At 66.0% G+C, this 55,407-nt stretch carries 51 protein-coding genes (2 of these 51 cut by a window edge); 27 read left to right on the top strand and 24 right to left on the bottom strand.

Translation table 11 applies throughout. The annotated features are described in order from the left end of the window. Positions 1-162: the end of a peptide-methionine (S)-S-oxide reductase MsrA gene (gene msrA / locus P5W98_RS02555; RefSeq protein WP_421073518.1), read on the top strand. 396 nt of this gene lie to the left of the window's left edge; the window shows 162 of its 558 coding nt (coding positions 397-558); the start codon falls outside the window, past its left edge; it ends in the stop codon at positions 160-162. Between the two features lie 9 nt (positions 163-171). Here the strand turns inward: msrA and P5W98_RS02560 are convergent, their stop codons facing one another. From P5W98_RS02560 to pdxH, 3 genes are all read right to left on the bottom strand, one after another. After that, the gene (locus tag P5W98_RS02560) at positions 172-1,548 is read right to left on the bottom strand and encodes a DUF72 domain-containing protein (RefSeq protein WP_434718208.1); all 1,377 of its coding nucleotides are present in this window, start codon (positions 1,546-1,548) and stop codon (positions 172-174) included. Positions 1,549-1,727: 179 nt separating this feature from the next. Next, positions 1,728-2,942: a class I SAM-dependent methyltransferase gene (locus P5W98_RS02565; RefSeq protein WP_434718209.1), complete on the bottom strand. Its 1,215-nt coding sequence runs from the start codon at positions 2,940-2,942 to the stop codon at positions 1,728-1,730. Between the two features lie 204 nt (positions 2,943-3,146). Further along, positions 3,147-3,794 carry a pyridoxamine 5'-phosphate oxidase gene (pdxH, locus tag P5W98_RS02570; RefSeq protein ID WP_421042487.1) on the bottom strand — a complete coding sequence of 216 codons (648 nt, stop codon included), beginning with the start codon at positions 3,792-3,794 and terminating at the stop codon, positions 3,147-3,149. Between the two features lie 215 nt (positions 3,795-4,009). Here pdxH and P5W98_RS02575 point away from each other — a divergent pair, with 215 nt between their 5' ends. Beyond that, positions 4,010-4,891, top strand: a complete 882-nt coding sequence (locus P5W98_RS02575) for a tRNA threonylcarbamoyladenosine dehydratase (RefSeq protein ID WP_434718210.1) — start codon at positions 4,010-4,012, stop codon at positions 4,889-4,891. Between the two features lie 100 nt (positions 4,892-4,991). On the opposite strand, the gene P5W98_RS02580 is transcribed toward P5W98_RS02575, so the two are convergent. The 4 genes from P5W98_RS02580 to P5W98_RS02595 all read right to left on the bottom strand — a co-directional run bounded on the left by P5W98_RS02580 (position 4,992) and on the right by P5W98_RS02595 (position 8,134). Further along, complete coding sequence (locus P5W98_RS02580) at positions 4,992-5,294, bottom strand: type II toxin-antitoxin system RelE/ParE family toxin (RefSeq protein ID WP_421023105.1); 303 nt, start codon at positions 5,292-5,294, stop codon at positions 4,992-4,994. After that, a complete protein-coding gene (locus P5W98_RS02585; protein ID WP_035526739.1) occupies positions 5,291-5,533 on the bottom strand; it encodes a type II toxin-antitoxin system ParD family antitoxin in 243 nt (80 codons plus the stop codon). The genes P5W98_RS02580 and P5W98_RS02585 overlap by 4 nt, the downstream gene beginning before the upstream one ends. An 802-nt stretch (positions 5,534-6,335) precedes the next feature. Beyond that, positions 6,336-7,184 (bottom strand): thioredoxin, encoded by an 849-nt coding sequence (gene trxA, locus P5W98_RS02590; protein ID WP_421023106.1) that lies wholly within the window; start codon positions 7,182-7,184, stop codon positions 6,336-6,338. A gap of 65 nt (positions 7,185-7,249) precedes the next feature. Continuing rightward, positions 7,250-8,134, bottom strand: a complete 885-nt coding sequence (locus tag P5W98_RS02595; protein ID WP_434718211.1) for a pirin family protein — start codon at positions 8,132-8,134, stop codon at positions 7,250-7,252. A gap of 186 nt (positions 8,135-8,320) precedes the next feature. Between P5W98_RS02595 and P5W98_RS02600 the strand changes: the two genes are divergently transcribed. After that, positions 8,321-9,238 (top strand): EamA family transporter, encoded by a 918-nt coding sequence (locus P5W98_RS02600; RefSeq protein ID WP_421042483.1) that lies wholly within the window; start codon positions 8,321-8,323, stop codon positions 9,236-9,238. Positions 9,239-9,310: 72 nt separating this feature from the next. Here P5W98_RS02600 and P5W98_RS02605 read toward each other — a convergent pair whose 3' ends face one another. Then, complete coding sequence (locus tag P5W98_RS02605; RefSeq protein ID WP_421042482.1) at positions 9,311-10,897, bottom strand: N-acetylmuramoyl-L-alanine amidase; 1,587 nt, start codon at positions 10,895-10,897, stop codon at positions 9,311-9,313. Further along, entirely contained in the window at positions 10,879-11,448 is a 570-nt protein-coding gene (tsaE, locus tag P5W98_RS02610; RefSeq protein WP_421042481.1) for a tRNA (adenosine(37)-N6)-threonylcarbamoyltransferase complex ATPase subunit type 1 TsaE, read from the bottom strand. The genes P5W98_RS02605 and tsaE overlap by 19 nt, the downstream gene beginning before the upstream one ends. 182 nt (positions 11,449-11,630) lie before the next feature. Here tsaE and queG point away from each other — a divergent pair, with 182 nt between their 5' ends. From queG to P5W98_RS02650, 8 genes are all read left to right on the top strand, one after another. Beyond that, positions 11,631-12,968: a tRNA epoxyqueuosine(34) reductase QueG gene (gene queG, locus P5W98_RS02615; protein ID WP_434718496.1), complete on the top strand. Its 1,338-nt coding sequence runs from the start codon at positions 11,631-11,633 to the stop codon at positions 12,966-12,968. Between the two features lie 47 nt (positions 12,969-13,015). Further along, positions 13,016-13,489 carry a methylated-DNA--[protein]-cysteine S-methyltransferase gene (locus tag P5W98_RS02620; RefSeq protein ID WP_421042480.1) on the top strand — a complete coding sequence of 158 codons (474 nt, stop codon included), beginning with the start codon at positions 13,016-13,018 and terminating at the stop codon, positions 13,487-13,489. A gap of 29 nt (positions 13,490-13,518) precedes the next feature. Continuing rightward, the gene (gene xerD, locus P5W98_RS02625) at positions 13,519-14,457 is read left to right on the top strand and encodes a site-specific tyrosine recombinase XerD (protein ID WP_421042667.1); all 939 of its coding nucleotides are present in this window, start codon (positions 13,519-13,521) and stop codon (positions 14,455-14,457) included. 98 nt (positions 14,458-14,555) lie between these two features. Next, entirely contained in the window at positions 14,556-15,077 is a 522-nt protein-coding gene (ybaK, locus tag P5W98_RS02630) for a Cys-tRNA(Pro) deacylase (protein WP_421042479.1), read from the top strand. Between the two features lie 167 nt (positions 15,078-15,244). Continuing rightward, positions 15,245-15,865 (top strand): glycerol-3-phosphate 1-O-acyltransferase PlsY, encoded by a 621-nt coding sequence (gene plsY / locus P5W98_RS02635; RefSeq protein ID WP_035526722.1) that lies wholly within the window; start codon positions 15,245-15,247, stop codon positions 15,863-15,865. 171 nt (positions 15,866-16,036) lie between these two features. Next, on the top strand, positions 16,037-17,836 hold the full coding sequence (locus P5W98_RS02640) for a methyl-accepting chemotaxis protein (RefSeq protein ID WP_421042478.1): 1,800 nt from the start codon (positions 16,037-16,039) through the stop codon (positions 17,834-17,836). 197 nt (positions 17,837-18,033) lie between these two features. Next, a complete protein-coding gene (locus P5W98_RS02645) occupies positions 18,034-18,216 on the top strand; it encodes a hypothetical protein (protein ID WP_421042477.1) in 183 nt (60 codons plus the stop codon). A 55-nt stretch (positions 18,217-18,271) separates the two neighbouring features. After that, complete coding sequence (locus P5W98_RS02650; protein ID WP_421042666.1) at positions 18,272-18,727, top strand: SRPBCC family protein; 456 nt, start codon at positions 18,272-18,274, stop codon at positions 18,725-18,727. Positions 18,728-18,843: 116 nt separating this feature from the next. On the opposite strand, the gene P5W98_RS02655 is transcribed toward P5W98_RS02650, so the two are convergent. Next, entirely contained in the window at positions 18,844-19,329 is a 486-nt protein-coding gene (locus tag P5W98_RS02655; RefSeq protein ID WP_421023147.1) for a YajQ family cyclic di-GMP-binding protein, read from the bottom strand. Between the two features lie 283 nt (positions 19,330-19,612). Between P5W98_RS02655 and murB the strand changes: the two genes are divergently transcribed. Further along, on the top strand, positions 19,613-20,686 hold the full coding sequence (gene murB / locus P5W98_RS02660) for a UDP-N-acetylmuramate dehydrogenase (RefSeq protein ID WP_421042476.1): 1,074 nt from the start codon (positions 19,613-19,615) through the stop codon (positions 20,684-20,686). Between the two features lie 27 nt (positions 20,687-20,713). Here the strand turns inward: murB and P5W98_RS02665 are convergent, their stop codons facing one another. Continuing rightward, positions 20,714-21,541, bottom strand: coding sequence for an EAL domain-containing protein (locus tag P5W98_RS02665; RefSeq protein WP_421042475.1), 828 nt, complete (start codon positions 21,539-21,541; stop codon positions 20,714-20,716). A gap of 340 nt (positions 21,542-21,881) precedes the next feature. Between P5W98_RS02665 and hmgA the strand changes: the two genes are divergently transcribed. Both hmgA and fahA read left to right on the top strand, forming a co-directional pair. Further along, positions 21,882-23,207: a homogentisate 1,2-dioxygenase gene (gene hmgA, locus P5W98_RS02670; RefSeq protein ID WP_421042665.1), complete on the top strand. Its 1,326-nt coding sequence runs from the start codon at positions 21,882-21,884 to the stop codon at positions 23,205-23,207. Beyond that, the gene (fahA, locus tag P5W98_RS02675; RefSeq protein WP_421042474.1) at positions 23,204-24,532 is read left to right on the top strand and encodes a fumarylacetoacetase; all 1,329 of its coding nucleotides are present in this window, start codon (positions 23,204-23,206) and stop codon (positions 24,530-24,532) included. The genes hmgA and fahA overlap by 4 nt, the downstream gene beginning before the upstream one ends. Before the next feature lie 44 nt (positions 24,533-24,576). On the opposite strand, the gene P5W98_RS02680 is transcribed toward fahA, so the two are convergent. Continuing rightward, complete coding sequence (locus P5W98_RS02680) at positions 24,577-25,734, bottom strand: MFS transporter (protein WP_434718212.1); 1,158 nt, start codon at positions 25,732-25,734, stop codon at positions 24,577-24,579. A 278-nt stretch (positions 25,735-26,012) separates the two neighbouring features. Between P5W98_RS02680 and P5W98_RS02685 the strand changes: the two genes are divergently transcribed. Then, positions 26,013-26,273, top strand: a complete 261-nt coding sequence (locus P5W98_RS02685) for a hypothetical protein (RefSeq protein WP_421042472.1) — start codon at positions 26,013-26,015, stop codon at positions 26,271-26,273. A gap of 123 nt (positions 26,274-26,396) precedes the next feature. On the opposite strand, the gene P5W98_RS02690 is transcribed toward P5W98_RS02685, so the two are convergent. After that, on the bottom strand, positions 26,397-28,178 hold the full coding sequence (locus tag P5W98_RS02690) for a winged helix-turn-helix domain-containing protein (protein ID WP_421042471.1): 1,782 nt from the start codon (positions 28,176-28,178) through the stop codon (positions 26,397-26,399). A gap of 353 nt (positions 28,179-28,531) precedes the next feature. Between P5W98_RS02690 and P5W98_RS02695 the strand changes: the two genes are divergently transcribed. Further along, positions 28,532-29,083, top strand: coding sequence for a plasmid fertility inhibition factor family protein (locus P5W98_RS02695; protein WP_421042470.1), 552 nt, complete (start codon positions 28,532-28,534; stop codon positions 29,081-29,083). Positions 29,084-29,115: 32 nt separating this feature from the next. On the opposite strand, the gene P5W98_RS02700 is transcribed toward P5W98_RS02695, so the two are convergent. Beyond that, complete coding sequence (locus P5W98_RS02700; protein WP_421042469.1) at positions 29,116-30,162, bottom strand: LysR family transcriptional regulator; 1,047 nt, start codon at positions 30,160-30,162, stop codon at positions 29,116-29,118. Between the two features lie 591 nt (positions 30,163-30,753). On the opposite strand from P5W98_RS02700, the gene aspT (P5W98_RS02705) reads away from it, so the two are divergent. From aspT (P5W98_RS02705) to P5W98_RS02715, 3 genes are all read left to right on the top strand, one after another. Then, a complete protein-coding gene (gene aspT, locus P5W98_RS02705; protein ID WP_421042468.1) occupies positions 30,754-32,436 on the top strand; it encodes an aspartate-alanine antiporter in 1,683 nt (560 codons plus the stop codon). Between the two features lie 194 nt (positions 32,437-32,630). Continuing rightward, positions 32,631-34,316, top strand: coding sequence for an aspartate-alanine antiporter (gene aspT / locus P5W98_RS02710; RefSeq protein WP_421042467.1), 1,686 nt, complete (start codon positions 32,631-32,633; stop codon positions 34,314-34,316). A 155-nt stretch (positions 34,317-34,471) separates the two neighbouring features. Beyond that, entirely contained in the window at positions 34,472-36,127 is a 1,656-nt protein-coding gene (locus P5W98_RS02715) for a bifunctional aspartate transaminase/aspartate 4-decarboxylase (RefSeq protein WP_421042466.1), read from the top strand. A 100-nt stretch (positions 36,128-36,227) separates the two neighbouring features. Here the strand turns inward: P5W98_RS02715 and P5W98_RS02720 are convergent, their stop codons facing one another. Next, positions 36,228-37,436 (bottom strand): MFS transporter, encoded by a 1,209-nt coding sequence (locus P5W98_RS02720; protein ID WP_421042465.1) that lies wholly within the window; start codon positions 37,434-37,436, stop codon positions 36,228-36,230. Positions 37,437-37,792: 356 nt separating this feature from the next. Here P5W98_RS02720 and xdhA point away from each other — a divergent pair, with 356 nt between their 5' ends. From xdhA to P5W98_RS02740, 4 genes are all read left to right on the top strand, one after another. Then, positions 37,793-39,379 (top strand): xanthine dehydrogenase small subunit, encoded by a 1,587-nt coding sequence (xdhA, locus tag P5W98_RS02725; RefSeq protein ID WP_421042464.1) that lies wholly within the window; start codon positions 37,793-37,795, stop codon positions 39,377-39,379. A 37-nt stretch (positions 39,380-39,416) separates the two neighbouring features. After that, a complete protein-coding gene (gene xdhB, locus P5W98_RS02730) occupies positions 39,417-41,771 on the top strand; it encodes a xanthine dehydrogenase molybdopterin binding subunit (RefSeq protein ID WP_421042463.1) in 2,355 nt (784 codons plus the stop codon). Positions 41,772-41,809: 38 nt separating this feature from the next. Beyond that, complete coding sequence (xdhC, locus tag P5W98_RS02735) at positions 41,810-42,418, top strand: xanthine dehydrogenase accessory protein XdhC (RefSeq protein WP_421042462.1); 609 nt, start codon at positions 41,810-41,812, stop codon at positions 42,416-42,418. A gap of 220 nt (positions 42,419-42,638) precedes the next feature. Then, a complete protein-coding gene (locus tag P5W98_RS02740; protein WP_421042461.1) occupies positions 42,639-44,213 on the top strand; it encodes a Fic family protein in 1,575 nt (524 codons plus the stop codon). Positions 44,214-44,216: 3 nt separating this feature from the next. Here P5W98_RS02740 and P5W98_RS02745 read toward each other — a convergent pair whose 3' ends face one another. The 3 genes from P5W98_RS02745 to P5W98_RS02755 form a co-directional block, all read right to left on the bottom strand. Further along, a complete protein-coding gene (locus P5W98_RS02745; RefSeq protein ID WP_421042460.1) occupies positions 44,217-45,200 on the bottom strand; it encodes a LysR family transcriptional regulator in 984 nt (327 codons plus the stop codon). A 198-nt stretch (positions 45,201-45,398) separates the two neighbouring features. Then, positions 45,399-46,052 (bottom strand): 2-hydroxychromene-2-carboxylate isomerase, encoded by a 654-nt coding sequence (locus P5W98_RS02750; protein WP_421042459.1) that lies wholly within the window; start codon positions 46,050-46,052, stop codon positions 45,399-45,401. A gap of 144 nt (positions 46,053-46,196) precedes the next feature. Then, complete coding sequence (locus P5W98_RS02755; protein WP_434661711.1) at positions 46,197-47,618, bottom strand: TAXI family TRAP transporter solute-binding subunit; 1,422 nt, start codon at positions 47,616-47,618, stop codon at positions 46,197-46,199. A 597-nt stretch (positions 47,619-48,215) separates the two neighbouring features. Here P5W98_RS02755 and P5W98_RS02760 point away from each other — a divergent pair. Together P5W98_RS02760 and P5W98_RS02765 are read left to right on the top strand one after the other, a co-directional pair. After that, on the top strand, positions 48,216-48,581 hold the full coding sequence (locus tag P5W98_RS02760) for a BON domain-containing protein (RefSeq protein ID WP_421023166.1): 366 nt from the start codon (positions 48,216-48,218) through the stop codon (positions 48,579-48,581). A gap of 245 nt (positions 48,582-48,826) precedes the next feature. Further along, the gene (locus P5W98_RS02765; protein WP_421042457.1) at positions 48,827-49,087 is read left to right on the top strand and encodes a hypothetical protein; all 261 of its coding nucleotides are present in this window, start codon (positions 48,827-48,829) and stop codon (positions 49,085-49,087) included. Positions 49,088-49,117: 30 nt separating this feature from the next. Here the strand turns inward: P5W98_RS02765 and P5W98_RS02770 are convergent, their stop codons facing one another. Beyond that, entirely contained in the window at positions 49,118-49,906 is a 789-nt protein-coding gene (locus P5W98_RS02770; protein ID WP_035526674.1) for a sulfite exporter TauE/SafE family protein, read from the bottom strand. A 291-nt stretch (positions 49,907-50,197) separates the two neighbouring features. Here P5W98_RS02770 and rarD point away from each other — a divergent pair, with 291 nt between their 5' ends. Together rarD and P5W98_RS02780 are read left to right on the top strand one after the other, a co-directional pair. After that, complete coding sequence (rarD, locus tag P5W98_RS02775; protein WP_421042456.1) at positions 50,198-51,091, top strand: EamA family transporter RarD; 894 nt, start codon at positions 50,198-50,200, stop codon at positions 51,089-51,091. Positions 51,092-51,140: 49 nt separating this feature from the next. After that, positions 51,141-51,521 (top strand): DUF5594 family protein, encoded by a 381-nt coding sequence (locus P5W98_RS02780; RefSeq protein ID WP_421042455.1) that lies wholly within the window; start codon positions 51,141-51,143, stop codon positions 51,519-51,521. Positions 51,522-51,560: 39 nt separating this feature from the next. Here P5W98_RS02780 and P5W98_RS02785 read toward each other — a convergent pair whose 3' ends face one another. The 5 genes in view from P5W98_RS02785 to P5W98_RS02805 are tightly spaced (at most 44 nt apart) and all read right to left on the bottom strand, a layout consistent with a single transcriptional unit that may run on beyond the window. Further along, on the bottom strand, positions 51,561-52,412 hold the full coding sequence (locus P5W98_RS02785) for a sulfite exporter TauE/SafE family protein (protein ID WP_421042454.1): 852 nt from the start codon (positions 52,410-52,412) through the stop codon (positions 51,561-51,563). 44 nt (positions 52,413-52,456) lie between these two features. Beyond that, complete coding sequence (locus P5W98_RS02790) at positions 52,457-54,148, bottom strand: TIGR01244 family sulfur transferase (RefSeq protein WP_421042453.1); 1,692 nt, start codon at positions 54,146-54,148, stop codon at positions 52,457-52,459. An 18-nt stretch (positions 54,149-54,166) separates the two neighbouring features. Further along, positions 54,167-54,622: a DUF6691 family protein gene (locus tag P5W98_RS02795; RefSeq protein ID WP_421042452.1), complete on the bottom strand. Its 456-nt coding sequence runs from the start codon at positions 54,620-54,622 to the stop codon at positions 54,167-54,169. A 1-nt stretch (position 54,623) separates the two neighbouring features. Beyond that, complete coding sequence (locus P5W98_RS02800; protein ID WP_421042451.1) at positions 54,624-55,103, bottom strand: YeeE/YedE family protein; 480 nt, start codon at positions 55,101-55,103, stop codon at positions 54,624-54,626. Next, positions 55,100-55,407, bottom strand: partial view of a metalloregulator ArsR/SmtB family transcription factor gene (locus P5W98_RS02805; RefSeq protein WP_421042450.1) — the 3' portion only. It continues 55 nt past the right edge of the window; 308 of the gene's 363 nt are visible here — the last part of the coding sequence; the start codon falls outside the window, past its right edge; the stop codon is at positions 55,100-55,102. Before P5W98_RS02805 ends, P5W98_RS02800 begins: the two co-directional genes overlap by 4 nt.

Consider the following 55,407-nt stretch of genomic DNA (forward strand, 5'->3'; position numbering starts at 1 on the left):
GTCACGCAGGTGCTGCCGCTCGACGGCAACTATTTCCCGGCCGAGGCGTATCACCAGAACTACTTCGCGCAGCACCCGAATCAGGGTTATTGCGCGTTCGTGGTGGCGCCCAAGGTGGCCAAGTTCCGCCAGAAGTTCGCGCCCCGGCTCAAGGCCGAGTGACGTAGCGCTTCAGGCGCCGTCGCCGCGCATGCGCAGCATCTCGTCGACGATGGCGCGCGCGAGCTTCGCGCAAGTCAGCGGCGCCGAGCCCTCGGCCTTGTTGTTGGTCGTGATCAGCACCGGCTGGCCGGCGATCGCATAGCGCGCGGCCAGTTCGGCGAGGGCGTCGCGCGTGTGGGGGTCTTCGTCGACGAGCTTGTCGAAGGGCTCGTAGCGCGCCTTCGCCTGCTCATACTTGAAGCCGCTGTGCAGGCTCCAGCGCACGATCAGCGGGCCTGCGGGCGCTTCGCCGTCCATCAGCGCGAGCGCTGCCGCCTGGCGCAGCGGGTCGGGCATGCGGGCGTGCAATCCCACGCAGTAGCGCACGCCCGCGGCGCGCAGCGCGCGCACGAAACGCGGTGTGAGCAGAATGCCGTCGCGGATCTCGACCGCGTAACAGGGGCCGTCGCTGGGGAGTGCGCCGCTTGACGCCGCTTCGCCGGCTTCGGCGTCTGCCGGCGGTGCCGAAGCAGCTGCGGGCAGCGGCGGCAGCGCGGCGAGAAAGGCAGCGAGGCGCTCGACGAACACAGCCGGATCCGCAAGCAGTTGATCGGGCAGCGGCGGGAACTGGAACACGAGCGCACCGGCTTTCGCGCCGAGCCCCGCAAGGCACGGCTCGACGAATTCGCGCGCGGCGAGATCGGCGTTCAGGAAGCAGGGGTTGGCCGAGACGGGCTCGCCGCGATCGCCGCGCACGCTCGCATCGGTGATGAGCGCGGGCGCCTTCACGATGAAGCGGAAGTGGTCCGGCACCTGCTGCGCGTAGCGCAGGTAATCGGTGACGGTGAGCGGCGCGTAGAACGAGCGGTCGATGCTCACCGAGCGCAGCAGCGGATGCGCGCCATAGGCCGCGAGCCCATCGCGCGCGAGCTTCGAATTGCTGTAGTCGTCGCCGTAGACGATGCCGCGCCAGCCCGGAAACGACCACGACGACGTGCCCAGGCGCACACCCGGCGGCAGCTCCGCGGCGAGGTCGAGCACGTCCTGGCCGGGAACCGCCGGCAGCACGCCTTTCGCGCGGCGGCGCGGGGCGGGCGAGTCGGCGGCCGGCGTCGACTTCGGCGCTTTGGCGGGCTTTGCCGTAATCGTCTGCTGTGCGCTGTCGTCGGCTTCTGTCGCGGATGCGTCGGCATCGGTGTTTCTGCGCGCCGCACGCCCCGCCGATGGCTCGGGCGGCACGAAGCCGAACAGGTCCGTCTGGGTATCGGGTGGCGAGTTCTCGCGCGTGCTCCGCGGCGTGCGGCGGCCGGTGGCGCCCGTTCGCGGCGAGGCCTGCGCCGGGTTGCGCCCCGCGCCGGAGCTATCGTTTTCCAATGCCCCGAAAAGGCCGTCGTCGCTTTCGTTCATGCGTGTGAGTCGTGATGGCGATCGCGTAGCCGAAGCCGCTCGCAGCGACGCGCGTGGGTGGGCCGAGCCGATGCGCACCGTCCGGCAAAACGTCCGGCTACGTCCGGCTACGTTCGGCTACGTCCGGCGCGAACGCAGCAGCGCGGCTGCCACCCCACCTGCCTGACGCCAAAGCCGCGTCAAAGCGGCTTCTCGTACATATACCGGCGCGACCACGGCAGCGTATTCGCATTGCGGCCGGCCTTGCGGCAGACGATCTGGTAGATCGACACGTCGTCGTGCTCGAACGCGTAGGCGCAGCCGGCCAGATAGACGCGCCAGATGCGGAACTTCTCGTCGTCGACAAGCTTTTTCGCTTCCTCGGCGTGTGCCTCGAAGTTCTCCGCCCAGATTCCGAGCGTGTGCGCATAGTGACGGCGCAGGCTCTCCACGTCAACCGCCTCGAGACCGCCGCGCTGCGCCGCTTCGAGCGCGAGGCCGATGTGCGGCAGCTCGCCGTCGGGGAACACATAGCGGTCGATGAACTCGCCGGCGCCCAGCGCCGCCTCGCCGCTCTCGGCATCGGTCGACGTGATGCCGTGGTTCATGGCGATGCCTTCGTCGGCGAGCAGCTCGCGCACCTTGGTGAAATAGCCGGGCAGGTTTTTGCGCCCGACGTGCTCGAACATCCCTACGCTCGTGATGCGGTCGAACTGGCCCTGAATGTCGCGATAATCCTGCAGACGGATCTCGATGCGATCGGCGAGGCCCGCGGCCTTCACGCGCTCGGTGGCGAGGTCGAACTGGTTTTGCGAGAGCGTCACGCCCACGCAGCGCGCGCCGAACTTCTGCGCGGCGCGCAGCACGAGCGCGCCCCAGCCGCAGCCGATGTCGAGCAGCGTCTGGCCCGGCTGCAGCTGGATCTTGGTGAGAATGTGGTCGATTTTTTTGAGCTGCGCGGCGGCGAGGTCTTCGTCGCCGTTCTCGAAGTAGGCGCACGAATAGACCATGTTCTCGTCGAGCCACAGCTTGTAGAACGCGTTCGAGACGTCATAGTGGTACTGGATGGCCCTCTGGTCGGAGTGCTTCGAGTGCGTGAAGTAGCGGCGCACCCGCGCGAGCTTGCCTGCGCTCGTGATGGTGTTGTGCGCGAGCGAGTAGCCGATGGCGATGATGTCGGCGAGCTTGCCTTCGATGTCGATCTTGCCCTTCACGTAGGCCTCGCCGAGATTGTCGAGGCTCGGTTCGAGCAGCAGCGGCAGCGCTGCCGCGCTCTTGACCTTCAGCGTGACCTGCGGGGCGGCGAAGTGGCCGAAGTCATACTGCTGGCCGCTCCACAGCACGAGCCGCGCGGGCAGGTTGGCCTTGTGGCGCACTTCGTCGACCCATTGAGCGAGTTTTTTCTCCCAGAACATGCGTTTCTCTCCGTGTCAGATGAACGATTGAGGCTCAAAGACAAAAGCGAATTGCAAGGCGTGTTACGAGGCAAAACCGACTGACCGGCGCTGCGCCGCGGCGCGCGTGATGCTGGGGTGTTGCAGGGTGCTGCACAGTGCTGCGTGGTATTGCGGATCAGGCTGGTGGAACCTTCGGGACGTACGCCGGTTTGTCCGGTCCGCTCAGGGCGCGAGCCGCTCGATGTGCCACGCTGAGCCGTCCCGTGCATTGTCCCGCGTATAACGGATGCGGTCGTGCAGCCGCGACGGACGTCCTTGCCAGAACTCGATGGCGCTCGGCACGAGCCGGTAGCCGCCCCAATGCGGCGGACGCGGCGGTTGCTCGCCGTACTGCGCGCTGATCTCGCGCTCGCGCGCTTCGAGCTCGGCGCGGCTGCCGATCACCTCGCTCTGCTCCGAGGCCCACGCGCCAATGCGTGAGCCGAGCGGGCGAGAGTGGAAATACGCATCGCTTTCCGCATCGCTGGTTTTTTCGACCCGGCCTTCGATGCGCACCTGGCGCTCGAGCTCGATCCAGTGGAACAGCAGCGCCGCGTGCGGATTGGCGGCAAGCTCGCGGCCCTTGCGGCTTTCGTAGTTGGTGAAGAAAACGAAGCCACGCTCGTCCACGGCCTTGATCAGCAGGATGCGCGCGGCGGGGCGGCCGTCCTGGTCGACGGTCGCGACGGTCATCGCGTTGGGTTCGGGCAGCCTGGCATCGAGCGCCTGGTTGAACCAGGTCTGGAATTGGCGGATCGGGTCGGGGTCGACGTCGGAGGTGTCGAGCGAACCGAGTGAGTAATTCTTGCGGAGGTGGGCGAGCGAGGTCATTTTTTTATGCAAACGCTTCAATGCGGACAAGTATATAGAAGACGGCGCGAACGTTCTGCGAAGGCTGCGGCACAGCGGTGGCAAAGCAGTGGCAAGGCGGTGGCAAGGCGGTGGCACATGGGCAGGGCGCGCGCGTTTGGTCGCGATCGGGCAAAATACCGGCTGCCTGGGACCGTGGCAGTGCGCGATCGGTCCGTTTTCGACCCGCTATCGCCATGTCCAGTACTCCGCTTTCCGCCGCAGCCGGTTCGACCGGCCTTGCTGATCTTACCGCGCCCGCTTCAACCGATGTTGCCGACCGGGCGCGTCGCTTTGGCGGCGTGGCGCGGCTTTACGGCGCACCCGCGCTGGCGGCCTTCGAGCGCGCGCACGTTGCCGTGATCGGCATTGGCGGGGTGGGCTCGTGGGTCGCGGAGGCGCTCGCGCGCAGCGCGATCGGCACGCTTACGCTCATCGATCTCGACAACGTCGCGGAGAGCAATACCAACCGCCAGATTCACGCGCTCGACGGCAATTACGGCAAGCCGAAGGTCGAGGCGATGGCCGAGCGCATCAAGCTCATCGATCCGGCCTGCGACGTGCGGCTCGTCGAGGATTTTGTCGAGCCTTCGAATTTCGATGCGCTGCTCGGCGGCGGCTTCGATTTCATCGTGGACGCCATCGACAGCGTGCGCACCAAGACCGCGCTGATCGCCTGGTGCGTCGAGCATCGCGTGCCGCTCATCACGGTGGGCGGGGCGGGCGGCCAGCTCGATCCCACGCGCATTCGCATCGACGATCTCGCGCTCACGATTCAGGATCCGCTGCTCTCGAAGGTGCGCGGGCAATTGCGCAAGCATCACGGTTTTCCGCGCGGCCCCAAGGCGCGTTTCAAGGTGAGCGCCGTGTATTCGGACGAGCCGCTCATCTATCCCGAAGCGGCGGTGTGTGACATCGACAACGAGGCCGAGCACGTGAGCACTTCGCCGGGCCAGCACGGTCCCGTGGGCCTGAATTGCGCGGGCTTTGGTTCGAGCGTGTGCGTGACGGCGAGCTTCGGTTTTGCGGCGGCGGCGTATGTGCTGCGCGCGCTTGCGCATGGGGCGGCTGCGCGCTGACGCCGTCTTGACCGCGTATATCCGATTGCGTCGAAGCCGCACCCAGCCTCGCCATACATTCCGACCCTGCGCATCAGTGACTTTGGTAATCACACTGCGCCTAATTGTCGTCCCCGAGCCTGGCTGGAATATCCATCTGTTGATGCAGGATGCGGATCACGTCGATCAGCGCCGGCGATTGCTTGAAAAAGACGACATGCATTCCAACCAGCGCTTTCCTGTAGCCTTCCCGCACCTCTTCGGCAGACAGACTTGGCTGAGTGCCGTCGGCCAAACCGACAATAGTGCTTTCGATGCTCAGAATGTAACGCTCAGCCTGCGACTCTCCCCATCTGGCGACCGTGTAATCCCAGATCTCGTCAAGGTCGCGCTCGGCCGCCGGAGAGAGAACATACGCTCTCATGCGGCCTTGTTCCGCTTACCCGCGACGTACTTGCGAAAATCAAACGGTCGCGACGGCCCAGAATGCTCGCCTTCGATCAGAGCGTTGCGCAGCGCCTCCAGCCTCGCTTCCTCAGTCTCAAGCAAGCGCAAGCCGGCTCGGACAACGTCGCTGGCCGTGCTGTAGCGGCCGCTGCGTACGCGGTCATCGACGAATTCCGAAAAATGCTCACCGAGCGTGAACGATGTGCTTTTGCTCATGACTCGCACCTCCTCTGCGAAGAATACCAATTTCTGGTATTCGATGCCAGACGTTGCCCGAACATGATCGCGGGACCGATGCGGCAAGGCAGCCCGAACCCTGTTCGGATCGGACCGAACAGCGTCGAACGTGCCGACAACTGGCGTACCTGTAAGGCATTTTCGCGTCGGACGAACATGGGCAGCTTTCATCAACGCCATCCGGACACCGGCGGATATCGGTTTCCAGATGTGCTCCCGCCTGTGGGCCTTTGGATTGTTTTCCTGCATGCATTTCTGGATGGCAATGGCCGCATTCACCGCTTTCTTATCCACCACGTCATTAACAGGGGCGCGACGCCTGAAGGGCGGGGCCATTGTGCCGGTCTCCGCAGTGCTCCTGCGTCGGGCAGATGGATCCCTGAATGTGCTGAATGGCTTTTCCCGCCCAACTACACGACTGTGGAAGTACGCGCCTGGCGAGGATGCTTCGCATGTGACGGCGTCGCCGGGTGGGCGGCCCTTCTCGAACGAACGCAAAACGTACAAACATCTGCCGGATGAGGTCGTCGCCCGTATCGAGGACGTGGTGCGCGAGGCGTTCCCAACTGCGTTAGCGCCCTCGGATATTGACGGGGACGCTCGCTCCGGGAGCTGGAACTGATCGTCCGGCGACCCCGCAAGATCTTATTGCAAGGATGGGGGCGCAATTTCTGGTCCGGGCTTAGGGAATTCCGGGCGGAACGACCGAATCTCCAGGTTTTCGGTCCCGGAACTTCCCTGTTGGAGCGCTGCACCGACAGGCCGGCCCCACTCCCTCAGTTCAGTTCAACGTAGCGCTCAACTTGCGCCGCCATTCGCTCACGAGCTGCGGTTGATGCGACGCGAGATCGAACACCGAGAGCATGGTTTTGCGGCCAATGTCCTCGCGGAACGCGCGGTCGCGCTTGACGATCTCGAGCAGGTGTTCGAGCGCGCCCGCGTACTTGCGCCGCGCGATCAGCGCGCTCGCGAGGTCGAAGCGCGCTTCGAGGTCCTCGGGGTGCTCGGCCACGCGGACTTCGAGCGCGTCGGTGGGCGGCAGGTCGGCGGCGGCGTCGATCGCGTCGAGGCGCGTCTTGAGCGCGTTAAAGCGCGCGTCGATGCCCTGCGTGGTCTTGGGCGAGAGCAGCTCGACTTCCTTGTGCGCTTCGTCGGCGCGGTTGTCGGCGAGCAGCAGCTCGATCAGGTCCATGCGGGCGTCTTCCATGCCCGGGTCGAATGCGAGCGCGGCTTGCAGCGCCTCATAAGCATCCTCGCGGCGGCCTTCGGCGAGCGCTTGCTGGGCGGCCTCGCGCGCGGCAAGCGCTGAATCCGGAATCAGCCGGTCGAGGAATTCGCGCAGCTGGCCTTCGGACAGCACGCCGATGAACTGGTCGACCGCCTGCTGGTCGGCGAACGCCACCACGTGCGGAATGCTGCGCACCTGGAAGTGCGCGGCGAGCTCCTGGTTCTCGTCGACGTTGACCTTCACGAGCTTCCATTTGCCCGCGTATTCGGCTTCGAGTTTTTCGAGCAACGGTCCGAGCGTCTTGCACGGGCCGCACCAGGGCGCCCAGAAGTCGACCAGCACCGGCGCGAGCGCCGACGCTTCGATCACGTCCTTTTCAAAAGTGGCCAGGGTGGTATCCATCAGGTCCTCGTTGGGAAAAATCCATTACGCACGATGGGCATAAGATGAGGGCGGATCGGCGCGCTTCAATGCTGCGGTTTCTTTTCGGGCAGCGGAATCCATTCGGTCTCGCCGGGGACGTGCCCCATTTCCTGGCGTGTCCACGCGTGCTTGGCGGCCTCGATCTTCTCGCGCGAACTGGCGACGAAATTCCATTCGATGAAGCGCTCGCCCGCGAGCTTCTCGCCTCCGAGCAGCATCACGCGTGCCCCGCCGGTGCTCGCGAGCGTGACGGTTTCGCCCGGTTCCAGCACGGCCATCGTGTATTGCTCGAGCGGCGTGCCGTCGATCGACAGGTCGCCTTCGACGAGATAGACGCCGCGCTCCTCGTGCTCGGCGTCGAGCGCGATGGTGCCGCCGGGCGCGAAGTCGGCGGCCACGTAGAGCGTGCCCGAGAAGGTCGCGACGGGCGAGGTTGCGCCGAACGCCGTGCCCGCGATCACGCGCATCGAGACGCCGTTGCGCTCGAGGTTCGGCAGCGTGTCGGCGGCGTGATGGAAGAACGACGGCTCGGTGTCTTCGTGCTCGAGCGGCAGCGCCACCCAGGTCTGGATGCCGTGCATGGTGAAGCCGGTCTGGCGCGCTTCGTCGGGCGTGCGCTCCGAATGGACGATGCCGCGCCCGGCCGTCATCCAGTTGACGTCGCCGGGGACGATCTTCTGCGCCGAGCCGATGCTGTCGCGATGCATGAGCGCGCCGTCGAACAGATAGGTGACGGTGGCGAGACCGATATGCGGATGCGGGCGCACGTCGACGCCGGCGCCGGGCGCGAGTGTGGCCGGCCCCATGTGGTCGAAGAAGATGAACGGGCCGACGAGGCGCGCGGCCATCGCGGGCAGCACGCGGCGCACATAGAGATTGCCGATGTCGCGCTGATGGGGCTTGAGAACCGCTTTGATCGATGAGGACATGAACACTTCCTTGATGAGTCGGACGGCACGAATGGAGGCACGGCGAAGGGCCGTGCGGAGGGCGCGGCGCGCGAGCAGGCGCTCATTCTAACGCCGGCCTCGCCGGTGCGCCGCGCGGGACGCGAGCACGAGCGCGCGCTGGCCGGTAAACTTGCGGTTTCGACTGAACAATAAGCGGAGCCGGAGATGTCACCGAAGGACTTGCTGAGTGCGCTCGTGGTCGTACTCGCGTGGGGCGTGAATTTCGTGGTGATCAAGGTGGGGCTGCACGGCGTGCCGCCGCTGTTGCTCGGCGCGTTGCGCTTTCTGCTGGCGGCGTTTCCGGCGGTGCTGTTCGTCAAGCGCCCGAAATTGCCGCTGCGCTGGCTGCTCGCTTATGGCGCGACGATCTCGTTCGGCCAGTTCGTGTTTCTCTTCACGGCCATGTACGTGGGCATGCCCGCCGGGCTCGCCTCGGTCGTGCTGCAGGCGCAGGCGTTCTTCACGCTCGTGTTCGCGGCGATTTTCCTTGGCGAGCGCTTTCGCGCGCAGAACGTGTTCGGTTTGCTGATCGCGGCGTGCGGGCTGGCGGTGATCGGCCTGCAATCGTCTTCCGCGGCCGCGGGCCCAGGCGCGCAGGCGATGACCGTGGCCGGCTTCTTGCTCACGCTGTGCTCGGCCTGCATGTGGGCGCTCGGCAACATCGTCACGAAGAAGGCGGGGAAAGTGGATCTCGTCGGGCTCGTGGTGTGGGGGAGCCTGATTCCGCCGCTGCCGTTTCTCGCGCTTTCGTACCTTGTCGAGGGGCCGCAGCGCATCGAGGCGGCGCTCGGCGGCATCGGCGTCGATTCGATCGGCGCCATCATCTATCTCGCGTTCGTGGCCACGATACTCGGCTACAGCCTCTGGAGCCGGCTGCTCTCGAAGTATCCGGCAAGCCAGGTCGCGCCGTTTTCGCTGCTCGTGCCGATCGTCGGGCTGGCGGCCGCGGCGCTGCTGCTCGGCGAGCGACTTTCCGCCGCCCAGATCGGCGGCGCGGCGCTCGTGATGGCCGGGCTGGCCGTGAATGTGTTCGGCGGGCGGGTCGGGGCGCGGCTGGCGTCGATGCTGGCCGCGCGTTCCTGAACGCAGACGTTCGCCGCTTGGCCGCCACTTGCCGCTCGCTTCGGAAGTTCGCGGCAACTCGTGTGGCCTGGCTTACGTCATCCGGCTCTTCGCGAGCGGCGGATTCGCCGCGAAGTAGCGCGTGATGCCCTTGAGGATGGCGTTCGCCATCTTGTCGCGATAGGCGTTGTCGTTGAGCTTCTGCTCTTCCTCGGGATTGCTGATGAAAGCCGTCTCCACGAGGATCGACGGAATGTCGGGCGCCTTGAGCACCGCGAAGCCCGCCTGCTCGACCGAGCCCTTGTGCAGCTTGTTGATCGTGCCGACTTCGTTGAGCACGAAGCCGCCGTAGCGCAGCGAGTCGCGAATCTGCGCCGTGGTCGACATGTCGAAGAGCGCACGGTTCACGTATGCGTCCGCCGTCTTCACGTTGATTCCGCCGATCTGGTCCGACGAGTTCTCCTTGTTCGCCATCCAGCGCGCGGCCGCGCTCGACGCGCCGTGCTCGGAAAGCGCGAACACCGACGAGCCGCGCGCCTCCGGCGTGGTGAACGCGTCGGCGTGGATCGACACGAACAGGTCGGCGCCCACGCGGCGCGCTTTCTGCACGCGCACGTTCAGCGGCACGAAGAAGTCGGCGTCGCGCGTCATCATCGCGCGCATGTTGGGCTGCGCGTCGATTTTCACGCGCAGCTTCTTCGCGATGTCGAGCGCGATGTGCTTTTCGTACGTGCCTGCGCCGCCGATTGCACCGGGATCCTCACCGCCGTGGCCGGGGTCGATCGCCACCGTCAGAAGACGCGTGGTGCCGCCCTTGCTGGATTTCGGCGTGGTGAAGCCATAGTTGTCGTCCGCCGGGCCGCTGTTGTTGTCCTGCGCGATGACGGGCGGCTTCGGCGCGGGCTTCGGGCGCGGCAGGATCGTCGCCGGCGGCACGACTGGCGGCACCGTCGGGCGCGGCGAGGACGGCGTTGCTGGCGTGCCCGGCGTGCCAGGCAGGGTGGCGCCCGCATCGTTCTGTGCGTAGCGCTCGAAAAAGGCATCGCTGTTATCGTGCACGGGCGGGTTGTTGGGACCCGCGAGCGTGGAGGGCGGTGCAGGCGGCGCCTGGTTGCCCATTGCTTCACGCGAGTCGAGCTGCTGCTGCTTGTGCTCGGTCTGGGCGAGCAGGTCCATGAGCGGATCGGGCGCGACCGCCGGATAGAGATCGAACACGAGCCGGTACTTGTACGAACCCACGGGCTGCAGATTGAAGACCTGCGGCTTGACCGACCCCTTGAGGTCGAACACCATGCGCACCACGTGCGGCTGATACTGGCCCACGCGCACGGCCTGGATCTGCGGATCGTTCGGCGTGATCTTGGAGACGAGATTCTTGAGCGCGTCGTCGAGGTCGAGGCCGTTCAGGTCGACGACGAGCCGGTCGGGGCCTTGCAGCAATTGCTGCGAGTTCTGCAGCGGCTGATCCGACTCGATGGTGACGCGCGTGTAGTCGCGCGCGGGCCACACGCGCACGCCGATCACCGATGCTGCCCACGCGAGACGTGGCGCCGCGACCGTGAGGCCGAGCATCAGCGTGGACGCGCCCGCTTTCAGAATCTGCCTGCGCCGCCAGTTGTGGGTGGCGGTGGCCGCGGATTCGATCGAGCGGAACGGTTTGATTAACATCTTTCTAGACATGCCTTTCCTGATGCGCTGTATGCGTACGCGGTGAGCACGCGGCCTTCACCGTACGGACCCGGTTCGAGATGGAACACGAGGTCCGGCACGCCGAGCAGGCCACCCGCGCGTTGCGGCCATTCGACGAGACACACCGCCCCTTGCGCGAAATATTCGCGAAAGCCGGCGTCGGCCCATTCGGCCGGGTCGCTGAAACGATAGAGATCGAAGTGATAGAGCTGGAGTTCCCCGCTCGCCGTGGCCACCGTATAGGGCTCGACGAGCGTATAGGTCGGGCTGCGCACCCGTCCGGCATGGCCGAGCGCGCGCAGCGCGGCGCGCACGAGCGAGGTCTTGCCCGCGCCCAGGTCGCCGAAAAGCTGCACGTGCAGGCCGCGGAACTGCGCAGGGTCAGATTCTTGCGTGCGCAGGCTTTCGAGCGCGTGCGCGAAGCGCGCGCCGAACGCATCGGTGGCGGCTTCATCCGCGAGCGCGAAGCGGCGTTCGAGCAGAATGGGCGCGCCAGGCAGGCTCGCGTGGTCGTGTCCGGGCATGTCGGGTGTTCCGGGCATTCTCGTAAAATAGCGTAATGAATCCCTCGCATTCCCCTTCGAACCCGATGCACGACAATTCGCACGATCAGCACGAAGCGCACGATTTGGTCGATGCGCGCACGCCGGTCGAGACATCGGCGAATTCGCCCGCGCCGTTGGCTGCACAGTCGACAGCACAAGCGGCTGCAGCGGGCGTTGCCATGTCGGGAGCCGGCAGGTTAGCGCCGCGCGATGAGACTGCGCCGCTCGATGAAGCGGCGCTGGCCGCACTCGCGGATCGCATCCGCGCATGGGGACGCGAGCTGGGGTTCGGTGCGATCGGCATCAGCGACACCGATCTATCTCATGCCGAGGCGGGCCTTGCTGCGTGGCTCGAAGCAGACTGCCATGGCGAGATGGATTATATGGCCAAACATGGGATGAAACGCGCAAGGCCCGCAGAGCTTGTGGCCGGTACGCGACGCGTCATCACTGCGCGCATGGCCTATTTGCCCGCCGCCACGCTCGCCGACAAAATGCTTTCGGAGGACTGGCGGCAGCACGAGCGAGCGCGGCTGAACGATCCGCACGCGGCCGTGGTGTCGATCTACGCGCGCGGCCGCGACTATCACAAGGTGCTGCGCGCGCGGCTGCAGCAACTGGCCGAGCGCATCGAGGCCGAGATCGGCGCGTTTGGCTTTCGCGTGTTCACCGATTCGGCGCCGGTGCTCGAAGTCGAGCTCGCGCAGAAGGCCGGCATCGGCTGGCGCGGCAAGCACACCTTGCTCTTGCAGCGCGATGCGGGCTCGCTGTTCTTTCTCGGCGAAATCTACGTGGACGTGCCGTTGCCCACCGATGCGGACGCGGCGCAACACGTGCAGGTGCAGAACGTGCAGGTGCAGAACGTGCAGGTGCAGAACGTGCAGGTGCAGAACGTGCAGGTGCAGAACGTGCAGGTGCAGAACTTGCAGGTGCAGAACTTGCAGGGCGCGCGGGATCGCGCCTCGCAGGCGCCCGGGCAGCCCGGTGCGCATTGCGGCAGCTGCACGCGCTGCATCGGTGCCTGTCCGACGGGGGCGATCGTCGGGCCGTACCGCGTCGATGCGCGGCGCTGCATTTCCTATCTGACGATCGAATTGAAGGGCAGCATTCCCCTGGAATTTCGCGAGCTGATCGGCAATCGTGTCTACGGCTGCGACGACTGCCAGCTCGTGTGCCCGTGGAACAAGTTCGCGCAAGCCGCGCCGGTCGCGGATTTCGATGTGCGCCACGGGCTCGACCGGGCGAGTCTCGTCGAGCTTTTCGGCTGGAGTGCTGCGCAGTTCGACGAGCGCATGCAGGGCAGCGCGATCCGACGCATCGGCCACGAGGCGTGGTTGCGCAATCTCGCCGTGGCGATGGGCAATGCGCTGCGTGCGCCGCGTGACAGCCACGACGGGCAGGATCGGCAGGATCGGCAGGAAGGCCGGGCGGCGGTCGTGGCGGCGTTGCGCGCGCGCGAGCACGATGCTTCTGCGCTGGTGCGCGAGCATGTGCAATGGGCGCTGGAAGCGGCTTAGACTGGCGCACGTATCGAGCTTGCACGGGATCGAGGTAAGGAGAAGCGATGTTCAACGCAGTAATCGAAGCGCCGTTCGGCAAGGTCGGCATTCGCACCGGCGATGGCGCGGTGCGCGAGCTCGTCTATCTGCCCGAATCCACACGTGCGCTCGCGCCCGACTGCCCGCTCGCCGAGCGCGCGGCCGCGCAGATCACGCGCTATTTCGCGAGCGCGCAAACAGACTTCGACTTGCCGCTCGCGCCGCTTGGCACGGCGTTTCAGCGCCGCGTATGGGGCGGCATCAGCGCGATCGGGGCGGGCGAGGTGCTCACCTACGGCACGCTTGCGAAGCGCATCGGCAGCATCAGCGCACGTGCGGTGGGGCAGGCCTGCGGCTCGAATCCTTTTCCGATCGTGATTCCGTGCCACCGCGTGGTGTCGGCGAGCGGCATCGGCGGCTTCGCGCATCACGGCGGCGACGGCTTCTTTCGCGAGGTGAAGCGCTGGCTGCTTAACCATGAAGGCGTAACGATCCGATGACAGGCGCGATGGCAGGCGCGATGAACGGCATGCAGGAAGCCGAAGCTCCCGCGCTGGCTCCAGCCTGCGCGCAGGCGCTTTCCGCAAGCCTGCTCGCCATCGACACCTTCTGCGACGCCATGTGGCTCGAGCATGGCCTCTCGCGCAATACGCTCGACGCTTACCGGCGCGATCTGCGCCTCTTTGCCGAGTGGCTCGCGCAGGCGCGCTCGCACGGCCTCGACACGGTGCACGAGGACGATCTGCTCGCCTACAGCGCGCGCCGCAAGGACGACAAATCGACCTCGGCGAACCGCCGTCTTTCGGTATTCCGGCGCTACTTCGGCTGGGCGTTGCGCGAGCGGCGCGTGAGCGTGGACCCGACCGTGCGCGTGCGCTCGGCGAAGCAAGCGCCCCGCTTTCCGTCGACGCTCACCGAGGCGCAGGTCGAAGCGTTGCTGAACACGCCCGATGTGGCCACGCCGCTCGGCCTGCGCGACCGCACGATGCTCGAGTTGATGTACGCGAGCGGCCTGCGCGTGACCGAGCTCGTCACGCTCAAGACCGTCGAGGTGGGCCTGAACGAAGGCGTCGTGCGCGTGCTCGGCAAGGGCTCGAAGGAGCGCCTGATTCCGTTCGGTGAAGAGGCCGCGGCATGGATCACCCGCTATCTGCGTGAGGCGCGGCCCGCGCTGCTCGGCGCGCGCCCGGCCGATGCGCTGTTCGTCACCGCGCGCGCCGAGGGCATGACGCGCCAGCAGTTCTGGAACATCATCAAGCGCCACGCGCTCAACGCGGGCGTGCACGCGCCGCTTTCGCCGCACACCTTGCGCCACGCGTTCGCCACGCATCTGCTCAATCACGGCGCGGACCTGCGCGTGGTGCAACTGCTGCTCGGCCACAGCGACATCTCCACGACGCAGATCTATACGCACGTCGCGCGCGAGCGTTTGCGGCAACTGCACGAAGCGCATCATCCGCGCGGGTAGGGTGCCGTGGTGCGGGCCTTCAACGGCACATGCAACGCCGCTTGCAACGCCGCTTGCAACGCCACCACGGGGCGCCGTTGCACATTAAAATGCGCGCCATGAGCAAATCGAAACATGTCTCCGAAACGCCCGCCACGCAGATGCTGCGCCGCGCGGGCGTGGTGTTCGGCGAGCATCCCTACGAGTACGTCGAGCACGGCGGCACGGGCGAATCCGCGCGCCAGCTCGGCGTGGACGAGCATCGCGTCGTCAAGACCCTCGTGATGGAGGACGAGCACGCGAAGCCGCTAATCGTCCTCATGCACGGCGATCGCAAGGTCTCCACCAAGAACCTCGCGCGGCAGATCGGCGCCAAGCGCGTCGAGCCCTGCAAGCCCGAGGTCGCGAACCGCCACTCGGGTTACCTCGTGGGCGGCACCTCGCCGTTCGGCACGAAGAAAACGATGCCCGTGTACGTCGAATCGAGCATTCTCGAACTCGACCAGATCTGGCTCAACGGCGGCCGGCGCGGCTATCTCGTGAGCCTTGCGCCCGCCGTGCTCACGGCGCTGCTGGGGGCTAAACCGGTGCAGTGCGCAAGCGTAGCGACGCCCGGCGTGGCGACGCCCGGAGTTGAGTGATGGCGGTGTCCGGGCACGCGCAGGCCACCCCCCGCGTTCCCTGATTGCCCTGGGGTGGCGGCAAGAGCCGCCCGCGCTTCGGTAGAATGAGCGTCTTCGCGCGTGCAACCCCCCGCTTATCCGCACCGGGGCGCCGCGCTTTGTTTTTCTTCCTTCGGGTTTCGTGCATGTACAACCTGTTTGTTGCCGTTGCTGCCTATCTGATCGGCTCGATTTCGTTTGCCGTGGTCGTGAGCGCCGTCATGGGCCTCGACGACCCGCGCTCCTATGGCTCCGGCAACCCGGGCGCGACCAACGTCCTGCGCAGCGGCAACAAGAAGGCCGCCATCCTCACGCTGATCGGCGACGCGTTCAAGGGCTGGCTCGCGGTCTGGCTCACGATGCGCTTCGGGCCGCGTTTCGGTCTGGGCGAGACGGCCGTCGCCGTGTCGGTCATTGCCGTGTTCCTCGGCCACCTGTATCCGGTGTTCTTCCGTTTCCAGGGCGGCAAGGGCGTAGCGACCGCCGCGGGCGTGCTGCTCGCCGTGAGCCCGGTGCTGGGGGGCGCCACGCTGCTCACCTGGCTGATCGTCGCGTTCTTCACGCGCTATTCGTCGCTGGCGGCGCTCGCGGCCGCGGTGTTCGCGCCGTTCTTTTGCGTGCTCATGTTCGGTGCACACGTGATGGCGCTCGCGATTCTCGCGATGAGCGTGCTGCTGTTCTGGCGCCATCGGACCAATATCTCGAAGCTCGTGAGCGGCACTGAGAGCCGTATCGGCGACAAGAAGAAAGCCGCGGCAAGCAAATAAACCGGAAAGGAAACCGGGAAGGGGCCGCGTCGTTGCGCGCGCTCCGATAAACCGGGCTCAAGTCTTGTGCGCTGGACGCCGTAAACGCGTGGATCTTCGATTTTTGCCGCAGGTATCGCAGATCGATACCGCAGCTCGATTCACTCATCTTCATACGGCGCCTTTCGTTCTATGTTCACCACCATTCGGGCGCGCATCGTCGCGCTATGCGTCGTTATCGTCGTCACCGCGCTGGCGGCCAACACGGCGCTCGACTACATCGTTGCAGATTCGCACAACCGGGATTCGATCGACGCCACGCTCACGGCCGTCGAGGACAGCCACGCGCGGGGCATCGGCGAATGGGTCGCAAGCCATGCGCACATGATCGATTCCCTGCAGGACGCCGTGCTGCAACCCGATCCCGTGCCCATGCTCAAGCAGGTCGCCGCCGCCGGCGGCTTCCTGGACGTCTACGTGGGCTACCCCGACAAGAGCGCGAAGTTCGCCAACAGCGCCGGCATTCCCGCCGATTACGATCCGACCGGCCGGCCCTGGTACCAGCAGGCGGTGGCGGCGGGCAAGGGCGTGGTGACCCCGCCGTACGTGGATGCGGCCACGGGCAAGCTCGTGGTGTCGTTCGCGCAGCCCGTGATTCGCGAGGGCGCCGTGAAGGCCGTCGTTTCCGGCGACGTCGTCATGGACAGCGTGATCGCCAACGTGCGCGCGATTCGTCCGACGCCCGCGAGCTTCGGCATGCTGATCGACAGCGCGGGCCAGATCGTCGCGCACAACGACGCGAAGCTCACGCTCAAGCCCGTCACCGAAATTGCGCCCGCGCTCACGGGCGACAAGCTGGCCGCGCTGTTCGCGGCGCGTGCGCCGCTCGTGGTCGAGGCGGGCGGCGATGCCCGGTTGATGCGCGCGCAGCCGATCGCGGGCACGGACTGGCGCCTGGTGGTCGCGCTCGATCGCGCCGAGGCCACGGCGGGCATGCGCTCGCTCCTCACGGCCTCGCTCGCCGCGCTGGTGGTGATCGCGGTGGTGGCGGCGCTGGTGGTCGGCGCGGTGACGGCGGTGTCGTTCCAGCGCCTTTCGCGCGTGCGCGATGCGATGGACGCCATCGGCAAGGGCGAGGGCGATCTCACGCAGCGCCTGCCCGCGGCGGGCGACGACGAAGTCGCGCAGATCGCGCGCGCGTTCAACGCGTTCATGGACAAGTTGCGCGACGTGATGCGCCACATCCGTGATGCGAGCGAATCGGTGCGCACGGCGAGCGACGAGATCGCCGCAGGCAACGTCGATCTCTCGGGCCGCACCGAATCGGCGGCGGCGAGCCTCCAGCAAACGGCGGCCTCGATGGAGCAGATCACGGCGACGGTGGCGCAGTCCGCCAACGCGGCGCAGCAGGCGGACGTGACGGCGTCGTCGGCCTCGGCGGTGGCCTCGCGCGGCGGCGCGGTGATTTCGGACGTGGTGGACACGATGGGCGCGATCGAGCACGCCTCGGTGAAGATCGCCGACATCATCGGCGTGATCGACGGCATTGCTTTTCAAACCAACATTCTCGCGCTGAACGCGGCGGTGGAGGCGGCGCGCGCCGGCGAGCAGGGGCGCGGCTTCGCAGTCGTGGCGGGCGAGGTGCGCAGCCTCGCGCAGCGCAGCGCGCAGGCCGCGCGCGAGATCAAGGCGCTGATCGAGTCGACGGTGGCGAGCGTGAATTCGGGCTCGCAACTCGTGCGCAGCGCTGGTGAGACGATGGACGAGATCCTTGCGAACGTGTCGAACGTGACCACCATCATTTCCGAGGTGACCCAGGCAGCCGGCGAGCAGACGCGCGGCATCCAGGAGGTGAACCGCGCGGTGAGCCAGCTTGACGAGATGGTCCAGCAGAATGCGGCGCTCGTCGAGCAGTCGACGGCCGCCGCCGCCGCGCTGCGCGGACAGGCCGCGAACCTCGCGCAGACGGTGGGGCAGTTCAGGCTCGATTGAGCACGCCTGAGCACGCTTGAGCACGCCACCAGTCGCGGGAAGGTGTGCGAGAGAGCGGCAGGAAAGGGACGGCGCTACGGCGCCGTTTTTTTCGCCTGCGCGTTGACGCCGGCTGCGCGCCTTGCTGGCCCGATCGAACCGGAAGTCGGGCGCTTGTGCAGGGAATGGCAAAGTATTGCAGCATGGAGAATGCACACATGGTCGACATCAGCTACGAGCCGTTCGACGCCGCGACCCGGGCGGCACGGGAAAGTCCGGCCGCGCAAGAAGCCGCCTGCCTTGTGCGCTCAGGAGACCTCGACTGGCGTGCTGCGGATGCACTCGTCGCACCCAGCCGCGCACTCGAAGGAAACGGAGGTAGCCATCATGAGCAGCAGTGAGGGCCACGTGAGTGGCAAGGTTGAAAAGAGCGAAAAGGGCGCCACGAGCGGCTCGGTGAGCGAATCCGTGTTCGTCTACGTCACGTTCATGCGCGCCACGCCACAAGGGCTATGGGACGCGCTCACCAGCCGCGCGTTCACGGAGCGGTACTGGTTCGGCATGCATCACGAGTGCGACTGGCAGGCCGGCTCGCCGTGGTCGCTGCGCTTTTCTGATGGCCGGGTGTCCGATTCGGGCGAGATCGTCGAGTCGAACGCGCCGCATCGTCTCGTGATCCGCTGGCGCAACATGTTCCGCCCGGAACTGAACGCCGAGGGCGATTCCCTGTGCACGTTGCAGATCGAGCAGGTGGAGTACGCCGTGAAGCTCACGGTTACGCATCGCATGGAGCGTCCGGGCTCGAAGTTCATCGAGGCCGTGTCGGGCGGCTGGCCGCGCATCCTGTCGAATCTCAAGACGCTGCTGGAGACGGGCGAGACGCTGATGCCGCTCGTCACGACGAGCGACTAGGCAGACAGAAGGGGGCGTGAGAGCGAGGCGGCGCGTGCCGCCTCGTGGCGAGCGATCGTGTGAAAAACCGCGGAAAGCCGCGCCTGGCCGCAAAACATGCGGCCAGGCGCGACGAATCAGTCGCGGAAGTTATTGAAGTCGAGCGGCGTATCGGTCACGTCCTTGCGCAGCATGGCAATCACGCTTTGCAGGTCGTCGCGCTTGGTGCCGGCTACCCGCACGGCATCGCCCTGGATGCTGGCCTGAACCTTGATCTTGCTTTCCTTGACGAGCTTGACGATCTTCTTGGCGAGGTCGCCCGAGACACCCTTCTTCACCGTGATGACCTGCTTGACCTTGTCTCCGCCGATCTTCTCGATCTTGCCGTAGTCGAGGAAGCGCACGTCCACGTTGCGCTTGGCCATTTTCGACACCAGCACGTCCTTGACCTGGCCGAGCTTGAAATCGTCGTCGGCGAACGCGGTCAGTTCGCGTTCCTTTTGCTCGACGCGCGCATCCGAGCCCTTGAAGTCGAAGCGCGTGGAGATCTCCTTGTTGGATTGCTCGACGGCGTTCTTTACTTCGATCATGTTGGCTTCGCTGACGACGTCAAACGATGGCATTGCTTTCTCCCAAAAGTGCGAGTGGTGCACGAGCGGCACGTATTGTGCGGCTCGCGGGCCGCAGCGGGGCTCGCCGGTGCGGCGCCCTGTACTCGCTATAATCACGGACCGACGCCATTTTACCGGCGCCGCCGCGTTTGCCCAAGGCTGCGCGGCGTTGTGTGCCGGCGGCTTCGCAGCCGGCGTGCCTGCTGCTTCGCATCGCGCGGGTTTGAGTTTTCCGGCTTGTGTCTTTTGTGTGTCGTTCGTTTTCAGCGCCCGTTTTTTCGTCTCCGGTCTTTTCGTGTCACATCCATCCTCGATGCCTGCTTGCCCCACGTCCGTCGTTCCGTCCCCGGTGTGGTTTGCCGCCGGCTACCCGCTGCGCGAGCACAACACCTTCGGCTTCGACGTGCGCGCGCGCTTTGCCTGCCGCATCGAGAGCGAGGCCGATCTGGCCGCCGCCGTGCGCGATCCGCGTGCCCAGGGCCTGCGCAGGCTGGTGCTGGGCGGCGGCAGCAATGTCGTGCTCACGCGCGACTTCGATGGCCTCGTGCTGCTCGTCGCGCTGGCGGGCAAGCGCGTGACGCGCGAGGACAGCGACGCCTGGTATGTCGAAGCCGGCGCCGGCGAGAACTGGCACGACTTCGTGGCGTGGACGCTCGACGCGGGCATGCCGGGCCTCGAAAACCTCGCGCTGATTCCGGGCACGGTGGGCGCGGCGCCGATTCAGAACATCGGCGCCTATGGACTGGAAATGGCCGAGCGCTGCGCTAGCGTGCGCGCGATTGAGATCGAGTCCGGCACGCCGTACGAGTTCGACGCCGCGGATTGCCGGTTCGGCTATCGCGACAGCTTTTTCAAGCAGGAAGGGCGCGACCATTTCCTGATTACCTCGGTGAGCTTCCGTTTGCCGAAGGCGTGGCGGCCCAACGCCGGTTACGCCGACCTCGCGCGCGAGCTTGCGCAGCGCGGGCTGTCGGAGGCGCGGTGCGCGCGCGACGTATTCGGCGCCGTGGTCGCGGTGCGCCGCGCGAAGTTGCCCGATCCGCTCGCGCTTGGCAATGCGGGTAGTTTTTTCAAGAATCCGGTGATCGACGCGCAGCAGTTCGACTCGCTCGTCGTGCGCGAGCCGCGCATCGTCTCGTACCCGCAGGCGGATGGCCGCGTGAAGCTCGCCGCGGGCTGGCTGATCGATCAATGCGGCTGGAAAGGCCGCACGCTGCGCGGGGCGGCCGTGCATGAGCGGCAGGCGCTCGTGCTCGTGAATCTCGGCGGCGCCACCGGCAACGACATCCTCGAGCTGGCACAGGCGATCCGCCGTGACGTGTTCGAGCGCTTCGGCGTGGAGCTGGAGCAGGAACCTCTCAGCCTGTAGACCCTCGCAACCCTTCGTGTACCGGCACTACGCCGCGCTGTGCTGCGTGGCGAAGACGGGCCCTTGCACGAAGCGCACGTCGTACTGCTGCAACTGCTCGAACTGCGGGGCGTCCACCACGCGATTGAAGATCAGCGGAATGCGCAGCCGCGCCGCGTAGCTCACCAGCGGCTTCACCATCGAATCGCGCAGCGCCGCGCTCGCATCCATCTTCAGGAAGTCGAGCCGCGCCATGTCCGACACGGAAAGAATCTGCCCCGCATTGGGCAGATTGCCCGCCACCTTGAACCCATAGCGCTGATAGCTCTTCGTCAGATAACCGACGAAGGTCCGGTGCGCGACCGCCGCCGCCGGCAATTCGATCACCACGCGCCCCGGGTTCAGCCCGAACGAGACCAGCACATTCGAAAAGTGCCGTCCGTGGTCGTACTTCACGCTCTTGAGCAGTTGCTCGTGCACGCGCAGAAACAGCAGCCCGTGCTGCTGCGAGCCGAGAAAGTTGATCGCGTGGAGCGCGCGCACGCAGCGGTCGAGCGCGACGAGCTCTCGGTCGTCGACCGTGGTGGCGAACGGATCGAAGAGCTCGGTCTTGCCGTCGTGCTCGCGCAGCGTCACCGCCTGGAAGCCGAGTTCGTCGCCGAAGCGCGAAGCCAATGAGAGGTCCGCTGTGAGCGACTGCACGCCGCCGTGCACGCTGATGTCGTAGATCGGCTCGTAGGCACTCAGGAGCTCCACGCCATTGCGGTGCGCGACGGCCTCCGCGTGATGCGTGCCGCTGCCCATTGTCAGGTGCTCGCCGAGAAATGGGTGATTGGCAGCACGGGCGACGAGCTCAGGAATGGTTGGAGCGATCATGACGCGATGAATGTGGCGTAACGGGGAACGCGCGGGCGGCCCGCGCCGGTTGGGTTGTCGCGGCGACAGGGCCGTATGGCCTGATGGTAGCAGCCTGGGACGCTTCGGCATGCACCGATTAGTGATAACGATATCCACGCAGAGACGCATTTCCGGGCCGCGTCCGAGGAGACCAGGGTTTACATGTAATTTCACTAATCATAATCCGTTTTACTATTCGTAAATTGCGCGGCAAACTTCGCCGGTAAAACGTGGAGAGACAGTGATGAACGCACCCTTGCGGGACGTAACCCAGACAGCACCGGGAAAAAGCGGGTCGGATACGGCGGCCGATTGCTATATGAGCGGCTTTTGCAATGAGTTTGCGACCGAGGCGCTGCCCGGCGCCTTGCCTGATGGCCAGAATTCGCCGCAGCGCTGCGCTTATGGCCTCTACGCCGAGCAGCTTTCGGGCACGGCCTTCACCGCGCCGCGCGCGCACAATCGCCGGACGTGGTTCTACCGGATCCGCCCGGGCGCGGTGCATCAGCCGTTTACGCCGCTTGCCGCGCGCACGAGCGTCGATGGCATCGATGCTGGCAAAGGCCGCGCGTCGCGCCTCGTCGCCGATTTCGGCGGCGTGCCGCCTACGCCGCCCAACCAGTTGCGCTGGGATCCGCTGCCGATGCCCACGGCGCCGACCGATTTCATCGACGGCTGGGTGACGATGGCCGGCAACGGCTCGGCGGCCTCGATGAGCGGCTGTGCGATTCATCTGTACGCGGCGAACCGCCCGATGACCGACCGCTTCTTCTACAACAGCGACGGTGAGCTGCTGATCGTCCCGCAACAAGGGCGCCTTGCCATCCGCACGGAGATGGGCCGCCTCGACGTCGAGCCCTTCGAGATCGCGGTGATTCCACGCGGCGTGCGCTTTACGGTCGAACTGCCCGATGGCGAGGCGCGCGGCTATATCTGCGAAAACTTCGGCGCGCTGCTGCGTCTGCCCGACCTGGGCGTGATCGGCTCGAACGGGCTGGCGAACCCGCGCGACTTCCTCACGCCGCGCGCGGCCTATGAAGACCGCGAAGGGCAGTTCGAGCTCGTGACGAAACTGAACGGCGAGCTCTGGCGCGCCGACATCGGTCATTCTCCGCTCGACGTGGTCGCGTGGCACGGCAACTACGCGCCGTACAAGTACGATCTGCGCCGCTACAACACCATCGGCTCGATCAGCTACGACCACCCGGATCCGTCGATCTTCCTCGTGCTGCAGTCGCCCACCGATACCCCGGGCGTCGACGCGATCGACTTCGTGATCTTCCCGCCGCGCTGGCTCGCGGCCGAGAACACCTTCCGTCCGCCCTGGTACCACCGCAACGTCGCGAGCGAGTTCATGGGCCTCGTGCACGGCGTGTACGACGCGAAGGCCGAGGGCTTCGTGCCGGGCGGCGCGAGCCTGCACAACTGCATGACGGGCCACGGCCCCGATGCCGAGACCTTCGAGAAGGCTTCGAGCATCGATACGAGCAAACCCAACAAGGTCGCCGACACGATGGCGTTCATGTTCGAAACCCGCACGCTGATTCGCCCGACGCGCTTCGCGCTCGAAACGGCGCAACTGCAGGCGCATTACTACGAGTGCTGGCAAGGCCTCAAGAAACACTTCAATCCGGAGCAGCAATGAGCAATCCCATTCCCGCCGATGTGCAGGCAACGCTCGATCCGCAGCGCAAGAGCTGGATCGAAAGCGCAAACGATGCGGCCTGTGATTTCCCGATCCAGAACCTGCCTTTCGGCGTGTTCAGCACGGCAAGCCAGGAGCGCGCGCGTGTGGGCGTGGCGATCGGCGACTCGGTCGTGGACCTGGCGGTGCTGAACGAGGCCGGATTGCTGCGCGTGCCGGCCGGATCCCCAGGGAGCGAGAACGTTTTCGCGCGTGCCTCGCTGAATGATTTCATCGCGCTTGGCCGCGATGCGTGGCGCAGCGTGCGCGTGCAGCTTTCGTCGCTGCTCGCGCGCGACACGACGAGCGGCGCCACGCTGCGCGACGATGCGGGTCTGCGCCAACGCGCGTTCGTGAAGCTCGCCGATGCGAAGCTGCATCTGCCCGTGGAGATTCCCGGCTATACGGACTTCTATTCGTCGAAGGAGCATGCGACAAATGTCGGCTCGATGTTTCGTGATCCGAAGAATGCGCTGCTGCCGAACTGGTCCGAGATGCCGATCGGCTATAACGGGCGCGCTTCGTCGGTGGTGGTGAGCGGCACGCCGGTGCGCCGCCCCAATGGCCAGCTGAAGCTGCCCGACCAGGAGCGTCCGGTGTTCGGCGCGTGCCGCAAGCTCGACATCGAACTGGAGACGGGCTTCATCGTCGGGCGTGGCAATGCGCTTGGCGAGCCGATCGCATGCGAGAACGCTGAGGCGCATATCTTCGGCATGGTGCTGCTCAACGACTGGAGCGCGCGCGATATCCAGCAGTGGGAATATGTGCCGCTCGGGCCGTTCAATGCGAAAACCTTTGCCACCACGATCTCGCCGTGGGTCGTGACGCTCGACGCACTGGAGCCGTTTCGCGTCGCGCAGCCGGCGCAGGAGCCGCAGCCGCTCGACTATCTGCGCCACGCGGGCAATCATGCGTTCGACATCGCGCTCGAAGTGCTGCTGCGCCCCGAAGGGGCGAGCGAGGCCACCTCGATCGCGCGCACGAATTTCCGTCACATGTACTGGACGATGGCGCAGCAGCTCGCGCATCACACGGTGGCCGGGTGCAACACGCGCGTGGGCGATCTGATGGGCTCGGGCACGATCTCGGGCCCCACGCCCGATTCGTTCGGCAGCCTGCTCGAGCTCACGTGGAACGGCAAGCATCCGCTTGAATTGAAGAGCGGCGGCACGCGCGGCTTCATCGAAGACGGCGACGAACTCACGCTCGCGGGCTGGTGCCAGGGCGAAGGTTATCGCGTGGGTTTCGGAGAGTGCGTCGGCAAGATCTTGCCGGCGTTGAAGTAACAAGGTGAGCGCGCCGACGCCGGCTTGGCGTCAGCGTCGGCTCATCAAGCCTTCGCGCGTATGATTCCCCGCGCGCGTTCCCAGCGCAGCGTCCCGAGAAACACCAATGCACATGCGAACAGCACCCACAGCATGGCGTCGCGACCTGCGCGCTCCATCAGTGCCCCGGTGACGATCGGCCCGCCGAAGCTCGCCGCGCTCCACGAGGCGCTCACGAGCGCGCTTGCCGATACCAGCGCCACGCCTTCAAAGCGCTCGCCGCACGCCACGATGGCGAGCGTGTAGATCGAGCCTGCCGCCGCGCCCAGCACGAAAAGCAGGGGCCAGCGCAGCCACGGCGCCGCGACCGCCAATGGCAGCAACGGCAAGAGCACCGCCACGAGCACGCCCATCAGCGCGTGCACGCGCTGGCGGCCGAGCCGGTCGGCGAACCAGCCAATCGGGAACTGCATCGTCGTGTCGCCGAGCAGCACGACCGAGGCGAACAGCACCGCCGTTTCGCTGTCGATGCCGTGGCCCATCGCGAAGAGCGGCAAGAGCGAGAGCGCGAGCGTGTCGAAGAGCGCGAAGAACCCCGTGGCGACGATGAGCGCGGGCATCTTCGGCAGGATATGGCGCCAGCTGCCGTGCGGTTCGTGCAGGTCGGCGGTCTGTGCGCTCGTGCGGATGGCGGCAAGCGTCGGCAGTGCGACGAGGAAGATTGCGCCGCAGATCGCGAAGCGCCACGCCGTGAATCCCTCGATCTGGCTCACCAGCACCGGGCCGGACATCTGAAACAGCGTGAAGGTAGTCGCGTAGATGCCGACTACGCGGCCGCGATTGGTGTCGTCGGCGAGCTCGTTCACCCATGCTTCGCTGATGGTGAAGAGCAGCATCAGCGCCGCGCCGCAGACCATGCGCAAGAGCGCCCAGAGCCACAGATTCGAGCCGAACTGCATGAGCGCGGTCGCGACGGCGGCGGCCAGCACCGAACCCACGATCACCTGGCGCGAGCCGAAGCGCGTGGAGATCCACGCCGTGGCCGGCACCACGAGCAGCCCGCCGAACGCTTGCGCGGCGGTGAGTAAGCCGACGATGGCGGTGCCGTAGCCGGCGTCGGTGAGGGCGAGGGCGGTGAGCGGCAGGGTTGCGCCGGAACCGAGGCCGACCACGGCCACGCTCAGGATCAGTGCGAGGAAGTCGCGCGTGAAGATGGTTTTCATCGGGCGAGATCCTACTACGGGTGCGGTTGGCGCGGCGCGAGCGTTCCGCGTGGCTTGCGTTCTTCTTACGTAACAGCGTCCTGCTGCGGATGGCCTTGACGATTTCTTCAGGTTGCGTCCATGGTGCGCCCCGCAGACGGGCCGCACCATTGGCCTACGATCCAGTGCGCGTTATCCGGTGCAATGCCCATTCTTCAGCTTGCGGGGGGGGACTACTGGTTTCGTCCGCGTTGCGCATGGCGGGTGGGGTGCATGCGCTTTTCTCCTGGAGCGATGACATGAACACGATGAGCACCGTACGCATCGCAGTGGCCTGCTCGGCCGCTTTCTTCGCAGGAATCGCGCTTGCCGATACGTCGTCCGATCCGTCACAGGGCGGGCCGTCGGCTTCGCAGGACGTGGGCGGCATGCCCATGACCAATAGCGCCGCGGGGGCGCCGCTATCGATGTCGCATGCGCAGGTGTATCAGGACCTGGAACGCTCGATCAAGTCGGGTGAGCGCGACCGCCTGAACAACGGTCTCTATCACGGCAATTGAGACGAGCACGGAGACCTCGAACGAAACCCCGGCCGAACCGGCCAATAGACGCACAAAGGGCGCTTGAAAAAGCGCCCTTTGTGCGTCCGTGAGGACCGCTTAAGAGCCGTGCCTTCGCGCAGTTCAGTGCATGGACCCGTCGCCGATGTGCTGCTCGATGCGCCGCATGCGCCCGCTTGCGCGATACGGCTGGAACCACGGATTCATGCGCAACTCGCACAGGCGCGAGCTGCGCTCGGCGAGCGCAGCGTCCAGCCACTGGAACATTTCCTTGGGCTGGGCGAGCCGCGCATAGGCCTCGGCAATCAGCAAGGGCGAAGTGTATTGCCTGCGCCGTCGCGCCAGCAGGTCGTCCAGATACCAGTGCAGCACCGCGTCATAGCCGCCCGTTTCCCAATGCATGCGCACGGCCGCCGAGCGTGCGTGCAGGTTGCAGCAATCGAGCGCTTCCGCGGTTGCGTCCACGGCCTGCGCAAAGAGTTTCTTGACTTCGAACGCGGTTGCCAGCACCTGGTACACGAGCGGTGAATGTTCCATATGGCCCGGCGAGAGATATTCGCTAACGACTTGCGCGTGCTGACCCGCGAGGACCATGCCGAACGCGCGCGAGCCCTGGAATGCGTGCGGATCGATTTTCTCGGCGCGCGCCATCGCGGCCTGGCCTTCGGCATGGCGGCCCGCTGCGAGCAGCAGCCGTGCGTAGAGCCGGTGTGCCTCCGGGTAGCTCGGATTGCGCCGCAGTGCTTCCTTGAAGCCGGCCTCGGCGCGCGGCCAGTCCCATTCGAAGAAGTAGCGCACCGCAGCCAGCGCGTGATGGGCTTCGGGCAGATCGGGGTCGAGCTCGAGTGCGCTTTGCGCGAGGGCGCGTGCGGTGGGCCAGCCGTCGTCGGGCGCGAACAGGCCGTGCACGACCGACGCCCCATAGTAGTTCGAGAGCCCGGCGTAACCGAGCGCATAGTTCGGGTCGTGCTCGAGCGCCGCATCAAAATAGGCGCGGCTGCGCGCGAAGTCTTCGCCGTCGACGCCGTGCTGGGCGCAGAACCCCGCATCGAAATGCACGCGCCGGTACCAGAAGTAACGCCCGCGCACATAGGCGTCGTGCGCAGCGGGATCGACGGGCAGCCGCCGCGCGAGCAGCGAACGCTGCTGTTCGGAGAGCTTGGAGGCGAACTCCTGCGCAAGCGCGGCGGCGGCCTCCTTGAGGAGGTCGAGCGCGCCTTGCGAAACCGGTTCGTGTGCGCGGCTCCAGATCTGCACTTCGTCCGCGCAGCGAATCAGGCGCGTGAGAATGCGCACCTTGTGCGCTTCGCGCGAGAACGAGCCTTCGAGCACGTAGTCGAGTTTGAGCTCGCGCGCGATCTCGCCGATGCTCTTGGACGTGTCGCGATAGCGCGCGGCAGTCGTGCGCGCGATCATGCGCAGACGGTCCGCGCCGAGCGCGCCGAGCGTGGCCGAGATTTCGTCGGCGAGCGCGCTGCACAGCGACTCTTCCTTGCCGTCGCCCGTGAGGTTTGCAAACGGCAGCACCAGCACGCGCACCGCGTTGTGCACGACGCTGGGCTCCGCGGCGGCTGCCGGGTTCTCGAAGCTGGCGCCGTCGAGCCGGTAGCCCTTGCCCTTCACCGTGACGAGATGGCGCGGCTGCGCCGGGTCGTCGGCGAGCGCGATGCGGATCTTGCGGATCGCGGTGTTGATGCCGTTCTCGGTGTCGCGCCAGGGATTGCCGTGCCATAGCCGCTCGATGATGTCCGCGCGCGAGATTAACTCGCCATGGCGCGTTGCGAGCAGGATCAGGAGGTCCATCGGCAGCCGCTCCAGCCGCACCGCTTCGCCCGCGCGGCGAAGCTGGTAGCGCTCGACGTCGAGCTCGAAATCCGCGAACCGGATGATTCGATCCGTCGGCATGGGAGGTCCCCTGATGCAGCATCATGGGTCGTGCGCGGCGATGTTTCGTCCAGGGAATGCACCATCGTGCAACAGATGACGTGGGCGATTCTGGCGGCGCTCGGTGCGGGCGATGCAGGCAGCCGGTCGATCGGTGGGGGGCTCGAAGCGGCTGTCGAATCTAAATTTAGCGGCTCGCACGGCGACCTTCAAGAAGCAGCGAGCGGTGTTTGCGGCATGCGATGGGTGCGCGTTTCGTCAGCTTTTTCCGGGGTGCGGGCAGCCTTCATTCGCCGCGCATAGGTCACGAAGGATTCACATATCCCTCGTAGCTTAGGCCCCTTTTCACCGCTACAAGAGGATGTGCCTGACGCATGCCGCAGACGTCCCTGGTCACGCTTACCGAAATGCCATCGATTCCGCCACCGCAGCCGCAGTCCGCGTCCGGACCTTTCTGGATCGTGCCGGTGCCCGGACATCATCCCTACGATCACGTGCGTTTGAAGCGCGTATTCGCGACCGACGGCACGCGTCACGAAGTGGTGGTGGTCGATCTGTACAAACTGCTGGTCTGCGCGGACCGCGACGACACCGATTACGTGCTCAAGCCCGTCGATGACTGGCATGTGGGCAAGGTGCGCGGCATCCGCGAATTTCTCGACCCGCGCAACGAGCGCGTGCCGCAAATGCCCTACCTGACGATCGAGAAGCGGCGCGTGGCCGGGCTCGCGGGATGGCTCGGCCTTGCGCACGAGGGCGTGGTGGCGTTTCGCAACGGCCAGCATCGTGCGCGTTACCTCTCGTGGGCGGGCGCGAAGTGGCTGCCGGTGGAAGTGCATGAGCGCGAAGCGCCGCTGCTGCGCGAACAGTGTGGCGCCATCGGACTGGAAGAACGCGGGCGGGGCGCGGCACCAGGGCCTGCGTAGCGGTGTTGGGTTTGCGCCGCGCTTGTATCGGGTTAGCGCCAGGCGAGCCCGCAGACGCCGTTCGACATATGCAGCGCCGCACCGTTGCCGAGTGTGCCGTTCACGGGCCGCAGGGCGGCGTGACCGGATGCCGGGAGTGCCGCGGGCGTGATTGTGTTTTGTTCGTTGGCGTCGCTCGCACGCTGGAAATGCTCGATGGCGTAGTCGACGAAGCGCAGCGTTTTCGCGGGCAGATATTGACGATTCGGATAGACGATCGACATGTTGGCGTCGGGGTCGTCGATCTCGTACTCGGGCAACAGGCGCACGAGCGTGCCGGCGGCGAGATCTTCGGCGACGAGCGACGTCGGCACGATAGCCGGGCCCATGCCCGCGAGCGCGGCGTGCCGCACCATCAGCATGTTGTTGACGGCATAGGCGGGCCGCAGCGTGACCTGCTGCGCATGCTCGCCGGGCCTTGCGAATTGCCAGGTGACGCTGCGTGCTTCGGGCGGCAGGCTCACCGCCGCGTGGCGCGCGAGCTGCGCGGGCGTGCGCGGCTCGCCGTGCTCGGCAAGCCAGCCGGGCGACGCGCATGGCACGAACGTTGCCGCGTCGAGTGTCCGCTCGACGAGATCCGGGTCGCTGTCGCGTGTGGGCGACACCGGGACGATGCCCACGTCGAAGCCGTCCTCGACGAGCGAGATTTGCCGCTCGGCGAGCGTGAGGCGCACGTTCACGCGCGGGTAGCGCCGCCGGTAGCCGTCGATGAGCGGCGTGAGCGTGACGAGCGACACGGTGCTGGCCGCGGCCACGCGCAGTGTGCCGCCGGGCTCGCGTTCGGTATGCGCGAGCGCATTTTCGAGGTGGTCCAGTTCGTCGAGCACGCTGCGGCAGCCTTCGAGATAGTGTTCACCCGCTTCGGTAAGCGACAGATTGCGCGTGGTGCGGTTGATGAGGCGGGTATGCAAATGCGCTTCGAGCATGGCGACCGAGCGGGTGACCAGGGCATTCGAGACGTCGAGTTGCTGCGCGGCCCTGCGAAAGCTTTGTGATTGCGCAACCGTGACGAAGACGCGCATGGCGTGTATCTGGTTCATGGAATTTCGCCTCATATGCTGATTGCATTTACCCGATTAAGGGCATTCCGTTTGGCATTGCGGAGGTGACGTCAATGTGCGCGCTAGATTTAGCCCTGTTGTGCGATTGCGGTGGCGATATTGGAAGGAAAATAATATTGACAGTTGTAAAGAATTGCAATATTTATCGCAAACAGCGCCGGCGTTTCACGCTCGTAAAGGAATAGCATTTCTGGCAATACATTATGGTATTTGGGCAATGACGCGAACAGTGGACACGCAATCGACGTCGATCGCGGAATCAATTGCATAATTCACCCGCATGCTTGCCATGCACGATGACATTGCCGGGGTGAATCTCGCCGCGCCCGGCTCAGATCCGGCCTGGACAGCCTTTGGGCGCTGCGGTTGCAGAATGTTTGTTGTCGATGCGTTGAAGATCTGGTTTCGGCTTTGTCCAGCATTTTTCACACAAGCTTGATTCGGTCGGGCGAGGTTTTTTGTGCTTCGCGCAAAATAGCCGCGAAGCACGGGAATAGAGACGTGCATGCTGAGTGCATGTTTTATTAATGCATTTTTCTGAAAACTAAAACGTAAATCGGCGGACCAGACATGATCGTCGAATTGCTGAAATCGCAGCCCGAGATTGCCCTGTTCGTCAGTCTCGCGCTGGGTTATTTGATCGGTTCGATCCGTTTTGGGCCGATTTCGCTCGGCGGCGTGTGTGGCACGCTGATCGTCGCGCTCGTGCTGGGCCAGACGGGCGCGCGCATCTCGCCCGATCTCAAGAACGTTGCTTTTGCGTTGTTCATCTTCGCGCTCGGCTTCACGGGCGGCCCGCAATTCTTCGCGAACATCGGGCGCGGCTGGCGCTATGGATTCCTTTCGATCATCGAGATCGTCTCGGTCATGACGCTCATCATGATCGCAGTCGTCGTGATGAAGCTCGACGCGGGCACCGCGGCCGGCCTGCTGGCCGGCGCCGCCACCGAGTCTGCGGTGATCGGCACGGCTTCCGAAGCGATCTCCAAGCTGGGCTTGAGCGATGCCCAGGTGAGCACGCTGCAGGCGCACGTGGTGACCGCCTATAGCGTGAGCTACCTCTTTGGTTTGATCACCATCGTGCTGTTCACGAGCCAGATCGCGCCGCTCCTGTTGCGCGTGAACCTGCGCGAAGAGGCCGCACGCCTTTTTCGCAAGCTCGGCGGCAACGGCGTGCTCGACGAAGGCCAGCGGCTCGCGCTGCCGCTGCTCGAGGCGCGCGCGTTTGAGGTCGGGCAGGCAGCGGGCGCCCAGGTCTCGGCATTCGAGGCGCGCTTCGGCAACAACGTCACGGTCGAGCGCATCGTGCGCGGCAAGCAGGAGATCGACGCGGTCGCGCAAACTGTGCTGCAGGCGGGCGACATCGTGTTCATCGGCGGGCGGCGCGAGGCCGTGGTGGAGGCGTCGGGCAGCCTTGGCGCCGAGGTTTCGGGCGAGGGTTTCGTGAAACTGTTCGCGCAGCGCGTGGACGTGATGCTCACGCGCCGCGACGCCGACGGCCTCACGCTCGCGCAGATGCGCGAGCGCGCTTCGCCCGAAGACGGGCGCGGCATCTACGTGGGCGCGATCACGCGTCTGGACGCCGCGGTGCCCGCGCTGCCCGGCACCATGGTGCGCCGCGGCGACGTGCTCACGCTGATCGGCGCACCCGGCGACGTCGCGCGCGGCGCGAAGCGCCTCGGCTATGTGATCCAGCAGACCCAGAAGACCGACTTCGTCTACCTCGGCCTCGGCGTGCTCGTGGGCATGATCATCGGCCGCTTCGGCGTGAAGCTGGGCGGCGTCGCGCTCGAGCTCGGCACGGGCGGCGGGTGCCTGCTTTCGGGGCTGTTCTTCGGCTGGCTGCGCTCGCATTTCCCGGTGGTCGGCTCGCTGCCCTCGGCGGCGGCGCAGGTGCTCAAGGATTTCGGCCTCGCAACCTTCATCGCGGCCGTGGGTCTCTCCGCTGGCCCGGACGCCATCAAGCTCGTACGCGAATACGGTCTCGCGCTGCCGCTCGTCGGCATCATGATGGTGCTGATTCCCGGTCTCATGTCCCTCTGGATCGGGCGCATGTTTCTCAAGCTCGAAACCCCCATGCTGCTCGGCGCGATCGCGGGGCAGCAGTGCAGCACCCCGGCAATCAGTGCGCTGGTGGGCGTGACCGGCAACTCGATTCCGGTGATCGGCTACACGATCACCTACGCACTGTCGAATATTTTGTTGCCGCTCATGGGGCCCGTGGTGGTTGCGCTTGCAACGAAATTCGGCTGATTTCGGCTGATCAGCGGTGCGCGCCGCGCTTGAGCACATGGCGCGTACCGAATCCGTTCGTGGCCGATGATGGCCGCGTTATCTCAATTTTGACGCGCTTTCGTCAGGTCGTCCGTCCGGTTTCAACCGGTTGTTCAACTGGCCGTCCTGCTTCAACGGCAGCAAGCAGTCACTTCTACCCATGCGAGGGCACGATGGAATGGCTACATGACATCTTTCACAAATCTCCGGAAATCGCCTTATTCCTCTCACTGGCCGTTGGCTACTGGGTCGGGCAGATCAACTTCGGCAAGTTCCAGCTGGGCGGCGTAGGCGGGTCGCTGCTCGCCGCCGTGGTGATCAGTCAGGTTGGCGTGACGATCGACAACGGCGTGAAGGCGGTGATGTTCGCGGTCTTCATCTACGCCGTGGGCTACGACTCCGGTCCGGGCTTCTTCAACTCGCTCAACCGCAAGACGCTGCGCGAAATCGCCATGGCCGTGTTCATGGCCGTCGCGGGTCTCGTCACCGTGCTCGTCTGCGCGAAGCTCTTTCACCTCAACAAGGGCCTCGCCGCCGGTCTCGCCGCGGGCGGCATGACGCAGTCGGCGATCATCGGCACGGCGGGCGACGCCATCGCGCGTCTCGGCCTGCCGCCCGACCAGGTGAAGGCCATGCAGGCCGATGTCGCGATCGGCTACGCCGTGACCTACGTGTTCGGCTCGCTCGGCGCGATCATCGTGTGCGTGAACATCCTGCCGAAGTTCATGGGCCGCAGCCTCAAAGATGCCTCCATGGACGCCGAGCGCGAAATGGCGGGCGGCAATGCCTCGGCGGGGCCGGGCCAGCTCACTGCGCTGCCCGAGTTGTTCGGCCGCGTGTTTCGCGTGGAAGCTGCAGCCGGCAAGACGGTCAAGCAGATCGAACTGGCCCAGCAGGATTTCGTCGCCATCGAGAAAATCCGCCGCTCGGGCAAGGTCGTCGACGCCACGCCCGAGTTCGTGCTGAGCCGCGACGACCTCGTGCTGGTCGTGGGCCGCCGCGAGCAGATGGTCGAAGTGGGCACGCTGATCGGTCCGGAAATGCCGGACTCGGGCGGCATGAGCCTCGTGATGCAGACGCGCCAGATCGTGTTCACGAAGAAGGGCATGAACCACACGACGATCGGCGAAGTGCGCAAGAACGTCGACCGCGACCTGCGTCACGGCGTCTACATCGAGAAGATCGAGCGAGCCGGGCAGCCCGTGGCGCTGCTGCCGGGCTCGAAGCTCGAGCACGGCGACGTGGTCACCGTCTATGGCACGGCAACCGACACGAAGCGCGTCGCGCAGGCTGCCGGCTACGAGCTCGTCTACAGCAACAAGACCGACTTCATCTACATGGGCGTGGGTCTCGTGCTTGGTCTGCTGGTCGGTCTGGTCGTCGCGAACGTGGCGGGCATTCCGCTCACACTCGGCTCGGGCGGCGGCTGCCTGCTCGCGGGCCTGCTGTTCGGCTGGATGCGCGGCAAGTACCCGATGTACGGCGTGATGCCGCCGGCCGCCTCGCAACTGCTCAAGGACTTCGGTCTGGCGGCGTTCGTTGCCGTGGTGGGGCTCAATTCGGGCCTGCAGGCGGTGGTGACGATCAAGCAGAGCGGCATCACGATCTTCCTGCTCGGCGTGGTCGTGACCATCGTGCCGCTCATTCTCACGATGCTGTTTGGCCGCTACGTCCTCAAGTACAACAACGCGGCGATTCTCGCGGGCGCGCTGTCCGGCTCCCGCAGCGCGAACCCGGCCTTCGGCGGCATTCTCGACAAGGCCGAGAGCGCCGTGCCCACGGCGCCGTTCGCCATCACCTATGCGATCGCCAACGTGCTGCTCACGCTGCTCGGGCCGCTCGTGGTGGGTCTTGTGTGACATGAAGTCAAGCGGGCCGCGCAGGTTGGCCGCGCGGGAAGTTCTCAAGACGCAGGCCCGGTTGCATCGATTAGTCGAAGTCGCGTGCCGCACTCGCACCGTGCATCGAGCACATGCAGCGGCGGCACGCTCAACGTCTTCCAACGGAGAGCATCATGGCAAAAGGTAAAGCTGAATCGAAGGCAAAGTCAGGCATCGAAGCACTGAGCCCGTTCGAGCTCAAGGACGAGCTGATCAAGGCGGCGGGCGGCGGCGCAACCGAGCGCCCGGCCAATTACTCGATGCTCAATGCGGGCCGCGGCAATCCCAACTTCCTCGCCACGATTCCGCGTCACGGCTTCTGGCAACTGGGCCTGTTCGCCATGCGCGAGTCGGAGCGCTCGTTCTCCTATATGCCCGAGGGGGTGGGCGGCTTCCCGCAGCGCGCCGGCATCGTCGAGCGCTTCGACCAGTTCCTGCGCGAAAACAAGGGCCAGCCCGGCATCGATTTCATCGGCGGCGCGGTGTCGTACGTGCGCGACCAGCTGGGCCTGTCGGCGGGCGACTTCCTGTACGAAATGTGTGAAGGCATTCTGGCCTGCAACTATCCCGTGCCGGACCGCATGCTCAAGCTCTCGGAGATCATTGTCGGCCAATACCTGCGGCGCGAGATGGTCGGCAAGCATCCGTTCGTGGGCGAGTTCGACGTGTTCGCGGTGGAAGGCGGCACCGCGGCCATGACGTACATCTTCAACACGATGCGCGAGAACTTCCTGATCAAGCCGGGCGACACCATCGCGCTCGGCATGCCGATCTTCACGCCGTACATCGAAATTCCCGAGCTCAACGACTACCAGCTCAACGTCGTGCACCTCAACGCGACCGTCGAGAACAACTGGCAGTACTCGAAGAAGGAGCTGGACAAGCTGCGCGATCCGAAGATCAAGGCGTTCTTCCTCGTGAATCCGAGCAATCCGCCCTCGGTGAAGATCAGCGACGAGAGCCTCGAATACATTGCCGAGATCGTCAAGGAGCGCCCCGACCTCATCCTCCTCACCGACGACGTGTATGGCACCTTCGCCGACAACTTCGTCTCGCTGTTTGCGCTCGCGCCCAAGAACACGATTCTCGTGTACTCCTACTCGAAGTACTTCGGTGCGACGGGCTGGCGTCTGGGCACGATCGCGACGCATCAGGACAACGTGCTCGACGCCGCGATCGCGAAGCTCCCGAAGGATGAGAGGAAGATTCTGCACGAGCGATACAAGTCGATCACGACAGAGCCGGACAAGCTCAAGTTCATCGACCGTCTGGTCGCGGACAGCCGCACCGTCGCGCTCAATCACACTGCCGGCCTCTCGACGCCGCAGCAGGTGCAGATGGTGCTGTTCTCGTTGTTCTCGCTGATGGATACGCCCGACGCGTACAAGAACGCGTTGAAGCGCCTGATCCGTAGCCGCAAGCGCGCGCTCTACGAGGAAATGGGCATCCCCTTCGACGGTGGCGATCCGAATCAGGTCGACTACTACACGATCATCGACATGGAGTATTTCGGTGAGAAGCGCTTCGGCCGCGATTTCGTCGACTGGCTCCTCAAGCAGGTTCAGCCCAACGAGCTGCTGTTCCGCCTCGCCAGCGAGGCGCGCGTCGTGCTGCTGCCGGGCAAGGGCTTCGGCACGGCGCATCCGTCGGGCCGCGTGTCCCTCGCGAACCTGAACGAAGCCGATTACCGCAAGATCGGCCGCGCGATGCGCAAGCTCACCGAGGAGTACGTGCAGCGTTACAACGAGGCCACCGGCAAGAAGCTCGACCCGAATGCCGTGAAGAAGTAAGGAGGACGGGCGCGGCGGCGCGATGCCGCCGCGCCCCGGAACCCGGAAACGAACCGCCCCCGGCGCAGGCGCACCGGGGGCGGTTTTTTATTCCGCGCCGTTATTCCGCTTGCGATGTGGCGCCGCGCACGCTCTTGCGATGCAGCGAGACCGAAAGCGCCACGCCCGCGGCAGCCGCGATGGCAGCGAACAGGTACACCGACCCGTAGCCGAACAGATTGGCTACATAGCCCGCGAGCGGCCCGGTGATGCCGAGCGAGAGGTCGAGAAACACCGAATAGGCCGACAGTGCGGCGCCACGGCTCGCGGCCGGCACGAGACTGACCGCTTCCACGCCCAGCGCCGGGAACACCAGCGCGAAACCGAAGCCCGTTAGCGCGGCGCCCATCAGCGCGACCGTGGGCGTGGGCGCAAGCCACAGCAGCACCAGCCCCGCACATTCGCATGAGAACGAGGCGATGGCGACGCGAAAGCCGCCGAAGGTCTTGATCGTGTTCGAAAACAGCAGGCGCGCGCCGATAAACATGAGCCCGAACAGCGTGAGCGCGAAGGCCGCGTTGGGCCAGTGGCGCGCCGCGTAGAACAGCGTGATGAAGGTGGCGATCGAGCCGAAGCCCGCCGAGCCCAGCGCAAGGCCGAGACCATGCGGCAGCACGCGCGTGAGCACGCTGCGATAGGGCATGCGCTCGCCATGCACGATCGGCACCGGCGCGATCGGGCGCGCGAGCCAGAAGCCGAGCGCGGCCAGCGCCATCACCGAAATGCCGAGCGACCAGAAGCCGAGGTAATGCGCCATTTCCACGCCGAGCGGCGCGCCGAGCGCCAGCGCGCCATAGGTGGCGATGCCGTTCCACGAGATCACGCGTGCGTTGTTTGCGGTGCCCACGCGGCCGATGCCCCAGAGGATCGCGCCGGTGCCGACCAGGCTCTCGCCGCAGCCGAGCAGCAGCCGGCTCGTCACGAGCAGCGCGAGCGAGAGCGCCGGCCAGTGCGCGACGAGCGTGGCGAGCAGCAGCAGCACGCCGCTCGTGCCGCACAGGATCATGCCGATGGTGACCGTTTTCTTGGGGCCGAGCGTATCGGCCGAGCGTCCGGCCAGCGCCCGCGAGCAGAGCGTCGCGATGTACTGCACGCTGATGGCGCCGCCGGCCACGATCGTGCTGAAGCCGAGGTCGTTGTGCACGTAGCCCGGCAGGACCGCGAGCGGAATGCCGATGGTCAGATAGCAGAGGAAGGTGAAAAAGACGACCGGAATGATCTGCAAGGTCGTCGATGCGGCGTTGCGCTGGGGCGCTGACTCGGCGGACATGGGGGAAATACGGATGGATAACGGCGGGAAAGGCGAGATTGTCCCATGGAACCGGTTCTTCTGCTGGTGACGAGAAAGCGTTCAGCGGGGCGACGTCGGGCATTTTTCCGCCGCTTTCTGGCCGATTCGCACGAATTTCACGATAAATCGCGCGTTTCGGCCATCCTCCAGACATATAAGCACAGCCCGCGCACGGCCTGAAGATTCATCGCGATAACGATATAACCCCCATGTACCTGTGCCTATGGGTTCGCGATATTGGCAGTGTTAATTTTCGTACCGTCCACAGAAGCGCGGCACACGCACCTCCATTCGGGGCGTCCTGCGAGCCGCAGAACACGACGAGACGAAAAACCATGAGTCAGCCGATCCGCTTTTATCACCGTAACGCGATCCGTGAAGTCAGCGACGCGGACGTCACCCGTACTGTTCTCCAGTACCTGCGCGAAGACGCGCACTGCACCGGCACCAAGGAGGGCTGTGCGGAAGGCGACTGCGGCGCGTGCACGGTCGTCGTCGGCGAGCGCACGGCCGAGGGCGGCGTGAGCTTCAAGGCCGTCAATGCCTGTATCCAGTTTCTGCCGACGCTCGACGGCAAGGCGCTCTTCACCGTCGAGGACCTGCGCCAGCCCGACGGGTCGCTGCACCCCGTGCAGCAGGCGATGGTGGATTGCCATGGCTCGCAATGCGGCTTCTGCACGCCCGGTTTCGTCATGTCGATGTGGGCGCTCTACGAAAAGCATGGCCATGAGCACGCGGGGCAGGGTACTCAGGGGACTCAGGGTGCCCACGGCGCCCAGGCCGGCCAGGGCTGCCCCGGCAAGGCTGCTTGCAGCGTGCCCTCGCGCGACGAGATCGCCAACGCGCTGACCGGCAACCTGTGCCGCTGCACGGGCTATCGTCCGATCCTCGACGCCGCCGAGCAGATGTTCAAGGCCGACGCGCCCAAGGCGCCCATCGACGTGAAGGCGCTCGCACAGACGCTCGCCACGCTCGAACGCGGCGAGACCTTCCACTACGAGCACGACGGCCAGCAATACGACGCGCCGCGCACCGTCGACGCGTTCGCCGCGATCAAGGCCGCGCGCCCCAACGCGCGCATTCTCGCGGGCAGCACCGACATCGGCCTGTGGGTCACCAAGCAGATGCGCGAACTCGGCGACATCGTCTACGTGGGCCAGGTCGAGGCGATGCGCCAGATCGAGGTGAGCGACGCGTGGATCGAGATCGGCGCGGGCGTCACCGTCGAGCGCGGCTATGCCGAGCTCGCGAAGCACTATCCCGAGCTCGAAGAGATGTGGCAGCGCTTCGCTTCGCTGCCGATCCGCAACGCGGGCACGATCGGCGGCAACGTCGCGAACGGCTCGCCGATCGGCGACTCGATGCCGGGCCTGATCGCGCTGGGCGCACGCGTGGTGCTGCGCGGCGGCGACACGGTGCGCGAGATGCCGCTCGAAGACCTGTACCTCGCTTATCAGAAGAAGGACATGGCCGAGCACGAGTTCGTGCTCGCGCTGAAAGTGCCGACCCGCACCGGCGCGCGTGCGAACCTGCAGTTCCGCACCTATAAGATCTCGAAGCGCTTCGACTCCGACATTTCGGCCGTGTGCGCCGCGTACGCTTTCATCGCCGACGGCGACACGATCCGCGAGCCGCGCATCGCGTTCGGCGGCATGGCCGCGACGCCCAAGCGTGCGACCCACGCCGAAGGCGTGCTCGCTGGCGCGCAATGGCACGAAGCCACCGCGCAGGCCGCGATGATCGCGCTCGCCAACGACTATGCCCCGCTCTCCGACATGCGCGCGACGAGCGACTACCGCCTCGAAGCCGCGAAGAACACGCTGTATCGCTTCTGGCTCGAAACGCGCCCGAACAATCCGCTCGCGCCGCAAGCGCTCAACGTGCGCGCCGTCGCGGCCGAATGTGCACAAAGCGCTGCTTGACCCCCCAGGAAACGGACAACATACGGAGATCGAAACAATGAACCAGCAAGCCGAACCGTTCCTGGAAGAAGCGAAGGCGCTTGAAGATTTCGCGCAGGTGCACGTCTCGCGTGCGCACGAATCGGCGCACCTGCACGTGAGCGGGCGCGCGACCTACACCGACGACATTCCGCTCGTGGCGGGCACGCTGCACGCGGCGCTTGGCCTCTCGCAGAAGGCGCATGCGCGCATCGTCTCGATGGATCTCGCCAAGGTGCGCGCGACGCCGGGCGTGGTGGCCGTGCTCACCGCCGGTGACATTCCGGGCGTGAACGACTGCGGCCCGATCATCCACGACGATCCGATTCTGGCCGATGGCGTAGTGCAGTACGTGGGCCAGCCGATGTTCATCGTGGTGGCGACCTCGCACGACATCGCGCGCCAGGCCGCGCGCCGCGCCGAAGTGAAATACGAAGAATTGCCCGCCGTGCTCACCGCGCAGCAGGCGCGCGCCGCCGAGCAATACGTGCTGCCGCCGATGAAGCTGGCACGCGGCGATGCCGCCACGCGCGCTGCACGCGCCGCGCATCGCCACGAAGGCGAAATGCTGCTGGGCGGCCAGGAGCAGTTCTATCTGGAAGGCCAGATTGCCTACGCAGTGCCGAAGGACGACGACGGCATGCACGTCTGGTGCTCGACGCAGCACCCGAGCGAGATGCAGCATCTGGTCGCGCACGTGCTGGGCGTGCACTCGCACAATGTGCTGGTGGAATGCCGGCGCATGGGCGGCGGCTTCGGCGGCAAGGAATCGCAGTCGGGCCTGTTCGCGTGCTGCGCGGCGCTTGCCGCGTGGAAGCTGCTGTGCCCCGTGAAGCTGCGTCCGGACCGCGACGACGACATGATGGTCACGGGCAAGCGCCACGATTTCCACTATACGTATGAAGTGGGCTACGACGACGAAGGCACGATCGACGGCATTTCGGTCGACATGACCTCGCGCTGCGGCTTCTCGGCCGACCTGTCCGGCCCGGTGATGACGCGCGCCGTCTGCCACTTCGACAACACCTACTGGCTGCCCGACGTCTCCATCGCCGGCTACTGCGGCAAGACCAACACGCAGTCGAACACCGCGTTCCGCGGCTTCGGCGGCCCGCAGGGCGCGTTCGCAATCGAGTACATCATCGACGACGTCGCGCGTTCGCTCGGCCTCGACTCGCTCGAGGTGCGCAAGCGCAATCTCTACGGCAAGACGGACAAGAACCTGACGCCGTACGGCCAGACGATCGATGACAACGTGATTCACGAGCTCATCGACGAACTCGTGGAAACGAGCGGCTATCACGCGCGCCGCGCGGCGATCCGCGAATTCAACGCGAACAACGAGGTGCTGAAGAAGGGCATCGCGCTCACGCCGGTGAAGTTCGGCATCGCGTTCAACGTCACGCACTTTAACCAGGCGGGTGCGCTCGTCCATATCTACACCGACGGTTCCGTGCTCGTGAACCACGGCGGCACGGAAATGGGCCAGGGCCTGAACACCAAGGTCGCGCAGGTGGTGGCGCACGAGCTTGGCATCGAGTTCGGCCGCGTGCGCGTGAGCGCGACCGACACGAGCAAGGTGGCCAACACCTCGGCAACCGCCGCATCGACCGGCACGGACCTGAACGGCAAGGCCGCGCAGGACGCCGCGCGCCAGCTGCGCGAGCGCCTGGCCACGCTCGCCGCCGCCACGTGGGGCGAGGGCCGCGTGAGCGCCGCTGAGGTGCGCTTTGCCAACGACACCGTGATTGTCGGCGACGAGGTCGTGCCGTTCGAGACGCTTGTTTCGAAGGCCTATTTCGCGCGCGTGCAACTGTGGTCGGACGGCTTCTACGCGACGCCCAAGCTGTACTGGGATCAGAAGACGCTGCAAGGCCGCCCGTTTTACTATTACGCATATGGCGCGGCGGTTTCCGAAGTCGTGATCGACACGCTCACGGGCGAAATGCGCGTGCTGCGCGCCGACGCGCTGTACGACGCGGGCGACTCGCTGAACCCCGCGCTCGACGTGGGGCAGGTGGAAGGCGGCTTCATTCAGGGCATGGGCTGGCTCACGACCGAGGAACTGTGGTGGAAGCCGGACGGCAAGCTCATGACGCACGCGCCGTCCACCTACAAGATCCCGACCGTGAACGACACGCCCGTCGAGTTCAACGTGAAGCTGTTCAAGAACCGCAACGTCGAGAACAGCATTCATCGCTCGAAGGCCGTGGGCGAGCCGCCGCTCTTGCTGCCGTTCTCGGTGTTCTTCGCGATTCGCGACGCCGTGGCGAGCGTGGCCGACTACCGCTTCAATCCGCCGATGAATGCGCCCGCGACCGCCGAGGAAATCCTGAAGGGCGTGCGTGCGGTGCGGACGATGGCGCACGGCTGAGTGTGAACTAGCGTGATGCTTTGAAGGAGTCTCGTCAGATGAGCAGCAGTGCGAATAAAAGCGCGAACCACTGTGAACGGATCGATGCCGCGGGGCGCGTCGTGATCGGTCGGCGCGGCACGCCGGTGCCCCACTATGGGCCGATGCACGTCGTGCTGTTCGGCGCGGGGCATGTGGGCCATGCACTGGTCACGCTGCTCGGCATGCTGCCGTGCGTGGTGCAGTGGGTGGACGAGCGCGACGAGCTCTTTCCCGACGAAGTGCCGGCCAACGTGCAAGTCGAGGCGACCGACTCGCCGGCCGCAATCGTCGACGAAGCGCCGCCGGGCGCGTACTTCATCGTGATGACGCACAATCACGCGCTCGATTTCGATCTGTCGTTGCGCATCATGGAGCGCGGCGACTTCGCGTGGTTCGGGCTGATCGGCTCGAAGACCAAGCGTGTGAAGTTCGAGCGCCGCCTGATCGATCGCGGCGTGGCGGCGCAGCGCATGGGCGAGATGACTTGCCCGATCGGCGTGCCGGGCATCGTCGACAAGGCGCCTTCGTCGATTGCGGTTGCCGTGGCTGCGCAGCTTATGCAGATGCGCCCGCCGCTTTCCGCTGCGGGCCAGACCGCGAGCGCGACGAGGTTCGCGCGAGTTTGAGGTCGAGCGTCCACCTTGAACCCGAGCGTGGGAAAGGTGGGCGAAAAAATTTCGTTTCTGCCGTGAGCTGCACCCCAAACGTTGGACGCCATCCTGCGTTTGGGGTGTTTTTTTGTCTGGACGCTCGGTCCTTGGTGTCGCGAGTTAACGTTTTTATCGAAAAGTGGGCTATTCTTAACGAAATTATTGGCCAGTTAACGAAATTAGTGGGGTTGCATCAATGTCGGACGACTGGGTAGGTTACCGCTGGCTCGCCGAACGATACAGCGCGCACCCCGTACAGCCGCAACCGATCGAGAGCGAAATCGGTGCGACACGGCGAACTATCCACCATAACGGCACCGTAAGGGAAGCCTATACCGCAGCGATGAGGCCAGCCGATACGCTGCCAGCCCATCTGACCTTTGCGCTCAAACACGAGGGTGTTTTCCTGGAGCCGCTCGCCAGGCTCTTCAACGCTATTCCCGAAGCCGAGATTCGCGATTGGGTTCTCGCTGAACGAACCGGCCAATATGCCCGGCGTGTGGGCTTCCTGTACGAGTGGCTCATGGGCCGTCAACTCGCCGGCGTTCCGGCGGTGGCTAATGGTGGCTATGTGGACGCGCTCGACCCGCGTGCTTATCTGGTCAGCACGTCTCCTCGCAACAATTCCCGGTGGCGCGTGCGTGACAATCTACCCGGCCGCCGCGAGTTCTGTGTCACTGTGCGACGCACGGATCTCGTGCAGAAAGCAGAAGCCTACAATTGCGCGGCCCAACTCGATGCACTTCAGGCGGAGTACGGTGTTGACGTGCTGCGGCGCAGTGCGGCGTGGTTGACGTTCAAGGAAAGCCGCGCCAGTTTCCAGATCGAGCACGAGTCGGATAAAGGAGATCGTATCAAACGCTTCGCGGCGGTCATGGAAGCGCGCATGGGCACCTATGCCAACCCATTGGAAATTGGCACGCTCACGGAACTGCAACGGGAAATCATCGGCGAACGGACTACCCTCAAGCATTTCGGTCTGCGGCAGTCGCCGGTGTTTGTCGGCGCGATAGACCACTTCCTCAACGTCATTCACTATATCGCCCCGCGCTGGGAGGACGTTGATGGAATGCTCGAGGGACTCAATGCGTTCCTGGCATGCACGACGGGGGCCTCGGCGATTGCTCGGGCGGCGGCGGTGTCGTTCGGTTTTGTCTACATTCATCCGTTGGCCGATGGCAACGGCCGTGTGCATCGTTTCCTGATCAATGACATTCTGCGCCGCGACAATGCCGTTCCGCAGCCCTTTGTCCTGCCTGTTTCATCGGCTATTACCAGCAAACCTCAATATCTTGCGGCTTACGACCAGGCGCTCGAGGTCCTGTCCAGGCCATTGATGCAACGCTACGAGGAATACGCGGGTTTCGAGGCGCACCGCGAGTTCAGTGACGGAGTGAAGTCGAATTTCACATTCTGCGCTTACGACGATGCAGCATTCACGTGGCGCTATCCTGACCTCACGGCGCACGTGGAATATGTGGCCGAGTTGATTGACAGAACGATCCGCACGGAGATGCGTCAGCAAGCCGAACTGATCCGAAACTGGGACCGGGCGAGGTATTCAGTGAAGGAACTACTTGATGGGCCGAACCTGGATATCGACCGGATCATCTGGTCGATACGCGACAATCACTGGAGCGTTTCAGGCAAGCTGAGCAAGGAATTTCCGATTATCCAGGAGGCAAACCTGGGCGAAGCTATCGTGAGTGCGGTGCGCGAGGCGTTCGACGCAACTGACGCGCCACCGCCGTCTTCCGATGCACGCTCTTGATGGTCATTCCTGATTACCCGACGGGCGCCGAGCCCCCGCCTTGCCCGCCTTCCCCTTCCTCACCGGCCCAGTGAGCGTCGCCGACACCTTCTCGATCAACCCGCGCAGCCAGTCGATATCGCTTGGCCGGTCCGGTTGCGGATGCCACAGCTGATAGCAGCGAATGCGCGGAAACGCCAACGGCGGCTCGACCACCGCGATCGGCAAAAGCCCGGCGTAATGCGTCGCGAAGCGGCGCGTGGTCGTGAAGATCAGATCCGATTGCAGCAGCACTTGGGGCGCGAGCCCGAAGTAGGGCAGCGTCGCGATGATGCGCCGTTGCACGCCGGCCTTCGCGAAGCCCAGGTCGACGGGGCTCGCGTTCGCGCCGGTATAGGGCGTGGGCGCCAGATGCGCCGCCGCGAGATACGCGTCGCGCGTGAGCGGCGCGCGCGCGAGCGGATGGTCGGCGCGCATCATGCAGACGATCTTGTCGGTGAACAGGTCGCTGCGCGAGAAGTGCGGGTCGGGCTTCGGCCAGTTGCCGATCACGATGTCGATCTCGCCCGCCTCTAGCGCCGCGTGATGATCGAGCGAGGGCGACAGCGAGATGATCTCCAGACGCGCCGATGGCGCCGCTTCGCGAAAGCAGGCGATCAGCGTCGGCATGAAGAAGTCGTTGAGATAGTCGGGTGCGGCCACGCGGAACATGCGCTTGGAGTGCTCCGGGTCGAAGTCGCCGTGGGGCGTGGCCACGAAGTCGACGTCGCGCAGCACGCGTTGCGCGTGTTGCAGCAGCGACTCGCCGTATTCGGTCGGCACCATGCCCGCTTTGCCGCGCACGAGGATGGGGTCGCCGAGAATTTCGCGAAGCCGCCGCAGCGCCGTGCTGATTGCCGGCTGGGTTTGATTCAGCCGTAGCGCGGCCTGCGTGACGCTGCGCTCGATCAGCAGCGTGCGCAGCACGCGCACGAGCCAAATGTCGAGAGAAAGGGCAGTGTCGTCCATGGCAATGCGTATGCTCGGGAGGAGGCGCCGCGCGTGTTGGCACACTTCACATGCGCGCGGCTCGACATATAACGATATTCCGCTGAGTGCGCCGCCGCCATAGGGCGCCTGGTATGACCGGCATCAGCAGGGCAGGCGCGCGCGCCGTGCCGCCTGGGTGGCCGAGCGCGGGTGCGCTGCATCCGCGCTACACCCGCCTTACACCTTGTCCTGCGTCGTGAGCCCCGAAGGCAGCGAACTGATGCGCTTCACCTCGCGCGAGTCGAGCCAGTTCGGCGTGCGCGCGCAGTAGAGCACCATCGGCAGCGTGTCCTCGCCCCAGAAGAGCTGCTTGTTCATCCAGAAGGTAGGCACGCCGAACACGCCCATCGAGATCGCGTCGTTGGTGTTGCGGCGTAGTTGCGCGCGCACCGATTCCTGCTCGATCATTGCTTCGCCGTGCTCGATACCCACGCGTTCGCACAGTTGCTCGAAGCCCTCCTCGCTCGACGGGTCGCGCCCCTCGCGCCAGATGAAGCGGAAGATCTCGCGCACGCAGGCGAACTCGCCGCCGGCGGCGATGGCGAGCAGCATCGGCTTGACCGAGTCGAACGGATGCGCGGGCGGCATCTTGAACGGAATGCCGAGCTGTTCGGCGCGAAACAGCGCGTGCCGGTAGGTGAACACGCGCTTGGCCGGAATCGTCGAGCCGTACGGCGTGCCCCAGTGGCGGTACAGGTCGCTCAGCATCACCGGGGTGGGCACGAAGTCGAAACCCGGCCATTTGTCGTATTGCTCCAGCAGCAGATACGAGAACGGCGACACGAAGTCGTAGAACCAGGCTGGCCGGTTGGCGTCGATGCCGCTGATCATGCTGTTCCTCCGATATGGGCTTCTTGTGGGCCGCATCGGCGGCCCGCTTTTCGAGTAGTGATCGCGAGTATCGATCGAATTGGCTGCTGCGTGCTGCTTTTTTTCGCCGCGCAGACGCGCCGGTCTTGCGCGCCGGCGCGTGGGTCAAGTCCGGACGCCATCGCCGCTGTGGCCGCTGCTGTGGCTGCCGCTTTCATCGCCCATTTCATCGTCCATGGCCGACAGCCGCTCGCGCACGGCCAGCAGCCGCTCGCGCACGAAGCCGATATGTTCGCGCAGCACGTAGAACTGGCCCGCGTAGGCGAGCGGCATCTTCATGCCGTTCACGGACTCCTCGATCTTGTCGAGCTGGCGCGTGAGCGCGCGCCGCTCGGCGGGCGAGTTGTCGGTGTTCGCGGCGCGCTCGAGCGCGATGAGCGAGCCGTACCAGCGGTAGATGCGCGATTTTACCCGCCACGCGTAAAGGCTCGGCACGAGCCGCAGGCCAGGGATCAGCACCACGATGATCGGCACGAGCACCACGATCAGGCGGTCGGCGAGGCTCGCGAGCCAGAACGGCAGCACGCGGTACAGGAAGCTCTTGCCCGACTTGTAGTAGCGCGCGGCGTCGTCGCTGATCGGGAAGTCCTGCGCGCGCGGGGCGGGGAATTCGCCCGCGTGCTGCAACAGGGACGATTTGCCGTGCACCTGCTTGGCTGCTTCGATCAGGAGGTCGGAGAGCGCCGGATGGAGTGAATCGCGCGCGACCAGCTCGGCCGTCGGCGCGATGAAATGCAGGGGCGCTGCGGGCAGGTTGCGACCGAAATCGAACGCACCCATCGGGATCGTGATGGCTGTGAGGTACGGGAAGCGCCGCGCGTAGGCGTCGGCCTGGGCGAAGTCGAAGAAGCGCACGCCCGGCATGCGCATCAGGCGCCCCATGACCGGCGGCTGCGCGGAGTCGCCCGCGAGAAAGGTCACGTCGATCTTGCCCTCGACGAGCGCGCTCGCGGCGTCGTCGCCCGAGAGCGGTAGCAGTTTGGTCTTGCCGCCCGGCTCGATGCCGTTGGCCTTGAGCAGCTTGAGCGCGAGATCGCGCGTGCCGCTGCCCTCGGCGCCGATGGCGATGCGCTCGCCTTCGAATTCGGAGAGCAGCCGCACGGGCGGCCCGTGATAGAACACCGCGAGCGGCACGTAGGCCACGCTGCCGAGCGATGCGAGACCCTCGGGCGGCGTGCTCGCCAGTCCGTCCTGCACGAACGCGACGTCCACATGCGAGGCCGGGTCGGACAGACGCTGGAGGTTCTGCGCCGAGCCTTCCGATTCGAGCACGTTCACGGTGATGTTGTTGCGCGCAAGGATCGTCTTGTACTTCTGGGCGGCGTTCCAGAACGTGCTGCCCTGGGGGCCCGCGCTCAGCGTGAGCGTGCTGGGCGGGGCGGGCTGGATCAGGCGCACGGCCAGCCAGATCGCGGCGGCGCTGATCAGCAGGATGGGGCCGAACGAGACCGCCAGATCGCGCCATGAAATCGCCACGAAGCGCGCGACGAGATGGGTGGGAGTTTTGCGGCCGGTGGGGAACTTCATTGGGGAAGGGCTGGGGCCTCGGGAAATTCAGGAAAAAATTGCGCGGCGCGATGCGTCCTGGGTTGCGTCCGGTGTCGTGCCGGAAAGCGCGCCAGCGCCATGCCAGCCGATGTTACCCGAGATTGGACGTTGCAACGGCATGTGCGCCGCGGCCTGCGCCGTTGAACCTGCCGCTAAACTCTTTGCACTCGCGCTTCACCCAGGCTAAATTGTGGGTCGCCATGGCGCTTGCGCCATGCAGCACGCGCCGCGAGGCCGTGCAACCCATAACAAACTATCTGGCGTAACCAGGCAATCGAAGCAGGCGCGGGCTACCGGCACACCGGCGAGAACAGACCGGAACCGCCGCCGCGCGCCGCCACTGCCGTCGCAACGGTCCAATGTGCCGTTGCGTGCCACTCAATCCTTGCCTCTCGCAGCAGCGTGTCCGGACCATGGCAGTGTCCGGGCGCGCGTTTCGCGTGCTCGCCCGCTGCCCGTGGGTGTCGTAACGAAGCCGCCGAACCGGGTCTGGCGGACGGCCAGTCCGTCCGCCCGGGAAGGCGGTCTATCCTCGCAACGAGTGAAGCAACAACGCGAAAGCAACAAGGAGAAAACATGAAATCGGTCGCTTTTCTGAAGACGCTGACGGCAGTAGCATGCGTGACGGTCGCCTGCAGCGTGTACGCCCAGGACAATTCGGCGGCGAGCGGTGCGGCTGCCGCAACGGCAGCGGCTCCGGCGGCAGCGGCCCCGACCTCGAGCAAGAAGGTCGACCGCAAGCTCGGCTACGCGGTGCGCAAGGCGCTCTCGAAGACCCAGGGCATCAACGTCGCGAACATCACTGTGCGCTCGCACAACGGTGCGGTCGTGCTCACGGGCTCGGTGCCCGCTCAGGCGCAGATCGACAAGGCGGGTGAGGTCGCCCAGGGCGTGGCCGGCGTGAAGTCGGTGTCGAACAAGCTCACGGTCATGCAGCAGTAATACCCGCGGCATCACCACGCTTTGCTCGCGGTTGCGGGCAAAGCGCGGGCACGATCCGTGCGAACATGCCCCGGAGGCCCCGGCAGATTGCCGGGGCCTGTTTTTTGGGTCACGCGGCAGGCGTCGTCGACCGATGTCCCACTCGCCTATGTGGACTGACACACAATATTTCCGCGTTTGGGGGTATACGTTGTAATTGCGCGAGCTTTACAGCGGCGCGCACGGCTTCATCGCGGGGAAAAGCCATGATTATTCATAGCTACACCGATTTGCCGCTCGTCGACCGGGCGGCGTTCGAGCTGGCGTGCGCGCGGCACGGCTTTGCTCCGATTCACTTCGACGTCCATGGAGAAACCGATCCCGACGATCCCGAGCACAGCGAATTCGTGATCGTGCGGCGCGGGGCCTGGGCGCAGGCCTACCGCATCGACGCGCGCGGCCAGTGGCTGCGCCAGTTCGAGACCGATCTGAACGGCCGCTTCTTTAGCAGCGCGCCGCGCGCGTGAGCGGCGCTGGCGTTCCGGCTGCCGCGCCGGTCAGGCGAGCACGAGGCGCGCGCCCACGAGCGTGAGCGTCGCGGCGAGCAGGCCGCGCAGCAGCTTTTCGGGTGCGCGCGAGGACAGCATGCTGCCGATCGCGATGCCGGGCAGCGAGCCGCACAGCAGCGAGAGCAGCATCGACCAGTCGATCGAGCCGAGCAGCCAGTGCCCCGCGCCCGCGAGCAGCGTGAGCGGCACGGCGTGCGCCACGTCGGAGCCGACGATGCGCAGCGTTGGCAGCGTCGGATAGAGCAGCAGCAGCACGGTCACGCCGATCGCGCCCGCGCCCACCGAGGTCAGCGATACCAGCACGCCCAGCACCGCGCCCGTGAAGATCGTGAAGAACAGCGTGCGCGCCTCGCTGGGCCCGTGGCGGTGGCGCGAGGCGAACGCGGCGAGCTGCGGCCGGAAGATCAGCGCGACCGCGGTGATGAGCAGCGCCGCTCCCAGCACCGACTGGATCAGATGCCCAGCGCGCGGCGTGTCCATGCCGTAGCGGTGCAGCAGGATCAGCGTGATGGTGGCCGCCGGCACGCTGCCCGTCGCGAGGCGCAGCGTCACGCGCCAGTCCACCGAGCCCTTGAGCCCGTGCACGAGCGTGCCCGCCGATTTCGTCGCCGCCGCGTAGAGCAGGTCGGTGCCCACGGCAGTGGCGGGATGCACGTGGAACAGCAGCACGAGGATCGGTGTCATCAACGAGCCGCCGCCCACGCCCGTCAGGCCGACCAGAAACCCGACCAGCAGGCCGGAGAGCGAATAGAGCGGATCGATATGAGGTAGGACCATCGCGGGCGCGCGCGAGAACGCGCAGCTTTCCTGTTGAAAAGAGGGGGCCGCCGGCCGACGGGGCCGCGGGTTCACGCCTCGCGGATGACGCGGCAACGCTCACGCATACCCAAACTGGGCGTCGCGTCAGGCTGGACAGCGGCAAAGACTGGCGGCGAAAATCCGCTATTGTCGCAAAACCGGCGGATCGGCGCTGGGGTTGGTTTGAATCCCCTTCCAAATTCGCGGAATAACGTCGCCGCTTGCCTGCACCGCCTCGCCTCACCACGCCTCGCCACGATAAATCCACTCATGAATCCCGGCATCGCCTACGCCCTGTGCGCCTTCACCATCTGGGGCCTCTTTCCCGTCTACTTCAAGACGCTCCACCAGATTCCCGCGCTCGAGATGCTCGCGCATCGCATGGCTTGGTCGCTCGTGTTCATCGTCCTCGTGCTGCTGGTGCGGCACCGCTGGGCATGGCTGCGGCCCGCGCTGAGCGACAAGCGCCTCATCGCGCGCTTCGCCGCGAGCGCCGTGCTGCTCTCGGCCAACTGGGGCATCTACATCTGGGCCGTGAACGCGGGGCATATCGTCGAGGCTAGCCTCGGCTATTTCATCAATCCGCTCGTCAACGTGCTGTTCGGCTATGCGTTTTTGCGCGAGCGGCTGCGGGCGGTTCAGTGGTGCGCCGTGGCGGTCGCGGCGCTTGGCGTCGCGTGGCTCACCTGGCAGAACGGCGCGCCGCCGTGGATCAGTCTCGCGCTGGCGCTGACCTTCGGCGGTTACGGCCTGTTGCGCAAGACCGCGCAGCTCGGCGCGCTCGAAGGGCTTGCGCTCGAGACGGTGCTGCTGTTTCCGGTCGCCATCGTCTATCTGACGATCATCGGCATGGCCGGTGCGAGCCATTTCGGGCATGCGTCGCTCGGGATCAAGCTGCTGCTGGTCGCCGCCGGGCCGATCACGGCCGTGCCGCTGCTGCTCTTCGCGGCGGCGGCGCGGCGCATTCCGCTGTCGATGCTCGGCCTGATCCAGTACGTCACGCCCACGCTCCAGCTGCTCACCGGGGTGCTCGTGTACGGCGAGCCGTTCGGCTCGGTGCGCGCGATCGGCTACGCGGCGATCTGGGTCGCGCTCGCGCTCTATTCGTTCGAGGGGCTGCGCGCTACGCTTGTCGCGATGCGGCGCGCTCGCGAGACAGCCTGACGCCGGACGCGCAACGCACCTGAAACACCAAAATTGGAGACACCCGCGCATGACTAGCGCCGCCGCTTACCGTTTCGAAGTTGAATTCGCGCCGCGTGTCGCTGCCGCGCTCGCGAGCCATTTCGGCCCCTCGGTGCGCGTGGAGGTCGTGCCGGGCGAGGGGCGCGGACATCCCACGCGCGTGCGCATCCTGGGCGCGCCGAGCGAGCTTCGGCATCCATATGGGTTTGCGTTGAACGTGTCGCTCACATGGGACGTCGATGAGGTCGAGCGCCTCATGGAGCCTGGCGGCGAGGCGCGCTTCGCGCATTATCTGGACGCGCTCGGGCGCAAGCTGGCCTCGTGGGAAACTGCGCGCCCGCTGGACTTCGCCTCGCGCACGCAAGGCGAGCCGGAGGTGCTGCTGGGCGGGCTCGATTTCGAGGGGTGATGCGGCAGGCGCGCGCGGGTTTCACGCCGGTTTCAGATTTCAGATCGCGCCCGCAAACGCGATCGCATGAACGGCCTTCACGGCCATGCCCAGCGCCACGCAGCCCGCGAACACCGCGAACGACTGCTGCAGCCGCGCGCCGCTCACGTGCCGCGCGAAGCCGCGTCCACCCAGCATGCCGGCGAGCGCGCCCGCCGCGAAGGGCAGCGCGTTGAGCCAGAGCATATTGCCGCTGGCCGCCGACGCGGCCACGCCCGCGGTCGAGACCAGCGCGATCACAGCGAGCGAGGTGGCCACGATGCCCTGCATCGGAATGTCCGACGCGCGCTTGAGCGCGGGCACGATCACGAAGCCGCCGCCCACGCCGAGCAGCCCCGAGAGAAAGCCGGCCATCGCGCCCGAGAGCGCGAGCGCCCGCGCGCACGGCGCGGTCCAGTCGAGCTTGCCGCGCTCGAGGTTCAGCCGGCACGGCAGGTCGGTCGGGCAAGGCTCGCCTTGCGGGTCGCGCGCTGCGCCGTTTTCCTGAGCCCGCTGCTGGCGGAACATGCGCCACGCCACGCGCATCATCACGAGCGCGAACGCGAGCATGAGCGGCGCGTCGGGCACGCGGTGCGCGACCCACAGCCCGGCGGGCGAGATGAGCGCGCCGGCGGCGGCCATCAGCGCGGCGGCCTTGTAGCGCACCGTGCCGTCGCGCAGCGCGAGCAGGGCGCCGATGCCCGCCGCGAGCGCGACTGCGAAGAGCCCAATCGGCGCGGCTTGCGCGACGCCGAGCCCGAGGCCGAACACGAGCAGCGGCACGGCGACGATGGCCCCGCCCGCACCCGTGAGCGCGAGGATGAGCCCGACGACCGAGCCGAGCGCGGCGCTTGCGAGCGTGGTGGCGTCCATGGACGGTGATCTCCTTTTTCTGTCGCGGTTAGCGCGTTAGCGCCTCAGTGCTGCGCCTCGGATGCCTGCGCCCCGGTGAACCACTCGCGGCCCTTGAGCATGCCGCTCCAGTAAAAACGCGGCAGCACGGTGGCCTTGAGGAACCACATGAGACGGCGCGGCCGCGTAGGTTCGAGCGCGAAGGTGGGCAGCAGCTTGCCGCCGTAGCCGAACTCGGCCAGCACGACCTTGCCCTTCTCGACCGTGAGCGGGCACGAGCCATAGCCGTCGTAGCGGTAGCGCGGCGGCTGGCCCGCGCGCGCGGCGAGCAGATTCTCCGCGACGATCACTGCCTGCTTGCGCGCCGCCGCCGCCGTCTTCGCGTTGGGCGCCGAGCACACGTCGCCGAGCGAGAACACGTTGAGCCAGCGCGGATGCTGGAGCGTGGCGTGATCGACTTCGCACCAGCCCGCCGCATCGGCGAGCTCGCTGTCGCGGACGAAGTCGGGCGGCACCTGCGGCGGCACCACGTGGATCATGTCGAAGCGCTTTTCAATGCGCGTGACGTTGCCGTCGGCGTCCTTTGCTTCGAAGGTGGCACGCCGCGCCGGCCCGTCGATGGCGACCAGATTCGACGTGAACGCGAGCTTTGCGTCGTAGCGCTTCACGTATTCCATGAGCGGCGGCACGAAGGTCGGCACGCCGAACAGCGCCGCGCCGGCGAGGTCGAACTCCACGTTCACCTTGTCGAGCACGCCGGTTCTGAGCCAGTGGTCGCAGGCCAGGTACATGGCCTTTTGCGGCGCGCCCGCGCATTTGATCGGCATGGCCGGCTGCGTGAAGAGGGCAGTGCCGCCGCGCATCTTCTGCACGAGCTCCCACGTATAGGGCGCGAGATCGTAGCGGTAGTTCGAGGTGACGCCGTTCTGGCCGAGCGTCGCTTCGAGCCCGTCGATGCGCTCCCACGCAAGGCGCAGCCCAGGAGCCACGACGAGCTGGCGGTACGTCAGGGTCTCGCCGTTCGAGAGGCGCACGAGATCGGCATGCGGCTCGACGCGCTCGGCCGCCGCGCGGATCCACGTCGCCCCGCGCGGGATCACGCTCGCCATCGGGCGGCGCGTTTTCTTCACGTCGAAGGCGCCGCCGCCCACCAGCGTCCACGCGGGCTGATAGTCGTGGTGATCCCTGGGCTCGACGATCGCGATGCTCAAGCCCGGCTGGCGGCGCAGCAGGCTCGCGGTAACGCTGATGCCCGCGGAGCCTCCGCCGATCACGACGACGTCCCAGCGCTTGCTCGCGCCGCTCGATGCGGCGGCCTTGTCGCCGCTTTGCGCAGCGGTTTTGTCGACGGCGTTGCCCGAATCCCATGCGGCGGCGGCCGGGTGGCCCGTCTCGACCGGCGCGGGGACGGGATGGGCTTGCGTGCTCGCCTGCGCGAACTGCCACAGATTGGTCGCGCGGTTGCCGGTGCGGCAGTACCCGAGCACGGGCGCGGGCATGTCGGCGAGCAGTTGCTCGAAACGGGCGATTTCATCGGGGCCGATCTTGCCCGGCGTGACGGGCAGATACGCGAATTGCAGGCCGAGCTGCTTCGCGGCCTCGCGGATCAGCGCCGAAGCCGGTTGTGACGGGCCGCCTTCGCCATCGGGCCGGTTGCAGATGATCGAGCGGTAGCCCGCTGCGGCAATCTTGGCGAGGTCGGCGGGCGTGATCTGGTCGGCGCTGGCGAAGCGCGCGTCGTGTTGCACGATTTGCATGATCTCGAAAACTCCTGACTAGCTTGAAGATTGACGGCGCTGTTGACTGCGATTTGCGGCCACGCGCTCGAGTGCGGCGAAGATGGCCATGCCTGCGAGCATCGCGGCCACGAAGAGCCACGCGCGCGGCTGGCCGCTCGCGGCGCTGACGAGCGCGGGGCCGGGGCAGAAGCCCGCGAGGCCCCAACCCGCGCCGAAGACGAGCGCGCCGACGACCAGGCGCGGATCGAGGTGGCGTGCCGTGGGCAATTGCATGGGTGCGCCGAGCACGCTGGTGGTGCGAGCGCGCGCGAGGCGAAAGCCGATGCTCGCGATGGCGATGGCGCCCACCATCACGAAGGCGAGCGACGGATCCCAGCGCCCGGCCAGATCGAGAAAGGCTAGCACCTTGGCCGGGTTCGCCATGCCCGACACGATCAAGCCGAGACCGAAAAGCAGGCCGCTGGCGAAGGCAGTGATGTTGCGTAGACTCATATCAGCCTCCTGCGAGGTGGCGCACCGTGAACACGGTGACGAAGCCGGCGGCCATGAAGAGGCCGGTGGCGACGAGCGAGCGCAGCGAGCCGCGCGCGATGCCGCACACGCCGTGGCCGCTCGTGCAGCCCGAGCCGTAGCGCGTGCCCAGGCCCACCAGCAGTCCGGCGACGACGAGCGTGGCGGGCGAGGCGGCGATGGTGGGCGCGATGGTGGGCAACCAGGCCGCGCTGCCGGCCCCTGCGCTGGTGCCGACGACAAGCCGCCAGAGCCACGGCGCGGCGAACAGGCCCGCGATGAACGCGACGCGCCAGGCGCGGCCCCCAGGTTCCGTGCGCGCGCCTTGCAGCAGGGTGCCGACGATGCCGCTGATGCCCGCGACGCGCCCGTTGCCGAGCACGAGGAGCGCGGCGGCCGCGCCGATCATGAGGCCGCCCGCGAGGGAAGCGAGCGGCGTGAAGTGGGCGAGATCGAGGTTCATACCGATGGCTCCGAATGTGTCGAGGAAGCCGAAGTTGACTTCAGCCGGCCGCAGTAGAGGCTGGAGAGCGTCTGCATGACCTGGATGACCTCGTGGCTGGCGAGGCGATAGTAGATGTACTTGCCTTCGCGGCGCGTCTCGACGAGGCCTTCTTCGCGCAGCACGCCGAGATGCTGCGAGAGGCTCGGCTGATGCACGCCGACGAGCGCTTCGAGCTCGCCGACGTTGCGCTCGCCTTCGGTGAGCTGGCACAAGAGCAGCAGGCGGTCTTCGTGCGCGAGCGCTTTGAGCAGCGCACAGCACT

The sequence above is a fragment of the Paraburkholderia sp. A1BS-2L genome (assembly GCF_051125205.1).
Lineage (GTDB): Bacteria > Pseudomonadota > Gammaproteobacteria > Burkholderiales > Burkholderiaceae > Paraburkholderia.

What these genes read in the sequence shown, in the direction of transcription:
- P5W98_RS02560 (WP_434718208.1), bottom strand. Translation starts at nt 1,548, where the DNA reads ATGAACGAAAGCGACGACGGCCTTTTCGGGGCATTGGAAAACGATAGC.
- P5W98_RS02565 (WP_434718209.1), bottom strand. Translation starts at nt 2,942, where the DNA reads ATGTTCTGGGAGAAAAAACTCGCTCAATGGGTCGACGAAGTGCGCCAC.
- pdxH (WP_421042487.1), bottom strand. Translation starts at nt 3,794, where the DNA reads ATGACCTCGCTCGCCCACCTCCGCAAGAATTACTCACTCGGTTCGCTC.
- P5W98_RS02575 (WP_434718210.1), top strand. Translation starts at nt 4,010, where the DNA reads ATGTCCAGTACTCCGCTTTCCGCCGCAGCCGGTTCGACCGGCCTTGCT.
- P5W98_RS02580 (WP_421023105.1), bottom strand. Translation starts at nt 5,294, where the DNA reads ATGAGAGCGTATGTTCTCTCTCCGGCGGCCGAGCGCGACCTTGACGAG.
- P5W98_RS02585 (WP_035526739.1), bottom strand. Translation starts at nt 5,533, where the DNA reads ATGAGCAAAAGCACATCGTTCACGCTCGGTGAGCATTTTTCGGAATTC.
- trxA (WP_421023106.1), bottom strand. Translation starts at nt 7,184, where the DNA reads ATGGATACCACCCTGGCCACTTTTGAAAAGGACGTGATCGAAGCGTCG.
- P5W98_RS02595 (WP_434718211.1), bottom strand. Translation starts at nt 8,134, where the DNA reads ATGTCCTCATCGATCAAAGCGGTTCTCAAGCCCCATCAGCGCGACATC.
- P5W98_RS02600 (WP_421042483.1), top strand. Translation starts at nt 8,321, where the DNA reads ATGTCACCGAAGGACTTGCTGAGTGCGCTCGTGGTCGTACTCGCGTGG.
- P5W98_RS02605 (WP_421042482.1), bottom strand. Translation starts at nt 10,897, where the DNA reads ATGTCTAGAAAGATGTTAATCAAACCGTTCCGCTCGATCGAATCCGCG.
- tsaE (WP_421042481.1), bottom strand. Translation starts at nt 11,448, where the DNA reads ATGCCCGGAACACCCGACATGCCCGGACACGACCACGCGAGCCTGCCT.
- queG (WP_434718496.1), top strand. Translation starts at nt 11,631, where the DNA reads ATGTCGGGAGCCGGCAGGTTAGCGCCGCGCGATGAGACTGCGCCGCTC.
- P5W98_RS02620 (WP_421042480.1), top strand. Translation starts at nt 13,016, where the DNA reads ATGTTCAACGCAGTAATCGAAGCGCCGTTCGGCAAGGTCGGCATTCGC.
- xerD (WP_421042667.1), top strand. Translation starts at nt 13,519, where the DNA reads ATGCAGGAAGCCGAAGCTCCCGCGCTGGCTCCAGCCTGCGCGCAGGCG.
- ybaK (WP_421042479.1), top strand. Translation starts at nt 14,556, where the DNA reads ATGAGCAAATCGAAACATGTCTCCGAAACGCCCGCCACGCAGATGCTG.
- plsY (WP_035526722.1), top strand. Translation starts at nt 15,245, where the DNA reads ATGTACAACCTGTTTGTTGCCGTTGCTGCCTATCTGATCGGCTCGATT.
- P5W98_RS02640 (WP_421042478.1), top strand. Translation starts at nt 16,037, where the DNA reads ATGTTCACCACCATTCGGGCGCGCATCGTCGCGCTATGCGTCGTTATC.
- P5W98_RS02645 (WP_421042477.1), top strand. Translation starts at nt 18,034, where the DNA reads ATGGTCGACATCAGCTACGAGCCGTTCGACGCCGCGACCCGGGCGGCA.
- P5W98_RS02655 (WP_421023147.1), bottom strand. Translation starts at nt 19,329, where the DNA reads ATGCCATCGTTTGACGTCGTCAGCGAAGCCAACATGATCGAAGTAAAG.
- P5W98_RS02665 (WP_421042475.1), bottom strand. Translation starts at nt 21,541, where the DNA reads ATGATCGCTCCAACCATTCCTGAGCTCGTCGCCCGTGCTGCCAATCAC.
- hmgA (WP_421042665.1), top strand. Translation starts at nt 21,882, where the DNA reads ATGAGCGGCTTTTGCAATGAGTTTGCGACCGAGGCGCTGCCCGGCGCC.
- fahA (WP_421042474.1), top strand. Translation starts at nt 23,204, where the DNA reads ATGAGCAATCCCATTCCCGCCGATGTGCAGGCAACGCTCGATCCGCAG.
- P5W98_RS02680 (WP_434718212.1), bottom strand. Translation starts at nt 25,734, where the DNA reads ATGAAAACCATCTTCACGCGCGACTTCCTCGCACTGATCCTGAGCGTG.
- P5W98_RS02685 (WP_421042472.1), top strand. Translation starts at nt 26,013, where the DNA reads ATGAACACGATGAGCACCGTACGCATCGCAGTGGCCTGCTCGGCCGCT.
- P5W98_RS02690 (WP_421042471.1), bottom strand. Translation starts at nt 28,178, where the DNA reads ATGCCGACGGATCGAATCATCCGGTTCGCGGATTTCGAGCTCGACGTC.
- P5W98_RS02695 (WP_421042470.1), top strand. Translation starts at nt 28,532, where the DNA reads ATGCCGCAGACGTCCCTGGTCACGCTTACCGAAATGCCATCGATTCCG.
- P5W98_RS02700 (WP_421042469.1), bottom strand. Translation starts at nt 30,162, where the DNA reads ATGAACCAGATACACGCCATGCGCGTCTTCGTCACGGTTGCGCAATCA.
- aspT (WP_421042468.1), top strand. Translation starts at nt 30,754, where the DNA reads ATGATCGTCGAATTGCTGAAATCGCAGCCCGAGATTGCCCTGTTCGTC.
- aspT (WP_421042467.1), top strand. Translation starts at nt 32,631, where the DNA reads ATGGAATGGCTACATGACATCTTTCACAAATCTCCGGAAATCGCCTTA.
- P5W98_RS02715 (WP_421042466.1), top strand. Translation starts at nt 34,472, where the DNA reads ATGGCAAAAGGTAAAGCTGAATCGAAGGCAAAGTCAGGCATCGAAGCA.
- P5W98_RS02720 (WP_421042465.1), bottom strand. Translation starts at nt 37,436, where the DNA reads ATGTCCGCCGAGTCAGCGCCCCAGCGCAACGCCGCATCGACGACCTTG.
- xdhA (WP_421042464.1), top strand. Translation starts at nt 37,793, where the DNA reads ATGAGTCAGCCGATCCGCTTTTATCACCGTAACGCGATCCGTGAAGTC.
- xdhB (WP_421042463.1), top strand. Translation starts at nt 39,417, where the DNA reads ATGAACCAGCAAGCCGAACCGTTCCTGGAAGAAGCGAAGGCGCTTGAA.
- xdhC (WP_421042462.1), top strand. Translation starts at nt 41,810, where the DNA reads ATGAGCAGCAGTGCGAATAAAAGCGCGAACCACTGTGAACGGATCGAT.
- P5W98_RS02740 (WP_421042461.1), top strand. Translation starts at nt 42,639, where the DNA reads ATGTCGGACGACTGGGTAGGTTACCGCTGGCTCGCCGAACGATACAGC.
- P5W98_RS02745 (WP_421042460.1), bottom strand. Translation starts at nt 45,200, where the DNA reads ATGGACGACACTGCCCTTTCTCTCGACATTTGGCTCGTGCGCGTGCTG.
- P5W98_RS02750 (WP_421042459.1), bottom strand. Translation starts at nt 46,052, where the DNA reads ATGATCAGCGGCATCGACGCCAACCGGCCAGCCTGGTTCTACGACTTC.
- P5W98_RS02755 (WP_434661711.1), bottom strand. Translation starts at nt 47,618, where the DNA reads ATGAAGTTCCCCACCGGCCGCAAAACTCCCACCCATCTCGTCGCGCGC.
- P5W98_RS02760 (WP_421023166.1), top strand. Translation starts at nt 48,216, where the DNA reads ATGAAATCGGTCGCTTTTCTGAAGACGCTGACGGCAGTAGCATGCGTG.
- P5W98_RS02765 (WP_421042457.1), top strand. Translation starts at nt 48,827, where the DNA reads ATGATTATTCATAGCTACACCGATTTGCCGCTCGTCGACCGGGCGGCG.
- P5W98_RS02770 (WP_035526674.1), bottom strand. Translation starts at nt 49,906, where the DNA reads ATGGTCCTACCTCATATCGATCCGCTCTATTCGCTCTCCGGCCTGCTG.
- rarD (WP_421042456.1), top strand. Translation starts at nt 50,198, where the DNA reads ATGAATCCCGGCATCGCCTACGCCCTGTGCGCCTTCACCATCTGGGGC.
- P5W98_RS02780 (WP_421042455.1), top strand. Translation starts at nt 51,141, where the DNA reads ATGACTAGCGCCGCCGCTTACCGTTTCGAAGTTGAATTCGCGCCGCGT.
- P5W98_RS02785 (WP_421042454.1), bottom strand. Translation starts at nt 52,412, where the DNA reads ATGGACGCCACCACGCTCGCAAGCGCCGCGCTCGGCTCGGTCGTCGGG.
- P5W98_RS02790 (WP_421042453.1), bottom strand. Translation starts at nt 54,148, where the DNA reads ATGCAAATCGTGCAACACGACGCGCGCTTCGCCAGCGCCGACCAGATC.
- P5W98_RS02795 (WP_421042452.1), bottom strand. Translation starts at nt 54,622, where the DNA reads ATGAGTCTACGCAACATCACTGCCTTCGCCAGCGGCCTGCTTTTCGGT.
- P5W98_RS02800 (WP_421042451.1), bottom strand. Translation starts at nt 55,103, where the DNA reads ATGAACCTCGATCTCGCCCACTTCACGCCGCTCGCTTCCCTCGCGGGC.